Origin of the sequence: Corynebacterium nuruki S6-4 (assembly GCF_007970465.1) — a bacterium.
GTDB classification, from domain to species: domain Bacteria; phylum Actinomycetota; class Actinomycetes; order Mycobacteriales; family Mycobacteriaceae; genus Corynebacterium; species Corynebacterium nuruki.
In genome coordinates, this window is the sequence record NZ_CP042429.1 from 2,701,593 (window position 1) to 2,757,783 (window position 56,191).

Annotated in this window: 54 protein-coding genes and 1 tRNA gene (2 of these 55 only partly in view); 35 read left to right on the plus strand and 20 right to left on the minus strand. The window is 69.4% G+C overall.

Going from position 1 to position 56,191, the window contains the following annotated elements; translation table 11 throughout:
- The 14 genes from FSW06_RS12190 to FSW06_RS12260 all read left to right on the plus strand — a co-directional run.
- Positions 1–430, plus strand: partial view of a tape measure protein gene (locus FSW06_RS12190; protein WP_010120131.1) — the end only. Its footprint begins 5,885 nt before the window's first position; only the last 430 of its 6,315 coding nucleotides appear in the window; its start codon lies off the left edge, out of view; its stop codon occupies positions 428–430.
- Positions 431–434: 4 nt separating this feature from the next.
- Complete coding sequence (locus tag FSW06_RS12195) at positions 435–1,301, plus strand: hypothetical protein (protein WP_146881349.1); 867 nt, start codon at positions 435–437, stop codon at positions 1,299–1,301.
- On the plus strand, positions 1,301–2,878 hold the full coding sequence (locus tag FSW06_RS12200; protein WP_010120129.1) for a Gp37-like protein: 1,578 nt from the start codon (positions 1,301–1,303) through the stop codon (positions 2,876–2,878). Before FSW06_RS12195 ends, FSW06_RS12200 begins: the two co-directional genes overlap by 1 nt.
- Positions 2,851–3,228, plus strand: coding sequence for a hypothetical protein (locus FSW06_RS12205; protein WP_010120128.1), 378 nt, complete (start codon positions 2,851–2,853; stop codon positions 3,226–3,228). The genes FSW06_RS12200 and FSW06_RS12205 overlap by 28 nt, the downstream gene beginning before the upstream one ends.
- Positions 3,215–4,309, plus strand: a complete 1,095-nt coding sequence (locus FSW06_RS12210; protein WP_010120127.1) for a hypothetical protein — start codon at positions 3,215–3,217, stop codon at positions 4,307–4,309. Before FSW06_RS12205 ends, FSW06_RS12210 begins: the two co-directional genes overlap by 14 nt.
- Positions 4,309–4,929: a hypothetical protein gene (locus tag FSW06_RS12215; RefSeq protein ID WP_010120126.1), complete on the plus strand. Its 621-nt coding sequence runs from the start codon at positions 4,309–4,311 to the stop codon at positions 4,927–4,929. The genes FSW06_RS12210 and FSW06_RS12215 overlap by 1 nt, the downstream gene beginning before the upstream one ends.
- A gap of 3 nt (positions 4,930–4,932) precedes the next feature.
- On the plus strand, positions 4,933–6,360 hold the full coding sequence (locus FSW06_RS12220; protein WP_010120125.1) for a hypothetical protein: 1,428 nt from the start codon (positions 4,933–4,935) through the stop codon (positions 6,358–6,360).
- Positions 6,360–7,847: a BspA family leucine-rich repeat surface protein gene (locus FSW06_RS14820; protein ID WP_476728529.1), complete on the plus strand. Its 1,488-nt coding sequence runs from the start codon at positions 6,360–6,362 to the stop codon at positions 7,845–7,847. The genes FSW06_RS12220 and FSW06_RS14820 overlap by 1 nt, the downstream gene beginning before the upstream one ends.
- A 53-nt stretch (positions 7,848–7,900) precedes the next feature.
- Positions 7,901–8,677, plus strand: coding sequence for a peptidoglycan recognition protein family protein (locus FSW06_RS12230; protein WP_010120121.1), 777 nt, complete (start codon positions 7,901–7,903; stop codon positions 8,675–8,677).
- Between the two features lie 2 nt (positions 8,678–8,679).
- Positions 8,680–9,102 (plus strand): hypothetical protein, encoded by a 423-nt coding sequence (locus FSW06_RS12235; RefSeq protein ID WP_010120119.1) that lies wholly within the window; start codon positions 8,680–8,682, stop codon positions 9,100–9,102.
- 4 nt (positions 9,103–9,106) lie between these two features.
- On the plus strand, positions 9,107–9,559 hold the full coding sequence (locus FSW06_RS12240) for a hypothetical protein (RefSeq protein WP_010120117.1): 453 nt from the start codon (positions 9,107–9,109) through the stop codon (positions 9,557–9,559).
- On the plus strand, positions 9,552–9,902 hold the full coding sequence (locus FSW06_RS12245; protein ID WP_139024445.1) for a hypothetical protein: 351 nt from the start codon (positions 9,552–9,554) through the stop codon (positions 9,900–9,902). Before FSW06_RS12240 ends, FSW06_RS12245 begins: the two co-directional genes overlap by 8 nt.
- A gap of 518 nt (positions 9,903–10,420) precedes the next feature.
- Positions 10,421–10,867, plus strand: coding sequence for a DUF5994 family protein (locus FSW06_RS12250; RefSeq protein ID WP_139024444.1), 447 nt, complete (start codon positions 10,421–10,423; stop codon positions 10,865–10,867).
- Positions 10,868–11,687: 820 nt separating this feature from the next.
- A complete protein-coding gene (locus FSW06_RS12260; protein ID WP_010120115.1) occupies positions 11,688–12,353 on the plus strand; it encodes a hypothetical protein in 666 nt (221 codons plus the stop codon).
- 125 nt (positions 12,354–12,478) lie between these two features.
- On the opposite strand, the gene FSW06_RS12265 is transcribed toward FSW06_RS12260, so the two are convergent.
- On the minus strand, positions 12,479–14,263 hold the full coding sequence (locus FSW06_RS12265; protein WP_010120114.1) for an AMP-binding protein: 1,785 nt from the start codon (positions 14,261–14,263) through the stop codon (positions 12,479–12,481).
- A gap of 336 nt (positions 14,264–14,599) precedes the next feature.
- On the opposite strand from FSW06_RS12265, the gene FSW06_RS12270 reads away from it, so the two are divergent.
- Positions 14,600–17,209: an ATP-dependent Clp protease ATP-binding subunit gene (locus FSW06_RS12270; protein WP_010120113.1), complete on the plus strand. Its 2,610-nt coding sequence runs from the start codon at positions 14,600–14,602 to the stop codon at positions 17,207–17,209.
- A gap of 311 nt (positions 17,210–17,520) precedes the next feature.
- Here the strand turns inward: FSW06_RS12270 and FSW06_RS12275 are convergent, their stop codons facing one another.
- Positions 17,521–18,465, minus strand: coding sequence for an HhH-GPD family protein (locus FSW06_RS12275; RefSeq protein WP_010120112.1), 945 nt, complete (start codon positions 18,463–18,465; stop codon positions 17,521–17,523).
- On the opposite strand from FSW06_RS12275, the gene FSW06_RS12280 reads away from it, so the two are divergent.
- On the plus strand, positions 18,464–19,105 hold the full coding sequence (locus tag FSW06_RS12280) for a carbonic anhydrase (RefSeq protein WP_010120111.1): 642 nt from the start codon (positions 18,464–18,466) through the stop codon (positions 19,103–19,105). The genes FSW06_RS12275 and FSW06_RS12280 overlap by 2 nt on opposite strands.
- Positions 19,106–19,152: 47 nt before the next feature.
- Positions 19,153–19,875, plus strand: coding sequence for a hypothetical protein (locus FSW06_RS12285; RefSeq protein WP_050801962.1), 723 nt, complete (start codon positions 19,153–19,155; stop codon positions 19,873–19,875).
- Here the strand turns inward: FSW06_RS12285 and FSW06_RS12290 are convergent.
- The 3 genes from FSW06_RS12290 to FSW06_RS12300 form a co-directional block, all read right to left on the minus strand.
- Positions 19,872–20,522: a mismatch-specific DNA-glycosylase gene (locus FSW06_RS12290; RefSeq protein ID WP_010120108.1), complete on the minus strand. Its 651-nt coding sequence runs from the start codon at positions 20,520–20,522 to the stop codon at positions 19,872–19,874. The two genes, FSW06_RS12285 and FSW06_RS12290, sit on opposite strands and share 4 nt — an antisense overlap.
- On the minus strand, positions 20,519–21,967 hold the full coding sequence (gene radA, locus FSW06_RS12295; RefSeq protein ID WP_029449374.1) for a DNA repair protein RadA: 1,449 nt from the start codon (positions 21,965–21,967) through the stop codon (positions 20,519–20,521). The genes FSW06_RS12290 and radA overlap by 4 nt, the downstream gene beginning before the upstream one ends.
- 110 nt (positions 21,968–22,077) lie before the next feature.
- Positions 22,078–22,671 carry a hypothetical protein gene (locus tag FSW06_RS12300; RefSeq protein ID WP_010120106.1) on the minus strand — a complete coding sequence of 198 codons (594 nt, stop codon included), beginning with the start codon at positions 22,669–22,671 and terminating at the stop codon, positions 22,078–22,080.
- Positions 22,672–22,790: 119 nt separating this feature from the next.
- Here FSW06_RS12300 and FSW06_RS12305 point away from each other — a divergent pair, with 119 nt between their 5' ends.
- Genes FSW06_RS12305 through ispF form a run of 3 tightly spaced genes read left to right on the plus strand, consistent with a single transcriptional unit; the run spans position 22,791 to position 24,715 of the window.
- Positions 22,791–23,381 (plus strand): CarD family transcriptional regulator, encoded by a 591-nt coding sequence (locus tag FSW06_RS12305; RefSeq protein WP_010120105.1) that lies wholly within the window; start codon positions 22,791–22,793, stop codon positions 23,379–23,381.
- Between the two features lie 9 nt (positions 23,382–23,390).
- Positions 23,391–24,230: an IspD/TarI family cytidylyltransferase gene (locus FSW06_RS12310; RefSeq protein WP_416372523.1), complete on the plus strand. Its 840-nt coding sequence runs from the start codon at positions 23,391–23,393 to the stop codon at positions 24,228–24,230.
- Entirely contained in the window at positions 24,227–24,715 is a 489-nt protein-coding gene (gene ispF / locus FSW06_RS12315; RefSeq protein ID WP_010120102.1) for a 2-C-methyl-D-erythritol 2,4-cyclodiphosphate synthase, read from the plus strand. Before FSW06_RS12310 ends, ispF begins: the two co-directional genes overlap by 4 nt.
- A gap of 27 nt (positions 24,716–24,742) precedes the next feature.
- On the opposite strand, the gene FSW06_RS12320 is transcribed toward ispF, so the two are convergent.
- Entirely contained in the window at positions 24,743–25,327 is a 585-nt protein-coding gene (locus FSW06_RS12320; RefSeq protein WP_010120100.1) for a hypothetical protein, read from the minus strand.
- Positions 25,328–25,440: 113 nt separating this feature from the next.
- The gene (locus tag FSW06_RS12325; protein WP_010120099.1) at positions 25,441–26,322 is read right to left on the minus strand and encodes a fumarylacetoacetate hydrolase family protein; all 882 of its coding nucleotides are present in this window, start codon (positions 26,320–26,322) and stop codon (positions 25,441–25,443) included.
- Positions 26,323–26,347: 25 nt separating this feature from the next.
- On the opposite strand from FSW06_RS12325, the gene cysS reads away from it, so the two are divergent.
- Positions 26,348–27,772, plus strand: coding sequence for a cysteine--tRNA ligase (gene cysS / locus FSW06_RS12330; RefSeq protein ID WP_010120097.1), 1,425 nt, complete (start codon positions 26,348–26,350; stop codon positions 27,770–27,772).
- Positions 27,773–27,958: 186 nt separating this feature from the next.
- Here cysS and FSW06_RS12335 read toward each other — a convergent pair whose 3' ends face one another.
- On the minus strand, positions 27,959–29,356 hold the full coding sequence (locus FSW06_RS12335) for an MFS transporter (RefSeq protein WP_010120095.1): 1,398 nt from the start codon (positions 29,354–29,356) through the stop codon (positions 27,959–27,961).
- Between the two features lie 71 nt (positions 29,357–29,427).
- Between FSW06_RS12335 and rlmB the strand changes: the two genes are divergently transcribed.
- From rlmB to FSW06_RS12350, 3 genes are all read left to right on the plus strand, one after another.
- A complete protein-coding gene (rlmB, locus tag FSW06_RS12340) occupies positions 29,428–30,381 on the plus strand; it encodes a 23S rRNA (guanosine(2251)-2'-O)-methyltransferase RlmB (RefSeq protein ID WP_010120094.1) in 954 nt (317 codons plus the stop codon).
- 41 nt (positions 30,382–30,422) lie between these two features.
- Complete coding sequence (locus FSW06_RS12345; RefSeq protein ID WP_010120092.1) at positions 30,423–31,556, plus strand: oxidoreductase; 1,134 nt, start codon at positions 30,423–30,425, stop codon at positions 31,554–31,556.
- A gap of 98 nt (positions 31,557–31,654) precedes the next feature.
- Positions 31,655–32,464: a hypothetical protein gene (locus FSW06_RS12350; protein WP_139024442.1), complete on the plus strand. Its 810-nt coding sequence runs from the start codon at positions 31,655–31,657 to the stop codon at positions 32,462–32,464.
- 11 nt (positions 32,465–32,475) lie between these two features.
- Here the strand turns inward: FSW06_RS12350 and FSW06_RS12355 are convergent, their stop codons facing one another.
- From FSW06_RS12355 to FSW06_RS12365, 3 genes are read right to left on the minus strand one after another with little or no spacing between them, the layout of a single operon-like run.
- Positions 32,476–33,372: a metal ABC transporter permease gene (locus tag FSW06_RS12355; RefSeq protein ID WP_010120089.1), complete on the minus strand. Its 897-nt coding sequence runs from the start codon at positions 33,370–33,372 to the stop codon at positions 32,476–32,478.
- Positions 33,369–34,073 (minus strand): metal ABC transporter ATP-binding protein, encoded by a 705-nt coding sequence (locus FSW06_RS12360; RefSeq protein ID WP_010120087.1) that lies wholly within the window; start codon positions 34,071–34,073, stop codon positions 33,369–33,371. The genes FSW06_RS12355 and FSW06_RS12360 overlap by 4 nt, the downstream gene beginning before the upstream one ends.
- Positions 34,070–35,047, minus strand: a complete 978-nt coding sequence (locus tag FSW06_RS12365; protein ID WP_010120085.1) for a metal ABC transporter solute-binding protein, Zn/Mn family — start codon at positions 35,045–35,047, stop codon at positions 34,070–34,072. The genes FSW06_RS12360 and FSW06_RS12365 overlap by 4 nt, the downstream gene beginning before the upstream one ends.
- A gap of 220 nt (positions 35,048–35,267) precedes the next feature.
- On the opposite strand from FSW06_RS12365, the gene FSW06_RS12370 reads away from it, so the two are divergent.
- On the plus strand, positions 35,268–36,455 hold the full coding sequence (locus tag FSW06_RS12370; protein WP_010120083.1) for a LacI family DNA-binding transcriptional regulator: 1,188 nt from the start codon (positions 35,268–35,270) through the stop codon (positions 36,453–36,455).
- On the opposite strand, the gene otsB is transcribed toward FSW06_RS12370, so the two are convergent.
- From otsB to thrE, 5 genes are read right to left on the minus strand one after another with little or no spacing between them, the layout of a single operon-like run.
- Complete coding sequence (gene otsB / locus FSW06_RS12375; RefSeq protein ID WP_010120081.1) at positions 36,433–37,245, minus strand: trehalose-phosphatase; 813 nt, start codon at positions 37,243–37,245, stop codon at positions 36,433–36,435. The genes FSW06_RS12370 and otsB overlap by 23 nt on opposite strands.
- A 29-nt stretch (positions 37,246–37,274) precedes the next feature.
- Entirely contained in the window at positions 37,275–37,796 is a 522-nt protein-coding gene (locus tag FSW06_RS12380) for an META domain-containing protein (RefSeq protein ID WP_139024441.1), read from the minus strand.
- Complete coding sequence (locus FSW06_RS12385; protein ID WP_010120078.1) at positions 37,793–39,376, minus strand: alpha,alpha-trehalose-phosphate synthase (UDP-forming); 1,584 nt, start codon at positions 39,374–39,376, stop codon at positions 37,793–37,795. The genes FSW06_RS12380 and FSW06_RS12385 overlap by 4 nt, the downstream gene beginning before the upstream one ends.
- Before the next feature lie 20 nt (positions 39,377–39,396).
- On the minus strand, positions 39,397–39,723 hold the full coding sequence (locus FSW06_RS12390) for a hypothetical protein (protein WP_010120077.1): 327 nt from the start codon (positions 39,721–39,723) through the stop codon (positions 39,397–39,399).
- Positions 39,724–39,768: 45 nt separating this feature from the next.
- The gene (gene thrE / locus FSW06_RS12395; RefSeq protein ID WP_010120075.1) at positions 39,769–41,364 is read right to left on the minus strand and encodes a threonine/serine exporter ThrE; all 1,596 of its coding nucleotides are present in this window, start codon (positions 41,362–41,364) and stop codon (positions 39,769–39,771) included.
- A 167-nt stretch (positions 41,365–41,531) separates the two neighbouring features.
- On the opposite strand from thrE, the gene FSW06_RS12400 reads away from it, so the two are divergent.
- The 4 genes from FSW06_RS12400 to FSW06_RS12415 all read left to right on the plus strand — a co-directional run bounded on the left by FSW06_RS12400 (position 41,532) and on the right by FSW06_RS12415 (position 43,872).
- Positions 41,532–41,604, plus strand: a tRNA-Thr gene (locus FSW06_RS12400).
- Between the two features lie 205 nt (positions 41,605–41,809).
- Positions 41,810–42,646 carry a hypothetical protein gene (locus FSW06_RS14825; RefSeq protein WP_139024440.1) on the plus strand — a complete coding sequence of 279 codons (837 nt, stop codon included), beginning with the start codon at positions 41,810–41,812 and terminating at the stop codon, positions 42,644–42,646.
- A gap of 37 nt (positions 42,647–42,683) precedes the next feature.
- A complete protein-coding gene (locus FSW06_RS14830) occupies positions 42,684–43,193 on the plus strand; it encodes a GNAT family N-acetyltransferase (protein WP_010120071.1) in 510 nt (169 codons plus the stop codon).
- Between the two features lie 10 nt (positions 43,194–43,203).
- Positions 43,204–43,872: an SDR family oxidoreductase gene (locus FSW06_RS12415; protein WP_010120069.1), complete on the plus strand. Its 669-nt coding sequence runs from the start codon at positions 43,204–43,206 to the stop codon at positions 43,870–43,872.
- A 164-nt stretch (positions 43,873–44,036) separates the two neighbouring features.
- Here the strand turns inward: FSW06_RS12415 and FSW06_RS12420 are convergent, their stop codons facing one another.
- Positions 44,037–44,810, minus strand: coding sequence for a siderophore-interacting protein (locus FSW06_RS12420; protein WP_010120067.1), 774 nt, complete (start codon positions 44,808–44,810; stop codon positions 44,037–44,039).
- A gap of 111 nt (positions 44,811–44,921) precedes the next feature.
- Between FSW06_RS12420 and FSW06_RS14980 the strand changes: the two genes are divergently transcribed.
- A complete protein-coding gene (locus FSW06_RS14980; RefSeq protein ID WP_274376970.1) occupies positions 44,922–47,534 on the plus strand; it encodes an ABC transporter ATP-binding protein/permease in 2,613 nt (870 codons plus the stop codon).
- The gene (locus tag FSW06_RS12430; RefSeq protein ID WP_010120062.1) at positions 47,534–49,237 is read left to right on the plus strand and encodes an ABC transporter ATP-binding protein; all 1,704 of its coding nucleotides are present in this window, start codon (positions 47,534–47,536) and stop codon (positions 49,235–49,237) included. Before FSW06_RS14980 ends, FSW06_RS12430 begins: the two co-directional genes overlap by 1 nt.
- Before the next feature lie 2 nt (positions 49,238–49,239).
- Here FSW06_RS12430 and FSW06_RS12435 read toward each other — a convergent pair whose 3' ends face one another.
- The gene (locus tag FSW06_RS12435) at positions 49,240–49,791 is read right to left on the minus strand and encodes a helix-turn-helix domain-containing protein (protein ID WP_010120060.1); all 552 of its coding nucleotides are present in this window, start codon (positions 49,789–49,791) and stop codon (positions 49,240–49,242) included.
- Between the two features lie 18 nt (positions 49,792–49,809).
- On the opposite strand from FSW06_RS12435, the gene FSW06_RS12440 reads away from it, so the two are divergent.
- Complete coding sequence (locus tag FSW06_RS12440; RefSeq protein WP_010120058.1) at positions 49,810–51,087, plus strand: MFS transporter; 1,278 nt, start codon at positions 49,810–49,812, stop codon at positions 51,085–51,087.
- Here the strand turns inward: FSW06_RS12440 and FSW06_RS12445 are convergent.
- Both FSW06_RS12445 and nhaA read right to left on the minus strand, forming a co-directional pair.
- Positions 50,978–52,309 carry an MFS transporter gene (locus tag FSW06_RS12445; protein ID WP_083827033.1) on the minus strand — a complete coding sequence of 444 codons (1,332 nt, stop codon included), beginning with the start codon at positions 52,307–52,309 and terminating at the stop codon, positions 50,978–50,980. The two genes, FSW06_RS12440 and FSW06_RS12445, sit on opposite strands and share 110 nt — an antisense overlap.
- A gap of 23 nt (positions 52,310–52,332) precedes the next feature.
- Positions 52,333–53,550: a Na+/H+ antiporter NhaA gene (gene nhaA, locus FSW06_RS12450; protein WP_010120055.1), complete on the minus strand. Its 1,218-nt coding sequence runs from the start codon at positions 53,548–53,550 to the stop codon at positions 52,333–52,335.
- A 38-nt stretch (positions 53,551–53,588) separates the two neighbouring features.
- Between nhaA and FSW06_RS12455 the strand changes: the two genes are divergently transcribed.
- The 3 genes in view from FSW06_RS12455 to crtI are tightly spaced (each overlapping or abutting the next) and all read left to right on the plus strand, a layout consistent with a single transcriptional unit that may run on beyond the window.
- On the plus strand, positions 53,589–54,215 hold the full coding sequence (locus FSW06_RS12455; protein WP_010120053.1) for an HAD-IA family hydrolase: 627 nt from the start codon (positions 53,589–53,591) through the stop codon (positions 54,213–54,215).
- Positions 54,212–55,087: a phytoene/squalene synthase family protein gene (locus FSW06_RS12460; protein WP_010120050.1), complete on the plus strand. Its 876-nt coding sequence runs from the start codon at positions 54,212–54,214 to the stop codon at positions 55,085–55,087. Before FSW06_RS12455 ends, FSW06_RS12460 begins: the two co-directional genes overlap by 4 nt.
- Positions 55,080–56,191: the 5' portion of a phytoene desaturase family protein gene (gene crtI, locus FSW06_RS12465; protein ID WP_029449353.1), read on the plus strand. Its footprint extends 505 nt past the window's final position; only the first 1,112 of its 1,617 coding nucleotides appear in the window; it begins with the start codon at positions 55,080–55,082; its stop codon lies beyond the right edge, outside the window. Before FSW06_RS12460 ends, crtI begins: the two co-directional genes overlap by 8 nt.

The following is a 56,191-nucleotide window of genomic DNA, read 5'->3' on the forward strand; positions in this document are numbered from 1 at the left end:
CGAGGACGCGCTCGACTTCTTCGGCATGAAGGGCGCCTGGTTCACCGACGCATCCGCTCTCGGCATCGAGTGGGAGGTTCCCGCCGAGGTTGAGGAGCAGGTGCAGGATGCGACGGCTACCGCGGCGGACGCTTCGGAGGATGCGGCTGATGCTGCGTCATCTGCGGCGGATGCTGCACAGTCCGCGTCGGTAGCTGCTGGCGCTGCCGCTGAAGTGACCGGCGAGGCTGCGGAGGCTCCGGCGACACCGGATGATTCCGTGCCGGCGCCGACTGCCACTGCGGCGAAGGAGCCGCAGATGGAGAAGAAGACCCTGGACAATTCCACCGTCGTGAACTTCGTGGTGGAGAACGTTCAGGCTGCCGATCCGCAGGCTGCGGCCCGCGATGTCATGAGGGAGGCGCGTCGTGTTCTCGCTGCATATGCCTGACCGGGTGGAGATTGAGACCGGGAGTACTGGCCTGAATCATCATGCGGTGGTCGTGTGGATCGCCCCGGATGGTCGGATGCTGCACCTTTCCGGTGGCCCGGATGAGGGACGTGAGGGTGTGTGGCTTCGCGAGGGTCTGGACGGTGTCGGTTTCGTGGACGCTGCTGCGGATTTCGCGAAGGCGGCGCACCAGGTCGGCGAGACCGTCACGCAGATCACCTTGGATCACGGTGAGTTGGATGTGCCCCTGTATGTTCTCGGTTCGGCTGAGGGTGACATGCAGGCGGTGCGGGAGCAGGTGAAGACCATGTTCCGCCGGGATCGTGCTGGGTGGTTGTCGATGTGGACGCCGGTGACGGGGTGGCGGTGGATTCGGTGTCGCCTGTTGACGATGAAGCCGGCGCTGGACTCGTCACCGTATGAGGTGAAGGGGGTGTCTCTGGATCTGGTTCTCATCGCTGAGGATCCTCGGTCGGAGGAGAAGCCTGCTTCGTCACAGTGGCGTAATGCTGGTGGGTCGTCGCATGGGTCTCTGACACTGTGGTCGGGGCCTGAGTGGGTGTCGTGGCCGACTTTTGTGGTGTCTGGGCCGGGGTCGGTGGAGTTGTCGATGGAGGGCTCCACGATCCGGCTGCCGTCGCTTGAGGTTGGGGAGCGGTGCTTGCTGCAGTCGGATCCGGCGCGGGGCGTTCTCCGCTCGGTGGCGGCTGACGGGTCCTCGCGGAACAGGTGGCCTGATGTTGTCGGCTACCTAGCTAACCCGATCCCTGCGGACTCCGTGTCGCACATCGGGATCCGGGTGGTGTCCGGCGGTTCGCCGGAGACCGCGGTGCTGGGTCAGTCACGGATCCACCGAGAGGGGTTGATGTGATGTCTTCGATGCAGGATGCGATGTTCGACCTGCTGTCGGAGGATCAGTCGCAGCGGGATGAGGAGCTCGCCCCCACCCCGTTCGTGAGGTTCTGGGTGGGGCAGGGGACGTTGTCCTTGTGGGCGCCGGGGTCTGGTCGGCGGGACCTGAAGTGGTCGGAGAAGGATCTCGAGCACGGCACCTCATCGGTGACCTTGCCGGGCACGCAGACGTGGGATGAGTTCTTCGAGCAGGTGCCGACGTACGCTGCTCGGATCATGTCGTGTGACATGCCCGGCGGGTACCGCACCGCGTACCTGATCACCACCGTGGACCGGGTGCCGGAGGGCGAAGGCCACGCGTGGGATGTGACACTCGTGTCCCTGTCCCGCATGCTCGATTTCCCCCTGTGGCCTGACCCTCTGCTGCCGCCCGAGCTTCAGATCAGTGGGGTGTACCGGGGCATCGGCCCGGGCGCCACAGCGTGGAAGACTGCCGCGGCACTGAACCTCGTGCGCCTGCAGTCGGAACTGTGGTCCATCCCGGTGACGAACCCGTTCGACCCGGGAACCTGGAACCTGCTGGCGAAAGCGATGGACCCGATCATCATCAACCCCCGGCGGACCGGCGTGCTGGACACGTCGGATTGGGTGACGACGGAGTGGTGCATGGATTCGGCGTGGGATGCTGCGGTGGAGATCTGCAAGGCCGGCGACCTGTCGATGCGGTGTGACTTGTGGTTGCCGGGTGATGATCAGCCGTTCCCGGAGGTCATGACGCTGACGGAGCCGAAGTTGGTGGTGGACATGGTCCCGTCGCCTCGGCAGGTGAGGTTCACTGGCACGCTGGTGGATGGTGCGATCCGGCAGGTGATTCACCTGGTGGATGACATGTGGGATTGGATCACGTATCCGATCCTGCAGCCGGGCGAGTCGGCGTTGGACACGCTGGCGGGGGATCCGCGGACCGCGGGGATCCCGATCTACAGGGCGGGGCAGTGGTCTCCGATTGATAAGGCGACGAAGACGATCACCTACCCCACGAGCTCACGCTCGACGGTGGGCGGTAAGTCACCGGACTGGGTGAACACGATCGCCTCCGACCTGATCGGTAGCGCCGTGTCCGCTATCGGAGCAACCATCGGCATCCCCGGGCTGAAGCTCGGGTTCCTCGAGAAGATGGCGCAGAACCGCGTCCTCAGCTACCACAGCATCGAGGATCGGGCGCTGGCCGCTGAGGCCGGTCGGTGGCGCCTCCGCGAGAGTTTCGCCGGATCCCAGACCACCGCCCTGACCCTGCAAGCCGCCGAGACCGCGAAGTCAGACCGGTGGGCGAACCGGGGTCGGATCAGTCGCCAGATCGAGGTGACGAACGGTGCCCCGTACTGGCTCGGTCGGCACCTGCGTGTCGGCTGGCCGGTCGCGGTGGAGCACGAGGACGGCACCGCCGAGGTGGAAACCCTCGGCGGGGTGGAGTTCACGGAAGGCGGTCAGCCGGTACTGACCCTCGGGACGCCGGAACCGTCGGAGCCTGGGGCGTTTGCTCTGGGGAAGATCAGGGAGGTTGCTGGATGGGTGAACAGGCTAGCGGTGCAGTAGAGGACCGTTCGGCGGAACTGCGGCCGAGGGTTGAGGCCCTGGGCCGGTTCCTGACCGCCGCGCCCCTGGCGAACGGTACGACGGGGCGCCTCGACCCGGGGGTTGCGGAGCTCCTGGCGGAGGCTGTGCTCCGGTGGCAGTCCGGTGAAGTGTGGGACGCCGGCCGGTGGACACCCCGCGGTGAGGTGATGCCGACTCCGGAGGCTGGGGAGGTGCGGGTGGAGACCTTGGCTGACGGTGCGGTGGTGAAGATGACGCATGAGCCTACGGGGCTGACGGCCCTGGGTGAGGACGTGTCGGAGACGTGGAATGACCTGCGACGAAAGGTGAAGGATCATGGCGAGGACTAGGGCTGGGCTGGATGAGGATTTCATCGGTAGCTTGGAGACCAGGCTGGACATTTACGGGATTCGACAGGACCCTAGCCAGCCGCCGTTGGAGCAGACGTATCTGACGGTGACGGCGGGGCAGGATGGGTCTGCGGGCCGGTCTCGGCTTGCCCTGCCGGCGTTCAAGGGGGAGAAGGGTGATCCGGGCCCGGGGTTCATTTTTCAGGGTGACCGGACGGCGGCGGAGCTCGCGGCGCTGCGTGAGGCCCTGTCTGCGGATCAGAAGAACTGGGCGTACCGGTGCAGCGATGACAACGACTTGTGGGTGTGGTCCGGCACTCGGTTCATCATCAGCAAGGACGCTTTCGGCGCTGAGGGTCCGCAAGGCCCGCCGCCGATCCTCACCGGAGGCACGGTCACTGTCGACGGGGAGACGCTGGACGCGCCTCTCGGAACGAGGGTGGTCGGCTCGGAGGAAGAGGGCATCTATTCGGTGGGGCTGGACCTGCCGAAGCTGCCGAAGGGCGACAAGGGCGACACCGGGGAGCCCGGGTCGATCTTCACGAGCCCGGATATCACTGGTGGCCCGGAGGATGGGGAGATCCTCGTCTTCGATGAGCCGTCGGGGAAGATGCAGTGGAAGAGTGGTTTCCTCGGACCGCAGATGCTCAATGTCCCGAGCAGCGCGTTCAAGACGTTCAACGCCGGCCTGAATGCGACGAAGCACATCATCACGGCGATCAGCATCCCTGAGATGCCGTACCGCTACCGGCTGGATTTCGCTGGCGGTGTGGAGGTCAGTTCCCTGCCGGGGCAGACGGTGGATGTGCAGTTGCGGCTGAACGACCCGGATAACGGCGCCCTGGTGGGTGCGGCGTTCGGGGACATGGAATCCGGCGGTTGGGCTCACCAGCGGTTCGATGCGTTCTCGGATGCTGCGTTCACCCCGGATCAGCCGGGTGGTGAGACGGCTGGTGTGATTGAGCCTAATACGGAGGCGACGGTGCATGTGGTGGCTGTCCGGTCGGCTGGTATCAGCGCGGCTTGGTCGGTAGCTGGTAATGGGCGGTCGTCGCTGCGGGTCAAGTTGGAGCGTGTCTGATGGCGAGGAACGACATGCCCCACTGGCCGGAGAGGTCGTGGGATACGCCGTCGGCCCAGTTTGATGATGGTCGGATGTTGTCGATCGGGTCGGATGTGGGTGACGCGACCGCGTCGAAGAAGGACCTGGAAGACCTGCTGCCGATGTCGGGCTACTGCCAGATCGACGGTGCGGGTAACCCCTGGACTGGCGCCCGCGGGTTCGCGAACCAGTTCCTGCCTCTCACGAAGAAGTTGGGAGAGTCCCGTGGCTGCGAGATCAGCTCGGAGGACGGGATCATCCTCAATGCTGTCGGGCAGTGGCGGGTCGAGTTCAACTGCACGGTGGAGATGGCGTCGGGAACGAACGCACTTGAGTTGCGTCTTGAGGTGTTCGACCCGGACGGAAATCTTCATTCTCGTGCTGCGGCTGGCAAGAAGGTTTTTACGACGCTCGGAATCGGCGTTGATTCGTCGTCGCTGTATGTCTTTGACAATGTCGTCGTGGATCGTCCGGGGTACCGGGTGCGGGTGTACAGCCTGAACAACGGCCAGGCGCAGTACTACATGGCTGACGGGTGGAACAAGTTGGGTGCGCAGTACGTCTACAACGGGACGCCGCGTTTTACGGAGGAAGGCTGATTCATGGCTATCACGCATCACAAGGTCACGGGGATGTTGACGTTGTTCATTGCTGACCAGATCGCTGATGAGGATCACCAGTTGGATGAGGTGAACCTTTCGGGAACGGCCACCTGGACACCGGTGTTCCCGAAGGGGGTGTCGCAGGCGAAAGCGTCGGAGCCGCCGCGCCTGGTGTCGCTGAAGCCGATCAAGTCACTGGTGGCGGATGGGCAGATTGTGTCCCTGTCGGGCACGGTCAGTGAGATCGGGGATGTGCCGGGCGGGCCAGGGCAGGAACTCCCGGTCATGATCGATGACACGCCCGTCTGGTGGCAGGTGAGCTTCGATGTGTCGTATGCGGGCACGGCGGTGAAGATCCCGTCGATGCTTGTGGATGCGACTGAGGGGGATGTGGACATCACCACCCTGGTGTCTGCCGGCGGATTCCCTGAGGTGCCGATGGATGATATCGAGTCGGTGATCGCCACTGTCCGGTCCATGTCCCGTGCGGCGGAGGATGCTATCCGTCGTGCGGAGGAGGCCGCGTCTGCGGTGGGCCAGGTCAGTGATGAGGCGAAGGTCGCGGTGAAGGCTGCGGGTGAGTCTGCCGCTGCCGCTTCGGAGTCCGCGAAGGTGGCGAAGTCTGGTGCTGATCGGGTGGGGTCGGCTGAGGCTGTGATTGAGGCGAAGGAGGCGGCGTCGGAGTCTGCCCGGAAGGCTGATGAGCGTGCGGGGGATGCGGAGCAGGCGGCGAAGGATGCGGAGCAGTCCGCGTCTCGCGCCTCCGCCTCTGCTGGTGATGCTGCCGCTTCTGCGGGTGATGCGGGTGCTCGTGCCGGTGAGGCTGACACCTCTGCAAATGCTGCTGCTGCCGCCTCACAGAAGGCTGCCACTGATTCTGCGTCGGCTGCTGCTGATCGTGTGCAGGTGGGTAAGGATGCGGAGGCGGCGCAGACGTCGGCGGAGTATTCGTCGCAGCATCGGAACCGGGCGGAGAAGGCGGCTGCGGATGCGAAGACCAGCGAGTCTGCTGCTGCGTCGTCTGCGTCGTCTGCAGCGTCGGATGCTGCTCGTGCTGAGGCTGCGGCGGATGGTGTGGATGCCGCTGTAGGAGATGCTGCATCGTCTGCGGCTGCGGCGGCTGCCGATGGTGTGCGCAGTGAGGTGTCCGGGCTGGCGGCTGCTGCCGCCGAATCCGCAACGTCGGCAGCATCGGATGCTGAACGGGCTGAGGCCGCGGCATCATCGGCGGCTGACGATGTGCGTGGCGAAGTATCCGACATTGCTGCTGCTGTGTCTGCTGACGCTGCGTCTGCGCAGGGCGCTGCGTCGACGGCGACTGCAGAGGCTGATCGTGCTGCGGCGCAGATCCGGATGTTTCAGGTGGTGGATGTGCTGCCTGATCCGATGGTGGACGGTGTGATCTACGCGGTGAGGAGGGAGTCCTGATGAGGGAGCCTGTGTGGGCCGATTGGGTTGAAGCTGTTGACCGAGAGATCACGGTTCCGGACCGTGCGGTGCGGGCGCAGGCCGTCGCTGTAGGTGGTGGCGGTGGCGGTCGCGGAGGCTGGTACAACAACGGCGGCCGGGGGGCGGGTGGTGGAGCCGGAGAATGGGCGTCCGGAGAATGGGCAGTCACCCCGGGCAGCAGATTCTCATATGTCATGGGAGCCGCGGGTGCCGGCGGTGACGGTGGAAGCATCGTGAACAGTCAGCCGGGCGGCACTTCCGGAGGGGCGACCACCATCGGGCCCGTCACCGCAGCCGGTGGGGAGGCTGGCCCCGGTGGACGGGACTACCGGCCGGGTCAGTCCCCGGGAAGTTTCACGGCATTCGGTGTCACGTTCGCCGGCGGCGGTGAGACCGCAGGCGATGGACAATTCTCCGGCAGTAGACCCGGCGGCGGTGGGGCACCTGGCAAGGCCGGTGGATTCCTCGGCGGCGGAACTAGAGGAGGGGACGGCGCCGGCGGCGCCGCCTGGTACCGGTTCCTCGTCACTCCACCCGTCCCTGCCGGATGGGGTGCCGAAGGATCAATCAACACCAGTGATGATGTCATCGAATCCCTGCACTTTGAGGGGGCGGAGATAGAAGAACTGTGGCTCGACGGTGTGCTGGTGTGGGATCGTGGATCGAATATTGAAACGGTCACCATTGTGAACAATGGTGAAATTCTGGAGGCCCAGAGCCAGTTCCGTGCTGCGCTCACTGCTCGGGGGCTGGACTACAAGACGGTGACCACTGTCCCATTCCGGTTGGACATATCGCAGGTCAAGAGCCTGAACGCCATGTTCTTCGGGTGTTCGGCGTTGACGACGGTGCCGGAGATGGACACCTCGCACGTAACGGACATGGCCGGCATTTTCAACGGATGTGCAGCGTTGACGCAGGTGCCGGAGATGGAAACCTCGCAGGTGACGGGCATGGGCTCCATGTTCTCCGGGTGTTCGGCGTTGACGCAGGTTCCGGATATGGATACCGGCCAGGTGACGAACATGGGCTCCATGTTCTCCGGGTGTTCGGCGTTGACGACGGTGCCGGAGATGGATACCGGCCAGGTGACGAACATGGGCTCCATGTTCTCCGGGTGTTCGGCGTTGACGACGGTGCCGGAGATGGATACCGGCCAGGTGACGAACATGGGCTCCATGTTCTCCGGGTGTTCGGCATTGACGACGGTGCCGGAGATGGAAACCTCGCAGGTGACGGGCATGGGCTCCATGTTCTCCGGGTGTTCGGCGTTGACGCAGGTTCCGGATATGGATACCAGCCAGGTCACGAACATGCGAAACATGCTCAGAAATTGCTCATCACTCACTGACGGGCACATCCGCCTCATCGGGAAAAACAAATCCCTAGACACCCTCACCATGATCACCGGATCCGGCCTCACCCGACTCCCGTTCTATGACAAGAACGGGAACTGGACCGGCTAGCCCCGGCCCCGACCGACCGGCCGGGGCTTTCGCATATCTAGAAGGAGGTCCCCATGGACTGGGACAACATCGAGCCGGACCGTTATCGGCTCATGAACAAGAACTTCACGCCGGGTAGAGCCGGCCATCAGATCCGGTACATCGTGATCCACCACAATGCCGGGTGCCTGTCCATCGACCAGATCTGGCAGGTGTGGCAGACCCGAGAGGCCAGCGCCCACTACCAGGTCGACGTGGAGGGAACCATCGGCCAGCTGGTCAATGACACCGACACCGCGTGGCATGCCGCGGACCTCCTGCGGAACCAGGAGAGTATCGGCATCGAGCACGCCAACAGTGCGGGCCCGGATGCGGACTGGCCGATCAGTGAGGCAACCCGCGAGTCCGGGGCGCACCTCGTCGCCGCCCTGTGCCGCTACTACGGCCTCGGACGCCCCGCCTGGGGCGTGAACGTCCGCCCGCACTCCGAGACCGGGCAGACCAGTTGCCCCTACCGTCTCGGCCCGAACGGGGAGTACGGCAATGCGTACATCACCCGCGCCCAGTACTGGTACGACCAGATGGGCTCCGCCACCCCCACACCCGCACCACCGAAGGAGACCCCCGTGACTGACGACCAGACCGCCCTGCTGAGGCAGATCCGAGACAACACCGCCGACTGCCGTGCGATGCTCATGGCCCTGTCCGCCCAGGATATGGGCGACCCCGGGGTGACCGGCCCGTATGGCGGCTGGTCGCAGACCGGCTACCGGACCCGCACCGACCTGCTCGGCGCTATCGGGGAGGCCGTCGGCGTCCCCGGGGCCCGCGACACGAAGAAGGAGAAGTGACCATGAGCATCAAGAAGAAGCCTGCCGCGTGGCAGGTCCGGAAGATCGCGTACGGTCTCGCCGCCGTGGTCATCGGCGTCCTCGGATGGGTGGGTGTCCTGTCCGACATCCAGGCCGACCAGGTCGCAGACAAGGTGGATCAGTGGCTGCCGATCCTGCTGGGTGTCATCGCACCCGCCCTTGCAGCCACGAAGACCAACCCCGGCAGCGACTCAACCGCCACGGACGAAGACCTGGCAGTCGGGGCCCGTGGTGCCCTGCACGAGCAGGTCGGCCGGGTCGGCACCGCGATCCTTGGTCAGCTCGACAACCTCCCGTCCGCTGTCCTCGCGGCGATCCGTGCGGAGGAGAAGGGCGAACACGACACCACCGCCAGTGCCGCCGCGACCGCTGAGGCCAGCACCGACTACGTGTACGGGCGGTGACACTGTGCCCATCGATCATCTCCCCAGGCGACTCCGCGGACCAGCCGAGAAGATCCGCGACAGCCTCCTAACCGACGCGACCGCACTGGTCATCCTCGGCGCAGGCATGATCGCCCGCGGCATCTCCTACAGTGACCGCGTCGGGCCTGGCCCCTCCGGCCACCCCGCAGAATCATGGATGACGATGGGCACCTGGTCGATCGTGTGGGTCGCCGTCGGCGTCCTCTGCATCACCATCGCCCCCTGGCACCGCACCCTCACCGCCGCCATCTCCGTCGGCGCCGGCGTGGGCCTCCACCTCCTGTGGGGCCTGAGCTTCCTCTGGCAGTCCATCGAGGAACACAGCCGGACATGGGTGTCATCAATCGGCTACTTCATGATCGTCGCCCTTGTGTCCTGGGCTGTGTGGCGCGGATCCCGCATCGAGATCAGAGTGCGGGAGGCGCCGCATGATTGATGGCTCAGTAGTGCTGACATTCATGGGTGGCCTGGCCGGGTCCTTGGCACTGGTGCTGGTCGCACGGGTGAAGCTCACCGGAGACAGGGACGCCGCTCGCGGACCCGACTGGCAGGCGTATGCGGACGGTCAGCGCAAGGACCTCGAGTCGTTGAAGGCGGAGATGAAGGAGGTCCGTGGTGAGGTGAAGACCCTGCGCTCGGAGCTGGGGACGGTGAAGTCGAAGTTCGTGGCTGCGGTGCAGCATATTCACGCGTGGCGTCGTGTTGTGCCGGATGCGTCGAAGTGGCCGCGTACGCCGCCGGAGCTGGAAGATGATCTGCCGGAGCATCCTGGCCTGTAGTATCCATGGTGCGGGTTGAGCGCCGCAGGGTCCCTTCGCCGGGTCGCCCCAGTCGTGTGTCGCTCCCCACCGGACCCCCATCGGTGTCATGGCGATGGGGGCTTGCCCTAATTCTGCGCCAGTCTTCGCAAGGCCGCAGCATGTTGGCTCGATTGAGTGCATCACCATGCAGGACCGGCGGCTGACCGACATGGTTCATAGGAACGGTGTTGTCATTGAGCACATCGCGCACCGGGAGGATTCGGCTGCCGAACATTTTGGTCCGGATCATCCGGTGTGGCTGCCCGCCGTGCCGGGCCTGATCCGCCCAGCTGTGGACGACGCACGACGGCCACGACCGTAGACCCTGAGCCGCGATCATTTATGGGGTGCAGGAATCTTGTACTGAGCGGTGCCTTATTCGGATGAGGATGACTGCCCTGTGCTAGAAGGCGTAGGATTGGGCGTACTGGGTAGTTACGGGTCCTCCGTAACCGCTCCTATCGGCTCCGTGAGTGGAGCCAGTTCAGAGGTGCAGCATGGCTGCAGAGATTCGCAAACCACAGTGGCTCAACGAGCTTTCCCTTCGCTTTGGTCGCAAGCACGGAGCAATGACCAATCTGTCCGAGCGATACGATCAGAATTTCCAGCTTGTATGGTGGCCTCGGTCACATCTGATTGAGCAGGAGCTTCCGGCTCTGCTTGAGCGGATTGCTATCGATGTCGATGTCGTGTCGTCAGTACGTGTCCCGGTCGGCGATTGGGAAATCCCTGAAGGCGAGCTCATGGTCATGGGCGAGCCAGTCCCGGTGGCCGAGCATGATGACGTCAAGTCTCACGAAATTGAAGTTATCTTCGCTGATGGTAGGAAGCTGATCTTTGATGTGTACTACCCGGTGACGAATCGTCCTCGCTGGGCAAAGCTGTTCGGTGTGAGGGCAGAGGAACGATGGATCGACGACGGCGGGAGCAACGCGTCTGGGTAGAGGCGGTCATGGCAAAGATCTTCTTGCCGTGTAGCGCTACCTGCGGTCTCCCACCGTCCACGGTTAGGGGGTGGGGGCTTTCTACTGGAGTTCTCGGCTATCACCTGCCCCCAGTCAGTAGGGGGGGCGGGAAACCCTGCTGGGGACGGGGATGGGGTGGTTGTCTGCAATCGGGTCATGAAGCAACCCCTGGGCCCACATTGTCTTCGGACGGTGGGGGCTTCGCTGTTCTGCTTCGAGGTTGTGGAGGAGTCCGTACGGTGAGTTGCGGGGACCGCAGCTCTGTAAGGGGAGCTGCTGCTTCCTGTTGGGGCCCTCGTCGAATGGAGAGCCGGCGGGGGCCTTTCGCCGTTTCAGTCCGGAAAGTCTCCGCTTCAGGTATCGTCATCCTCGGGTCGAGCGCGGGTTACCTCCCTCCCTCGGTATCAACACCCCGCTGCTCCCCATCCCCCACCGGCACACGTCGGTGGGGGACTTTTTCGTGTCTGGGGGAGGGGCCGAGGGTGCGTCTCCATCCCGCAAATATCCCGCACGAGGTGTGGCCGACACTGCCCTAGTGGCCTGACTGGCCCCAGTGGCCTAGCCATGACCTGCGGCGGAGTCCTGACCAGTACCCCCTGAACGATCCTCGACATCTTCGAGGGCACCCAGCAGATCCAGCTGCTGGTCGTCGCCCGCCGCGAGCTCGGCCTGTCCTCCAAGGACCTGAAGTAGCAGGTCACGACAGGAAAGAGCACGAAGAGCGGCACCCGGTCACAGGCACACTGTGACCGGGTGCCGCTCTGTGTCGTCCGGGCACTGACCGGTACCATCAGCCGTCATGAGATTCCGTGACCAGCTGACCGCCACAATGCCGGCCCATTTCACGATGCCGGACGAATTCCTGACCCTGGCCGACTGGATAGAGCGGAAGAAGTACGTGACGAGCTGGACTGATCCTGACTCCGGCGAGAAAGGTGCCAACGGAAGTCTCGTCCCTCCCGACATCCACCACGGCTACAACATTTCCCATGTCTACCTCGAGGGCCTGGACAATGCGTCGATGAACTGGGTCGGATCGGACCGGCTCTACCCGCTCGGTGGTACCGGTGCGGACGGATCGTATTTTCATCTGTGGATCGACGACAACGGAATCCAGCAGGTCGTCCACACCGGCTCCGGGTCGGGATCCATGCTGTTCGCCACGTTCCCGTCCGCGTTGTCGGTGCTCCGGCTGTTTGCGGTCGGATATCCCGAACCATGCATGCAGGACGACTGGTGTGACCCGCCGGAGCTCCAGTATGACTTCGACGACGACGAGATCAAGGTCGCCGATTCCAAGCTGAAGCCGTACCGCCGATGGTTGCGCAGACGGTGGGGACAGGAGACGCCGCGGACCGGTGTCGAGGCCCTGGGGCTGACGTCGGCAGAGGCAGCGGTCTGGACCGGCAGTGACGGACCGGAGAACGATCCGTTCCGCAGGTGGCTCGACGAGGTGCAGCAGTGACCGCACCGTTGCCGCCCGGGGCCTGATCCGGTAACCGGAAAGCCCGGGGAGAGGGCGTCCCGCTGACTGCGGAACACCTTCTCCCCGGGCTCTGTGGTCTCGGTCCCGGGCTGTGCCGGCCTGTGTCAGGCGGCGGTCTCCGGGGAATCATCCATGCCGGTGTCGATCTTCGGCAGCTCACGCGGCACGATCTTGCCGACCGCGTTACGCGGCAGGACATCCATGAACACGTAGTAGCGGGGGACGTTGTGGCGGGCCAGGTGGGCCTTCACCGCGGCCTTCGCCCGGTCCTGGAAACCCTCGCGGGTGGCATCGTCCTTGAGGACGACATAGGCGGCGAGCGCCTGACCGAACTCCGGGTCCGCCACGCCGTGGACGGCGACCTCGTAGACCTCCGGCATGTCGGCGATGACGTCCTCCGCCTCCTGCGGGTAGACGTTCTCACCGCCGGAGACGATCATGTCGTCGCTGCGTCCCGCCAGGTAGAACAGGCCGTCCTCGAAGTAGCCGAGGTCACCGGTGGAGACCAGGCCACGGAGGTTCTCCTTGTCCACGCCCGGCCGGGTGTAGCCCTCGAAGAGCAGGTCGTTGCCCACGAACACGCGGCCGACGGTGCCCTCCGGGACATCGTTGCCGTCATCGTCGACGACCTTGAGGGTCGTCGCCATCGGCGCCTTGCCGGCGGTCGTCGGGTGGGCGTCGAGCTCCTCCGGAGTGGCGATGGACGCCCAGGAGACCTCGGTGGAGCCGTAGAGGTTGTAGAGCACCTTGCCGAACTTCTCGTGGGTGTCGCGGATGACCCGCGCGGGCAGCGCCTCGCCGCAGGCCACGATGCTCTTCGTCCCGGGGTTGAACTTCTCCGGGACGGCCTCCAGGAGGCGGCGGAGCTGGGTCGGCACGATGGCGATGTTGGCGGGCCGGTTGGCCTCGATGAGCTTCACGGCGTCCCGCGGGTTGAACTTGCGCTGCAGGATGAACGTGGCGCGCAGCGCCAGGCCCAGCTGGATCTGGCAGAACCCCCAGAGGTGGAACATCGGCGCGGGCACGTAGTAGCCGCGGTGGTGCTTCAGCGGGATGCGTGACATGATCGAGGACGCCGGGAGGTAGGTCTTCGGCTCCGGGCGGCGGGCACCCTTCGGGGTGCCGGTGGTGCCGGAGGTGAGGATGATCGTGCGGCCGCGGCGGGGGCGCGGCGGGATCTTCGTGTCGGCCGGGCCGGTGCGCAGCACCTCGGTCAGGCTGGGCCACTCCGGGTTGCGGGTGGCGTGGTCCTCGTCGGCCGTCGCCTCGGCGACATTGCTCGCGTACTCGATGACGTCGTAGCCGGCGTCGGCCCGCTTCGCCTTCTCCTCCTCGGTGAGGGGAGCGGCGGCCGTGTCCTGGTTCTCCTCCCAGTTGACGATGACCGGGCACTCGTCGAAGCCCTTCGGCAGCAGCGGGATGAACTCCTCGTCGATGAAGAGCAGGTCGATCTTCTGCTCCTTCATCACCGCACGGGTCTGCGAGGCCGAGGCGCCCGTGTTGAACAGGACGATGTCGGTGCCCAGCCGGCCGTGGGCGCAGAGCGTCATGATGAAGCCGCGGTGGTTGCGGCTGAGCATGCCGATTTTGTCGCGCTCGCGCACGCCGGTGCGGTACAGCGCCTCGGCGAGCTTGTCGGTCTGGTCGTTGAGCTCGCTGTAGGTGATCGAGCCGGCGTCATCGAGGATGGCGGTGTGGTACGGGTCCTGGGCGGCGCCGAGTGCGAGCAGGCCGGCAGGGGTGAAGGACCACTGCACGATCGATTTGAGGGCCTTGCCCATCGCCACCGGCCCCATCGGGGCCAGAACGCCCGCCTTGATGAGGGGGAGCGTCCCCTCGGCGAGCTGCGGCAGCTCCTTCGGGCTGATGGTTCGGTCGGATCCACTCATGGTGCCCCTTCTTTCCGGATTCGCGTGAGGTTGGAGTATGAGGTGGTGGCGTGTCGGCACGCCGGTGTAACCCAGGTTACAGATAAAAAAGCATTCTTTTGCGGAATGACCGACTTCGACCGGAAAAACCCGCCGGGCGCTCTGTTCGCTGACGGCGTACAGCCCGTGAAGGCGTCCAGAAAATATACTGTGACCTGGCAATATGATGTCCCTGAAGGGGGCCGGGGCGGTGGGAACAGACCCCGGGGCCGATCCGTTGACACAGGTGAGTCAACGAAGGGTCAGGAAGTCACTAAGGTGGTGGCCGTACCCGGACCCCAGGCAGAGGGAGAGCTAATGTTCGAGAGGTTCACCGACCGTGCGCGGCGTGTTGTCGTCCTGGCGCAGGAAGAGGCCCGCGCGCTCAACCACAACTACATCGGGACCGAGCACATCCTGCTCGGCCTGATCCACGAGGGCGAGGGCGTGGCCGCCAAGGCCCTTGAATCCATGGGAATCTCCCTGGAAGCCGTCCGGACCGAAGTCGAGGACATCATCGGCACGGGTGGACACCCGCCGAACGGCTACATCCCCTTCACCCCGCGCGCCAAGAAGGTGCTGGAGCTCGCCCTGCGCGAGGCCCTGCAGCTCGGCCACAAGTACATCGGGACCGAGCACATCCTGCTCGGCCTGATCCGCGAGGGTGAGGGCGTCGCCGCCCAGGTGCTGGTCAAGCTCGGCGCCGACCTGTCCCGCGTCCGGCAGCAGGTCATCCAGCTGCTGTCGGGTTACGAAGGCGGCGAGCCGGAGAGCGAGCACGCCTCCGACGAGCCGGCCGGTGCCGGTGTCGGCGGCGGCGACGGTGCCTCGTCCGGCCCGTCCGGCAAGCCCGGCCAGAAGTCGAACTCGCTGGTCCTCGACCAGTTCGGCCGCAACCTGACCCAGGCCGCCAAGGACGGCAAGCTGGACCCGGTCGTCGGCCGCGGCAAGGAGATCGAGCGCATCATGCAGGTGCTCTCGCGGCGCACGAAGAACAACCCGGTGCTCATCGGTGAGCCCGGCGTCGGCAAGACCGCCGTCGTCGAGGGGCTGGCGCTCGACATCGTCAACGGCAAGGTGCCGGAGACGCTGAAGGACAAGCAGCTCTACTCGCTCGACCTGGGTTCCCTGGTCGCCGGTTCCCGCTACCGCGGTGACTTCGAGGAGCGCCTGAAGAAGGTGCTCAAGGAGATCAACCAGCGCGGTGACATCATCCTGTTCATCGACGAGATCCACACCCTCGTCGGTGCGGGTGCCGCCGAGGGCGCGATCGACGCGGCCAGCATCCTCAAGCCGAAGCTGGCCCGCGGTGAGCTGCAGACCATCGGTGCCACGACGCTGGACGAGTACCGCAAGCACATCGAGAAGGACGCCGCCCTGGAGCGCCGCTTCCAGCCGGTCCAGGTCCCGGAGCCGAGCGTCGAGCTGACGGTCGAGATCCTCAAGGGCCTGCGCGACCGCTACGAGCAGCACCACCGCGTGTCCATCACCGATGACGCGCTCAAGGCCGCCGCCCGGCTGTCGGACCGCTACATCAACGACCGCTTCCTGCCGGACAAGGCCGTCGACCTCATCGACGAGGCCGGCGCCCGGATGCGCATCAAGCGGATGACCGCCCCGAAGTCCATCCAGAAGGTCGACGACCGGATCGCCGAGGTGCGCCGCGCCAAGGAAGCCGCCATCGACGACCAGGACTTCGAGAAGGCCGCCTCGCTGCGTGACGACGAGCGCAAGCTCACCGAGGAGCGTGCGGAGAAGGAGAAGCAGTGGCGGGCCGGTGAACTCGACGACGTCGCCGAGATCGGCCCCGAGGAGATCGCCGAGGTCCTGGGTTCCTGGACCGGCATCCCCGTCGTCCAGCTCACCGAGGAGGAGTCCACCCGGCTGCTCCACATGGAGGACGAGCTGCACAAGCGGATCATCGGTCAGGAGGACGCCGTCAAGGCGGTCTCCCGGGCGATCCGGCGTACCCGCGCCGGCCTGAAGGACCCGAAGCGTCCGAGCGGTTCGTTCATCTTCGCCGGCCCGTCCGGTGTCGGTAAGACCGAGCTGTCGAAGGCACTGGCCGAGTTCCTGTTCGGTGACGACGATTCGCTGATCCAGATCGACATGGGCGAGTTCCACGACAAGTTCACGGCGTCCCGCCTGTTCGGTGCCCCTCCGGGGTACGTCGGCTACGACGAGGGCGGCCAGCTGACCGAGAAGGTCCGCCGCAAGCCGTTCTCCGTGGTCCTGTTCGACGAGATCGAGAAGGCCCACTCCGAGATCTACAACACCCTGCTGCAGGTCCTGGAGGAAGGTCGGCTGACCGACGGTCAGGGCCGGGTCGTGGACTTCAAGAACACCGTCCTGATCTTCACCTCGAACCTCGGTACCTCCGACATCTCGAAGGCCGTCGGCATGGGCTTCAGCGGCTCCTCCGAGACCGACGAGGAGGCGCAGTACGACCGGATGAAGGCGAAGGTCAACGACGAGCTGAAGAAGCACTTCCGCCCGGAGTTCCTCAACCGTATCGACGACATCGTGGTCTTCCACCAGCTCACGCAGGAACAGATCGTCCAGATGGTCGACCTGCTGCTGGGTCGGGTCCGTACCCTCCTCGAGGAGAAGGACATGGCGCTGGAGGTCAGCGACAAGGCCAAGCAGCTGCTGGCCCGCCGCGGTTTCGACCCGGTGCTCGGTGCCCGCCCGCTGCGCCGCACGATCCAGAACCAGATCGAGGACGAGCTGTCCGAGAAGATCCTGTTCGGTGAGGTCGGCGCCGGTGAGATCGTCACCGTCGACGTCGAGAACTGGGACGGCGGCCAGGCGACGGAGAACGCGAAGTTCGTCTTCGGTTCCAAGCCCATCCCGGTCCCGGTCACCCCGGCCGAGCCCGCTGAGGCGGAGCTCGAGTCCGCCGAGGCGACCTCCGGGGACGCCGAGTAGGCAGTAGCCGGTACCACCCGGCACTACCCGGCACTGCCGGACGCCCCGGGCCGGTGCGGAGAATTCCGCACCGGCCCGGGGCGTCCTGTCATGTCCGGCGGGGACAGCCTGCTGTCCGTCCCGGGGAGGTTGTCAACGCCGTCGTCGGTGTCGGTTTCCCGAACCGAGGGGTCGGCCGGCTCCGGCGGATGTCGGGTTCACGAACCCGGGTGCGGTCCGTGAACAGGAAATTCGACCTGTCGGTTCGTTCTGCGGAGATCGGGGTCGGTGGCGGGGCCGGTGTCGGGCTCACCGGGTCCCCGGGACCACACCTACCGGGGGAGCCGGTAACCGCTGCCGTCGGCCTCCACCAGGCCGTCCGCGACCAGGCCGGCGAGCGCCCGCTCACGTTGGGCGGCATCCTCACCCGTCGCGGTGAAGGCCGCCGCGGAGGCCACCGGCGCCTCCCGCAGGATGGCCATGATCCGGCCACGCACCTGCCGGTCGGTCCCCTCGAACTTCTGGACCCGGCGCTTCGCCGCAGCCGTCGCCGCGGCGCTCGGTTCCGGGCGGCCCAGCGCGACCCACCGGCAGCGGGACACGACCGGGCAGTCGTCGCAGTGCGGGGACCGGGCCGTGCAGACCAGCGCCCCCAGCTCCATCAGCGACGAGCACATACCCACCGCCTCTTCCCGACGGCCCGGATCCTGCACCGGATTGCGGTAGCCGCGCCGGTCGAGCGTGGGGTCAGCGTCCACCCAGGGCAGTAGATCGGCGACGGCGGGCAGATCCGAGGCGGCGGCCGTGCCCTGCAGAAAGTCGCCGCGGACCAGCCGGCGGTGCACCCGGCGGACGTTCGTGTCGACCACCGGCACCGCCTGACCGAAGGCGAAGGCGGCGACGGCACGGGCGGTGTACCCGCCGATGCCGGGCAACGCGAGCAGTTCACCGACATCGGAGGGCACCTCGCCGCTGTGGCGTTCCACGATGGCCGCGGCACACTCGCGCAGCCGCAGGGCCCGCCGCGGATAGCCGAGGTTGGCCCACGCCCGGAGGACCTCGTCGGTCGGTGCGGCAGCCAGGGCGGCGGGGTCCGGCCACCGGTCCAGCCACTCCCGCCACCGTGGTTCGACCCGGGCGACGGGGGTCTGCTGGGACATGATCTCGCTGAGCAGCACCGCCCACGGGGACGTTCCCGGTGCCCGCCACGGCAGGTCACGGGCGTGCCCGGCGTACCAGGAATTGAGAAGTTCACCGGTGGAACAGGAGGAGGGCATGATGGACATCATGACACCACAGGAATCTCTCGAGAAACTCCGCCGGGGCAACGCCCGGTTCATGGAGGACCGGTCCGCCCACCCACGGCAGGACAGCGCCCGACGCGAACTCCTCACCTCCGGACAGAAACCGTCCGCGGTCGTGCTGGCCTGTTCGGACTCGCGGGTGCCGGTCGAGATCATCTTCGACCAGGGGCTCGGCGATGTGTTCGTCATCCGGACGGCGGGGGAGATCACCGACCTGTCGGTGCTCGCCTCCCTCGAATTCGCGGTGGCGGGACTCGGCGTCCCGCTCGTCGTCGTGCTCGGCCACGAGAGCTGCGGTGCGGTGAAAGCGGCGCACCACGCCCTGGAGACCGGCGAGCTGCCGCCCGGCTTCCAGCGCGTCCTCGTGGAGAAGGTGACTCCCTCACTGCTGGCGTCCCGCGCCCACGGCGGCCGGACCACCGACGACTTCGAGCGCACCCACGTCGAGGAGATCGCCAACCACATCGTCGACCGTTCCCCGCAGATCCTCGAGGGGGTGCGCGACGGCAGCTGCGGCGTGGTCGGGATGCGCTACCGGCTGTCCGACGGGCTCACCGAACCCGTGGTGACCTACGGTGTCGACATCGAGGGGCTCGACCGCCAGCCGGTGTAGACGTGTCGTGACCGGGCACCGGAGGTACCGCTCGATAGGATGGGGGCGTGACCGCGCCCCGTAACCCGTACCCCGACGACCCGCGTCCCCTGCCGCCCGAGATTTACCGCCGCCGCCGTATCGCCGCGGTGGTGGTTCTCGTCGTGGTGGTGGTGCTCATCGTCCTGGGGCTGCGGGCCTGCTCGGGCGGCGGCGACGGGGCGACGGACGAGAACGCGGCCGCCACCTCCTCGACAACGGCGCAGAGCTGGCCGGCCTCCGCGTCGGCGACCGCGACAAGCGCTCCGTCGACCACCTCCTCCGGCGCATCGGCGTCCTCGTCGTCGGCCACGGAGTCCGCGTCCCCGAGCACCTCGGCGGCCCCGGAACCGGGGGAGGCGTGCGTGCCCGGCGACCTGCAGCTCGCAGTGCGCTCCGGCGCGCCCTCCTACGGTCCCGGCGAGAACCCCGACTTCTACCTCACGGTGACGAATCCGGGGGACAAGCCCTGCAACCTCGATCTCGGCGAGGCCCCGCTGCGCTTCGATGTCTTCTCCCTCGGCGACTACAGCCGGGTCTGGGGCGACACCGACTGCAATGAGCCGACCTCCCAGGGCACCACGGCCCTGCCGGCCGGCGAGGCGAAGAGTTTCAAGATGAGCGGCTGGTCCCGGACCACGTCCGCCCCCGGACAGTGCGGGGACCGTGCGCCCGTCCCCGCCGGCTCCTACCTCGTCTACGGCCACGTCGGGGACGCCGCCTCGGAACCCGGCACATTCAACCTCGGCTAGCCGGCCCCGGACGCGGCGGGCGGGATACTGTCCCAGACCTCCCGCCAGTGGTCGGCGAGCGAGTCGACCGTCTCGTGCGCGTTGAGCCCGCTGGGCTGCGGCACGACCCACAGCGGGATGTCGGCCGGCCAGCCGTCCGGCAGGCTCTCCCCGGACTGCCGTCCGGTCCGGGCCTTAGGACGCCGGAACGCCGCGCGGTACGCGGTGATCCCCGCGATCGCGACGGCTGCGGGGTGCAGCCGCCGGATCCGGTCGATGAGGGTCACGCCGCCGCGCCGCAGTTCATCCCGGTCGAGCTGGTCGGCCCGCGCGGTGGCGCGACCGACGATGTTGGTCACGCCGATGCCCCGGCCCAGCAGATCCGCCTCGTCGCTGTCGTCCAGGCCCAGGGAGGCGTCCACCTGACCGGCGGTGAGCCCCGCCCGGAACAGTGAGGGCCAGAACCGGTTGCCGGGGCGGGCGAACGGGGCGTTGACCGCGGCGGTCCACAGTCCCGGGTTGATACCCACGATGAGCAGCCGCAGCGGCGGGTCGGCGGGGCCGGGGAGCAGATCGTCCATGGCGTCGGGGGCGGTGGTGTCCACCCCGGCGAGATCGGCCTTCGTCGGCCGGGCACCGGCCAGCGGTGAGGGACGTCGCCTGCTCATGCGTCCTCCTGCCCGCTGCGGTCCGCCGTGGTGTTGAGGTGGAAGATCGCCAGCGCCTCGCTGAGCGTCTCCACCGGGATCACCCGGAGTCCCTGCGGATTCGCCTGGTCCACGGCGTTCGTGGCCCGGGGGACGACGGCGACGGTGAATCCCAGCCGGGCGGCCTCCGCCAGCCGGAACCGGAGATCGGGGACCCGGCGGACCTCCCCGCCGAGACCGACCTCCCCGACGGCGACGAGTCCGGTGGGCAGTGGCCGACCGTTGACCGTCGAGGCCAGGGCGAGTGCGGTGGCCAGATCGGCGGCGGGCTCGACGATCTTCATGCCGCCGACCGTCGCCGCATAGACCTCCCGCTCCATCATGTCCAGCTTGCACCGTTGTGCCAGCACCGCCAGGACCATCGCGACCCGGTTGGCGTCGATACCGGTCACCACCCGACGCGGGGTGTGCTGCTTCGACGTCAGGGCGAGGGTCTGGATCTCGCCGACCATGGCGCGGCGTCCGTCCATGAGCACCGCCACCGCGGTGCCCGAGACCGGCTGATCCCGCTGGTGGAGGAACAGGCCGGAGGGATCCGCGACCTCGCGGATGCCCTCCGCGGTCTGTTCGAAACACCCGACCTCGTCGGTCGACCCGAACCGGTTCTTCTGGCCGCGCAGGAAACGCAGGGCGCTGTGGCGGTCGCCCTCGAACTGGAGGACGACGTCCACGAGGTGCTCGACGGTCCGGGGGCCGGCCACCGCGCCGTCCTTGGTGACGTGGCCGACCAGCAGGACCGGGATGCCGCTGGATTTCGCGAACGTCGTGAGCGTGGCGGCGACCGCGCGGGTCTGGGCGACACCGCCGGCCACCCCCTCGACCCCGGTCGCGTGGAGCGTCTGCAGTGAATCGACGATGACGAGCTCCGGGGCCACCTGGTCGATCTGCCCCAGCGCGGTCTCCAGGTCGTTCTCCGCGGCGAGGTAGAGGTTGTCGGACAGGGCACCGGTGCGGTCGGCCCGGTGGCGGACCTGACCGACGGACTCCTCGGCGGTGAGGTAGAGGACGCTGCGGCCCAACCGGGCCCAGCGGTTCGCGACCTCGAGCAGCAGGGTCGACTTGCCGACACCGGGCTCACCGGCGAGCAGGACGGCACTGCCGGGAACCACACCGCCGCCGAGGACCCGGTCGAGTTCCCCGATGCCGCTGGGCCGGTGGGCCGCACCGCCGGGGGCGATGTCGGTGACGCGCCGGGCCGCCGCGGTCGGGGTCAGCCCCGCGACCCGGCCGGACCGCGCGGCTCCGCCCCGGGAACCCGGTGATCCCGACGAGGACACCGCCGCGAGCGGTGAGGGCGCCGCCTCGGCGACCGTCCCCCATTCCCCGCAGGAGGGGCAGCGACCCACCCATTTCGATACCCGGTGGCCGCAGGAGGTGCATTCGTAACCGGGGGATTTCTTCGCCATGGCGTCAGACTATCCCACCCACCGGACAGCGACGTCGGCACCGACGGGGACGGCCCCCGCCGCGGCATCGTCAGTGCCGTGGCGGGGGCCGTCCTCCGTCGGATGCGGGCCTAGTGCTCGCCGACCGGGATGTCGGCGTCCGCGGTGCCGTCCTTGGTGATCCCGTCCTGGCCGCGGTCGGTCTGACCGGCCTCCGGGTAGAACGAGGTGACCGGGGCGTTGACCGTGATGTCACCGGTGTTGAAGGTGAAGGTGATGTTGCGGGCGGCGCCCGGGTAGAAGTTCTCGCCGGTGACCCGGGTCGGCAGGTAGTCCGTGCAGCCCTTCTCGTTGTGCTGTGCGCCCATCTCCTTGAGCGACGCGGCACTGTCGGCGACGATGTTGCAGTCGGCGGCGATGGTCTTCTGACCACCGAAGTCGAGCGTCGCGTCCTGCACCTTCACGCTGTCGAGGGTGATGTCCTCATCCTCGATGCCCTGGTTGGAGGCGTTGAACTTCAGGGACACCGAGTTGTCCGGCTGGATGATGAGGCTGACGTCACGGACGACAGCGTCCCCCTGCGTGCCGTTGGTGCCGTTGACGGCCGGGGCCTGGTTCGCGGTCTGCGAGATCTGGCCGGCACCGCAGGCGGTCGCGGCCAGTGCCGCCGAGCCGGCGATCAGGGCGAGGGCGCCGCGGGCGGCGGTGGACTTCAGGGACTTCACTGGCTTCTCCTCCATTGAGGCAAACGTCGTACTGCAGTTGAGCTCCAGACTAACCCCTGCCGGGTGTGCGCACCTACTTGCCCGGGGGTACGGGGCGGGTGGTGCTAGAATGGGCGGTCATGGAGTTCAACATCGGGGACGTTGTCGTCTACCCCCATCATGGTGCGGCCGAGATCAAGGGATTCGAACAGCGGGATTTCAAGGGTAAGACCGTCGACTACCTTGTCCTCCGTATCCTGCAGGGTGACCTCGAGGTGCGGGTCCCTGCGGCGAACGCGGAGGCCGTCGGTGTGCGCGACGTCGTCGGTGAGGAGGGGCTGCAGAAGGTCTTCTCCGTCCTGCGGGAGACCGATGTCGAGGAGGCCGGCAACTGGTCCCGCCGGTACAAGGCGAACCAGGAGCGGCTCGCCTCCGGCGACGTCAACCGGGTTGCCGAGGTCGTCCGTGACCTGTGGCGACGTGACCAGGACCGCGGCCTGTCCGCGGGTGAGAAGCGCATGCTGTCGAAGGCACGTCAGGTGCTCGTCGGCGAGATCGCCCTGGCGGAGGGGGTGGACGACGAGAAGGCGGACGCCGTCCTGAAGAAGATGGACGAGACCATCGTCCGGCACCGGGAGGAGGCCGCGGCCCGTCGCGCCGCCGGCGTCCCGTCCACCACTGAAGGCCGTGCCAGCGTCGACCTCGACGACGAGCTCGACGACAGTAAGTAGCGGGCCGACGTGACGTCGGGCATGTCCCGGGAGGTCTCGGACACCGTCTACGCCGTCGTCGCCGCCGCGGGGAGCGGACGCCGCCTGGGTCGGGAGACCCCGAAGGCGTTCGTCGACGTCTCCGGCCGCACCGTCCTGGAACGGTGCCTCGACGGACTCGCGGCCGCCGAGGCCGTCGACCACACGGTCGTCACCGTCCCGGCGGACATGGTCGACGATGTCCGGACGCTCGTCGACCGGCAGCGTCCACTGTGGGGCGCGATGTCCGTGCAGGTCGTGGCCGGTGGTGGCGAGCGGATCCATTCCGTGCTCGCCGGACTGCACGCGGTCGCGGCCCACGCCGGCGTCCCCCACACCGGCATCCCGGACGGCGGTGCCGGGGGAGAGAGCGGCGCGGAGACCGTCGTCGCCGTGCACGATGCGGCACGGTGCCTCACCCCGCCGACGATGATCGCCACGTGTGTCGAAACCGCCCGGGAGGGCCTGCGCACCGGTGGCTGGGCGGGTGTCGTGCCCGCACTGCCGGTCACCGACACGGTGAAGATCGTGGACGCCGCCGGGGTCGTCCGGTCCACTCCGGCCCGCGAGACCCTGCGGGCCGCCCAGACCCCCCAGGTCTTCGGCCTGCACGGACTGCTGCGGGCGAACCGGATGAACGAGGCCCGGGAGGAACTCGATTCCGCACACCCGACCGGGCTCGTCCCCGGGCCCCTGGCCACCGACGATTCCTCACTGATGGAGCTGGCGGGGGAGCGGGTCCTCGCCGTTGCCGGGGACCCGCAGGCGTTCAAGATCACCTGGCCCGACGATCTCGACCGGGCCGTCCGGCTCGTGGAAGGAGAGGAATGAACAGTCCCGTCATCCCCCGGGTGGGGGTCGCCACCGACGCCCACCGGACCGAGCCCGGGAAACCCTGCTGGATGGCCGGGCTCCATTTCCCCGACGTCGACGGGTGCGAGGGGCATTCCGACGGCGACGTCGTCTGCCACGCCGTCGTCGACGCGCTGCTCTCGGCCGCGGGCCTCGGGGATCTCGGCTCGTTCGTCGGGGTGGACCGGCCCGAGTATGCGGGGGTGACCGGGGCCGAGCTGCTCACCGAATGCCGTGACCTGCTCGACCGCAACGGAGCCACCGTCGGCAACGCCGCGGTCCAGATGATCGGCAACCGGCCGAAGATGGGACCGCGGCGGGCGGAGGCGGAGCGGCTGCTCAGTGACCTGCTCGGCGCGCCGGTCAGCGTGTCGGCGACGACGACCGACGGACTGGGCTTCACCGGGCGGGGTGACGGGGTGGCGGCGGTCGCCACCGCCGTCGTGTGGACGGACCTTTCCTGAGGGGCACGGCGCCGGTGACGGCGGCCGTCAGGCGAAACTGACGGGGGCCTCGCCGACGTTCCGGGACGAGTTGTCGTCGTCGCCGAAGACCTTGAGGACGCACTTGTCGGTGGCACAGTTCACGGCCTCGCCCGTGGTCTTCACCGTGAGGGAGGCTTCCGCCGTCCCGTCGGAATCGGTGTGGGCGGTGCCCTGGTCCGAGCCTTCCGGGGTGATCCACGTCGCGGACTCCCGGTCGCCGGTGCAGTCCGGCGGAACACCGTGGCCGGCGGCGTCCGCACCGGTGCCGGCCTTGCAGATGGCCAGGTAGTAGCCGGCGGAGGTGTCCAGGTTGCGGACCGTGACCTTGACCGTGTCGCCGTCGGTGAGGTCGACAGTCCGGTCCGCGGTGATCTGCGGGGTACCCGGCTCTGCGGAATCGTCCTTGGAACCGGCCCCGTGACCGTCGTTGTCCGGGGCGTTGAGTTCGGACAGTGCGACGTCGATGTCGGACTGGGCTGCGGCACTGTTGGCCGCCGCATCGTCCTTGTCACCGGAACAGGCGGTGAGCCCGAGAGCGAGGGTGGCGGCCGCGGCAACGGCGGCGCACCGGCGGGACAGGTGGATGGACATCGGCACTCTCCTTGACGAGAAACACGGTAAACACGGTAAACACGGTGGACACAGGAAACACAGGGTTTACCGGGGAGAGTATCAAAACCGGGGTCCCGCCACCGCCGTTCCGGTCAGATCCGGACGGTGCTCTCGACCGCCCCGAGACCGTCGATCTCCACCCGGACCACATCGCCGTCCGCGAGGAACCGGTCGGAGCCGGCGCCCACACCCTCCGGGGTGCCGGTGACGATGACGTCACCGGGTTCGAGCGTGGCGAACTCGGAGATGTAGCGCACCAGGTCGACCGGGGAGAAAACCAGGTCCGCCGTCGAGTGCTCCTGCCGGACCTCGCCGTTGACCGTGGTACGCAGCACCGCGCCCTCGGCGACCGGGTCACACCCGTCAGCCGTGGTGAGCCAGGGCCCCAGGGCCGAGGAGGCGTCCAGATTCTTGCCCTGCAGCCACTGCTGCGTCCGGTACTGCCAGTCCCGCTGGGAGAAGTCATCGGCCACCGCGTAACCGGCGATCACACTGCGGGCGTCCTGTGCGGAGGCGCCGCCCCGCCCGCCACGGAGGCGGCGTCCGATGACGACGGCGAGCTCCCCCTCGTAGTCCGCCTTCGCCGCGAGGTGCTCCGGGACACGGACGTCGGTGTACGGGCCGGTGAGCGCCGAGGTGAACTTCGCGAACAGGGTCGGGTGGTCGGGGACCGGGTGGCCCATCTCGGTGATGTGCTCCCGGTAGTTCAGGCCGACGCACACCACCTTCGACGGGCGGGGGATGACCGGCAGCAGGGCGGTCCGCGGCAGGGTGACCGGGGTGCCGTCGCGGCGCAGACCGGTCTCCACCTTCGCCGCCAGCCCGGCGGCGGAGGTCCGCATCACCGCGCCGAGGTCCTGGCGCTCCACGACCCGGCCGGTGACCGTCGCCGCGGTCCCGTCGGCGCCTCCGTCGGTCCCGTCGACGACGATGGTCGAGGGGGCGCCGCTGATCAGTGCCGTCGCGAGCTTCATGGGACGTCTCTCCTACAATGTTGGTGTGACTCTGCGTATCTTCGACACCGCAACCCGTGAACTCCGTGACTTCGTCCCGCTGCAGGAAGGACATGCCTCGGTGTACCTGTGTGGTGCGACCGTGCAGTCCATCCCGCACATCGGGCACGTGCGTTCCGGTGTGGCCTTCGACATCCTGCGCAACTGGCTGGCGGCGAAGGGCCTCGATGTGGCGTTCGTCCGCAATGTTACCGACATCGACGACAAGATCCTCGCCAAGTCCGCCGAGCACGGCCGCCCCTGGTGGGAATGGGCCGCCACCCATGAGCGTGCCTTCACCCGCGCCTATGACCTGCTGGGCGTCACCCCGCCGTCGATCGAGCCCCGCGCGACCGGCCACATCCCGGAGATGATCGCCTACATCCGGCGCATCATCGACCACGGGCTGGCCTACCCGACCCCCGACGGCTCCGTGTACTGCCGGACCGCGCAGGTGCCGGACTACGGCTTCCTGTCGCACCAGCGGCTCGACGAGCTCGACCAGGGTGAGGACGCCGCCCCCGGCAAGGAGGACCCCCGCGACTTCGCCCTGTGGAAGGCCGCGAAGCCGGGTGAGCCCGGGTGGGAGACCCCGTGGGGCTTCGGCCGGCCGGGCTGGCACATCGAATGCTCGGCGATGTCCCGGAAGTACCTCGGTGCCGAGTTCGACATCCACGCCGGCGGCATGGACCTGCAGTTCCCGCACCACGAGAACGAGGCCGCCCAGGCGCACGCCGCCGGGGACGGGTTCGCCCGCTACTGGATGCACAACGGCTGGGTGACGATGTCCGGCGAGAAGATGTCGAAGTCGCTGGGCAACGTCCTGTCGGTGCCGAACGTCCTGAAACTGGTGCGCCCCATCGAGCTGCGGTTCTACCTGGGCTCGGCGCACTACCGCTCCATGCTGGAGTACTCGGAGAAGGCGCTGCAGGACGCCGCGGGTGGTTTCCGCCGGATCGAGAAGTTCCTCGTCCGCGCCGTGGAGCTGCTCGGTGCGGACGCCGTGGGTATCCGTGCCTGGCCGGCCGAGTTCGCGACGGCGATGGACGATGATCTGGGCGTCCCGCAGGCCATCGCCGTGGTGCAGGATGTCGTCCGGCAGGGCAACAGGGCCCTGGAGGCCGGCGACCGGGTGGGCGTCGCGGACGCCGCCGGTGCCGTCCGGGCGATGACCGGTGTGCTGGGTGTGGACCCGCTGTCCGACACGTGGTCCGGGCCGGACGCGCAGGGCCGTGGTCAGGGGATCGGGGCCGGTGCATCCGATGAGGCGCTCGGGGCCCTCGACGTGCTCGTCGGTGCGGAACTGGAGCGGCGTGCCACCGCCCGGGCGGAGAAGGACTGGGCCACCGCGGATGCGGTGCGCGACCGGCTCAAGGCCGCGGGCATCTCCGTCGCCGACTCGGCCGACGGGGCCACCTGGTCGCTGGAGTAGGTGCCGGGTCTCCCCGAATTCGTCACCGGATTCCCCGCGCCGCTACCGTGGCGTCCGGATTCGGTGACGAATTCGGGGAGCAGCCGGTGACGACGGATACACATTCCGGGGATCCGGTGCCACGGACCGGATGATCTGTGTACCGGTCGTCACGGTGGCGCCGGAGTGTTCCCGGGGCCGGAACCCCTACCGCTCCGCCAGCGCGGTGCCCTTGAGCTCCGGCAGGGTGAACGCCGCCACGGCGGCGATGGCGAAGGCCACGCCGAACAGGGCGAAGAGGATGCCGGTGCCACCGAAGACGAGCAGCGGCGGCACGATGAGCGGTGCGATGATCGAGGCGATGCGTCCGAAACCGGTCGCCGCACCCGTACCCGTCGCCCGCAGCGGGGTGGGGTAGAGCTCCGGGCCGACGGCGTACAGCGCGCCCCACGCGCCGAGGTTGAAGAAGGACAGCAGGCAGCCGGCGACGATGATCGACCACTCGGCATCGGCCAGCCCGTAGAGGCCCGCCGAGACCGCCGAGCCGACGAGGAACGCGGTCAACGTGGCCCGCCGTCCCCACTTCTCGATCAGCCACGCGGCACACGCGTAGCCGGGCAGCTGGGCGACGGTGATGATCAGGGTGAAGGTGAAGGACTTCACCAGGGAGTAGCCGTTCTCCGCGAGGATCGAGGGGATCCACGTGAACGCCCCGTAGTAACTGAGGTTGATGCAGAACCACACGGTCCAGAACGCGACGGTGCGCTTCCGCATCGTCGGCGCCCAGATGGAGGTCACGGGGTCCCCGGCGTCGGTGGTCCCGCCGATGGCGGCGTCCCGCTGCGCCTCGTCGAGGACACGGTCACCCGAGGTCGTCCGCGACTGGAACAGCCGGGGCGCGGGTTCGCTGGACTCGAAGGAGCGGACCGTGGCCTCCGCCTCGTCGTGGCGTCCCTTCGACTCCAGGAAGCGCACCGATTCCGGCAGCCGCAGCCGCACCACCAGGGCATAGGCGGCGGGGATCACGCCGATGGCGAAGGCCCAGCGCCAGCCGTTGTCGCCGTGGGGCACCACCAGCGTGCCGATGACCGCGGCGGCGATCCAGCCGACCGCCCAGAACGCCTCGAGCAGCACGACCATCCGGCCGCGCACCGCCCGCGGCGAGAACTCGGAGACCAGGGTGGACGCTACGGGCAGCTCCGCGCCCAGCCCCAACCCGATGAGGAACCGCAGGACCAGCAGCATCACCAGACCGGTGGACAGGGCCGCGGCCCCGGTGGCCAGGCCGTAGACCAGCAGGGTGAGGGCGAAGACCTGGCGGCGTCCGAACCGGTCGGCGAGCAGCCCTCCGAGGGTGGCGCCCAGGGCCATGCCGATGAAACCGATGGAGGCGATCCACGAGGTCTCGGTGTGGGACAGGCCCCAGTGCTGCGTCAGCGCGGCCATGATGAAGCCGATGAGGCCGACGTCCATGGCGTCCAGTGCCCAGCCGATGCCGGAGCCGGTGAGCAGTTTCGTGTGGGCCCGGGTGACCGGGAGCCGGTCGAGGCGTTCGGTCCGGCTGAGCTGTGTGGTCGACAGATCATGCTGTGGAGCTGGTTCCATGTCCTGTCAGGATACCCTCATGGAACGCGCCGGAATAGAGGTACACCCGCTGTGCCGATAGGATGGCCTGCATGGCAGGAAATGACAAGCGCGCCGGTGGCGTCCGCAAGACGAACAAGAAGGGCTCGACCAAGGGCTCGGGCGGACAGAGCCGGCGGTCGCTGCGGGGGAAGAAGGCGACGCCGAAGGCGGAGGACCGCGTCTACCACGCGAAGTACAAGGCGAAGAAGCAGAAGGAGCGCCGGGATTCCGGACGCCAGGCGCGCAAGGACCCGTCGACGCAGCCGGAGCTGGTGGTCGGGCGTAACCCGGTCATCGAGTGCCTCCACGCCCACGTCCCGGCGACCGCGCTGTACGTGGCGATCGGCACCGGCAACGACGACCGGCTCAGCGAGGCGGTCCACACCAGCTCCGAGCGCGGCATCCCCGTCCTCGAGGTCAGCCGGGACGAACTCGACCGGATGACCGGAAACGGCATGCACCAGGGCATCGGCCTGCAGGTGCCGCCGTACCAGTACGCCGAGGTCGACGACCTCATCCAGCGCGCGCAGGATTCCGGACGCCCCGGGCTGGTCGTCGTGCTCGACAACATCACCGACCCGCGCAACCTCGGTGCGGTCATCCGTTCCGTCGCCGCGTTCGGCGGCCACGGTGTGGTCATCCCGGAGCGTCGCAGTGCCTCGGTCACCGCGGTGACCTGGCGGACCTCGGCGGGCACCGCGGCGCGGCTGCCCGTCGCCCGGGCGACGAACCTCGTCCGCGCGCTCAAGCAGTTCCAGCAGAACGGCTACCAGGTCGTCGGGCTGGACGCCGGCGGCCGGCACACCCTCGACACTTACGACGGCACCACCCCGGTGGTCGTCGTCGTCGGGTCCGAGGGCAAGGGCCTGTCGCGGCTGGTGGGGGAGACCTGCGACGACATCCTGTCGATCCCGATGGCCGGCAAGGTCGAGTCGCTCAACGCCTCCGTCGCCGCTGGCGTGGTGCTCAGCGAGTTCGCCCGGCAGCGTCGGGTGCGGGGGTAGTTCCGGGAATCGGGGCCGGCTCCCGGGCGTTGTACCCCGGTATGAGCCACCTTCTCTTCACCCCGGTCACCCTGCCCACCCCCGACGGACACGGTCTGGCGGTGGGTAACCGCGCCTTCGTCGCGCCGATGTGCCAGTACTCCGTGGACGACCTCGACGGCGTACCGACCGACTGGCACCTGTCCCACCTCGGGGCGCTGGCCGCCGGCGGGTTCGGGCTCGTCGTCGCCGAGGCCACCGCCGTGGAGGCACGGGGCCGGATCTCCCCGAAGGACCTCGGACTCTGGGATGCCGGCCAGGTCGACCCGCACGCCCGTCTCGTCGACTTCATCCACGGGCAGGGCCGGGCGGCCGGTGTCCAGCTCGGACATGCGGGCGGTAAGGCCTCCACCTGGCCGATGTTGCCCGGCAGCGACGACGGCACCACCATCCCTGCGGACCAGGGCGGCTGGCCGACGGTCTCCGCCGACGATGCCCCGGTGATGCCGTCGATGGCGGCGGCCGGCGCCCTGACGGAGGCACAGATCGCGGAGGTCGTGGACGCCTTCGCCGGTGCCGCCCGCCGCGCCGACGACGCCGGCTACGACGTGGTGCAGCTCCACGCCGCCCACGGCTACCTCATCCACCAGTTCCTCTCCCCGCTGACCAACCACCGCACCGACGGCTACGGCGGGGACCTCGCCGGCCGCTCCCGGCTGCTGCGGGAGGTCGTCGCCGCGGTCCGCGAGGTCTGGCCGGACAGCAAGCCGTTGGGCATCCGGGTCAGCGCCACCGACTGGGTCGACGACGGACTGCACGTCGGTGAGGTCGCCGAGGTGCTGCGCGACCTCGTGGCCGCCGGCCAGGTCAGCTGGATCGACGTCTCCACGGGCGGACTGACCGACGGGTCGACCATCCCGGTCGGCCCCGGCTACCAGGTCCCGCTCGCCCAGGAGGTCACCCGCACCCTCGCGGACGCCGGCCTCGGGGAGGACGCCGCGGTGGTCTCCACGGTGGGCGTGATCGTGGACGCCACCCAGGCCGAGACGATCCTGGCCACCGGTCAGGCACATGCCGTCTCCATCGGGCGTGCCGCGCTGGTCAACCCGCACTGGGCAGCGGTCGCGGCCTCGCAGCTGCGGGTGCCGCGGGCGGAGCTGCCCCACGCGCCGCAGTACTTCCGCGCGAACTTCTAGCGGAACGGACCGGCAGGTCGACCCGGCCGGTACGGGGGTGACACGTTACGGGTGCGGTGGTCGATGTCGTGGATGACAGCTTCCCGAAGGAGACCGACATGTTCACGACCATGAGGACAGGAAGAATCCCGCGCATCGCCGCGGCGGTGGTACTGGCGGGGGCGGCACTGACCGCCTGCTCCGGTGGCGGCGACTCCGGAGCGGACGCCTCGACCTCGGCGTCCGGCACGACGACCGCGACCACCGCGCCGCGCACGGCGCACCCCTCCGGCTCCGCCGGTGGCGGTTCAGGTTCCGGGGGCGGAGGTGTGGCCGTCGGCGAGCCGACGCCGGGCGGAGGCGGCGGTGGCGGCGGCGGCCCTGTGACCGACCGGTGCACCGTCGAGGCACTGCAGCAGGCCTACGGGGACGGACCCGGCGAGATCTACGGCATCGCCTACTGTGACGGCGACTGGGCGGTCTCCCAGAGTGTGACCACCTATCTCAACCGGGCGTTCATGCACCGTGACCACGGCTGGGTCGGGTTCGCCCCGGACAGCTACAACCCCGGTACCGGCAACGAGTGCTACTCAGGTGCATACCTCGACCAGCTCGGCGTGAGCGCCGGAGCGCGGGCCGCGGTCACCGAGTGCGTGCCCCCGGTCGTCGAACCCTGCACTGTCGAGGCACTGCACCGGAACCCGGGCGCCGCCGATCTCGACACGATCCTGTGGTGCAATGCGTCGTGGCTGCGCGCCGGGCAGGCGGCCACCGACAACGTGCACAACTTCGTCTGGGTCGGGTCGTGGGCCGAGTACTACCCCGACGGCACCTCTGCGACGACCGGCTACCCGTGCTACAACAGCGACCGGCTGGACCGGGACGGCGTCCCCGCCGGACTGCGTGACCAGCTCATGGAGTGCGTCTGACCGGTGACGGCTCAGTGGTGGTGCGCCCCCGCGCCGGGTTCCGCCTCGGTGAACTCGGGGGCGAGTCCGCCCGCGCCCGCTCCGGCAGTGGCGTCCCGGGACATGCGACGGCCGCGCTGCCACGCGATGACCCGGCACACCAGGTAGATCACGAAACTGATCGTGGTGACGAACGGGCTGACCGGCAGTCCGGGGCCCAGCGAGAGCACCAGGCCGCCCGCGGCGGAGACCACCGCGAACAGGGCCGAGAGCCCCACCGCGGCCAACGGGTTCGCGGTGACCTTCACCGCCGCGGCACCCGGGGTGATGAGCAGGGCGAGCAGCAGCAGCGCGCCGACGACCTGCACCCCCTGCGAGGCGACCACACCGATGATGACGGCGAAGACCGCGGCGAGCAGCTTGACCTTCACCCCGCTCGCCGCGGCGAGGACCGGGTCGGCCGTGGCGAACAGCAGGGGGCGCCACAGGACGGCGATCACGGCCACCACGACGACGGTGATGAGCGCCAGGATGCCGAGTGAGGCGCCCGAGACGCCCACGATCTGCCCGGTGAGCAGGGCATAGGCTTCAGAGGTCCGGCCGGGGTACAGGTAGATGAACAGCACCGACAGGCCCATGCCGAAGGCGAGGACGACCCCGGTCGTGGCGTCCTGCTCCCGCATGCCGAGCAGGGCGAGGACCACCGAGGCGAGGATGGCGCCGAGCACCGCACCGAGGGTCACGCTGATGCCGAGCAGCAGTGCCGCCGAGGCGCCCATGAGCGCGAGTTCGCCGGTGGCGTGCGCGGCGAAACTCATCTTCCGCATGACGATGAGCGGGGCGACGGCCCCGGACACGATGCCGAGCAGCAGGGCGGCCCACAGTGCATGCTGCACGAAATCGACCTGCAGCAGATCCCAGGTACTCACACGACCACCAGCTTCCCGTTCACCGTCGCGACCTCGACCCGGGTACCGTACAGATCCGACAGCACCTCAGTGGTCATGACCTCCCCGACCGTGCCGGTGACGTGGCCGCCGGGCCCCAGGTAGAGGACCCGGTCGGTGACGTCGAGGACCGGGTTGATGCTGTGGGTGACGAAGACGACGGCCGTGTCCCGCTCCCTCCGGCGCCGGTCGAGCAGGTCGACGGTGGCGCGCTGGGCGCGCAGGTCCAGGCTGAGCAGCGGCTCGTCGCACAGCAGCACCTGCGGGTCGCCGGCCAGTGCCTGCGCCTGGCGGACCCGCTGCTGCTGGCCGCCGGACAGGGTGCCGACGCGCCGCTCCGCCAGGCCGGCCGCCCCGACCTCGTCGAGTGCGGCGTTGACGACGAAGCGCGAGGGGCGGCGTCCGGACAGGACGCCGTGGCCGATCGCGAGACCGACGAGGTCACGCACCCGGACCGGAAGATCCGGGTCGAACATCCGCTGCTGGGGGATGTAGCCGACCCGGTCGGGGACCTCGACGGTGCCGCGGCTGAGGTGCCGGGTGCCGAGGGCGACATTGAGCAGGGTGGATTTTCCGACCCCGTTGGGCCCCAGCACGGTGAGGAATTCGCCGGGCTGCACGGTGAGGTCGAGATCGCGCCACAGTGGGTCGACCGCGGCGCCGGTGAAGGTCAGAGGGGTCACTTGGCGGTGGCTTTCTCGAGTGCGCTGACGGTGTTGTCGAGGTAGTCGAAGTAGCTCTGGCCGTTGTCGGGGGTCTCGTTGACGTTGATGACGGCGTGCTTCCTGTCGAGTCCCTTGTCCTTGGCGGCCTGCGACAGCTGGGACGCCGCGGGGCTCTGGGCCTGGGCGTTGGTGATCAGGACGGTCGCGGTGCCGTCGGTGATGAGGTCGCGGGCGGCGGAGATGTCCGCGGCGGAGGGCTCGGATTCGGCGAGGGTGGCGTGGGCGTAGCCCGCCGGGGTGACGTCCCGGACCTTCGTCCCGTCGAGCAGGTCGGCGGCGACGGGTTCGGTGAGGACGGCGTTCGCCTCCGGCAGTTTCTTCAGCCGGTCGGTGACCTTGCCGAGTTCCCCGGAGACGCCGGTGGCGCGGTCGGGGAACGAGTCGTCGACACTGTGGAGGTACTGGGCGAGGTGGTCGGCGAAGTGCTCGACGAGCATGAGGTTGAACCAGACGTGCGGGTTGTTCTCCGCGTGCCCGTGGTCGTGCCCGTCGTCAGCGTGGTCGCTGTGGTCATCACTGTGGTCGTCCCCGTGGTCGTGACCTGAGGTGACCTGGTCGGCGGTGATGATCTCGGCGCCGTCGGAGGCGTTGTCGGTGAGCCAGTTGTCGTAGCCGGCGCCGTTGCCGACGACCACATCGGCGTCCCGGATCTTCGCGATGTCCCGGGCGGTGGCCTCGTACTCGTGCGGATCGTCGTCGGTGCCGGAGAGGACCGTGTCGACGGTGACGTCGAGGGTGGAGCCGTCGTCCTTCGCGTCGTCGACGACCTGCCGGGCGATCGATCCCCAGATGGCGGTGGAGGCGACGATCCGGAGATCGCCGTTGTCGGCGGCGCTGTCCCGGTCGCCCGAGCAGGCGGTGAGGCCGAGCATGAGAAGGACGGCGCCGGTGAGGGCCGCGACGGTACGGCGGGTGTGACGGGGGCTTCGCATGGTGTGCAAACCTAGCCGCTGTTGGCAACCATTGTCAATATGCGATGGTGGTCGACGTCCGGATGTACGACGGCAGGGTGGTTTCCGGGCTGCGGACCACCCGGCGGAGGCGCACCCGGACGCAGGGGGCGCACGGCCGGGTGCGCGGACGCGGTACCGCGGTCCGGCACGTCGCCGGTGGAGGCGGGTGGCCCCGTCCCACCCGCTAGACTGAGGACCCGTGAACCGATCCAGTGGGCAGAACACCCGGACCCGGCAGGGCAGGCAGGGCCGCCGGGGCACCCTCGCATCCATCGCCGCGGAACTCGGCGTGTCCCGCACCACGGTCTCCAACGCCTACAACCGGCCGGAACAGCTCTCCGCCGAACTGCGGGAGCGGATCCTCGCCACCGCGGAGCAGATGGGCTACTCCGGGCCGGACCCCACCGCCCGCTCGCTGCGCACCCGCCACTCCGGGGCGATCGGCGTGCTGCTCACCGACGACATGACCTACGCCTTCGAGGACCAGGCCTCCCTCGAATTCATGTCGGGTGTCTCCGAGGCGTGCGTCGGCATGGACACCTCCATGCTGCTCATCCCCGCCGGTGCGGAGACCGCCGAGGAGGACCGGCCGGCCACCCTGGTCAACCAGGCCGTGGTCGACGGTTTCATCGTGTACTCCGTCGCCGCCGACGATCCCTTCCTCGCCGCCGTCACCGCCCGCAACATCCCCACCGTCATCTGTGACCAGCCGGCCGACGACCACGGGGTGAACTTCGTCGGTATCGACGACTCGACCGCGATCCGTCCCGCCGCACAGGCGCTGGTGGATGCCGGGCACACCCGGATCGGCATCCTGTGCATCCGGCTGGACCGGCACCCCAATAACGGCCCGGTCACCGCGGAACGGCTCGCCGGCGCGCAGATGCACGTGCAGGCCGGCCGTGTCCGCGGCGCCCTCGACGTTCTCGCGGAGGCGGGGATCGACCGTGCCACGGTGCCCGTCATCGAACGGCACCTCAACAATCCCGAGACCGCGCGGGACGCCGCCACGGAGCTGCTCGAGACGCACCCGGACCTCACCGCGGTCATCTGCACCACGGACTCCATGGCGCTGGGTGTGCTGGACTACTGCGGGTCGATGGGGATCGACGTCCCCGGTGATCTGTCGGTCACCGGTTTCGACGGTATCCCGCGGGCGCTGGACCGCGGCCTGTCGACGGTCATCCAGCCGAACCGGGAGAAGGGGTTCACCACCGGTAACGTCCTCGCCGCGCTGATCCGCCGGCGTGAGGACCAGTTCCGGTCACCGCGGGCGAAGGCCGCCGCCGGATCGGGTGACGTGAGCTGGGCCGAGCCGGAGAAGCGCATCGCCCTGCCGACCGAGTGGCACGCCGGCCGGACGGTCAGCGCGCCTCGCGGGCGGTGACGAGACGGCGCAGGACCTCCTGCACCTCCTGCGGGTCCGCGACCCGGCGGGTGCCTGCGGTCTCCCCCTCGCCGACCTTCACACCCAGGTCCTGACCGCGCATCACCTGCAGGGCGGTCTCGTCGGTGACGTCGTCGCCCATGAACAGCACCGTCGCCGGCGCCGTGGCCGCGGTGTACCACTGCAGGTACCGGCCCTTGGACATGTCGGTGACCGCGACCTCCAGGATCTCCTTGCCGTCGGTGAAGGTCACCCCGTCGAGCTGTGCGCATTCCTCGCGCAGTTCCTCGGTGGCGGCCAGCGCCACACTCCGGTCCTGGGCGGTCCGGCGGTGCAGTCCGCGGGAGAACGGCTTGTACTCCACCCACAGTCCCTCGTCGCGGGCGGCCTGTTCCTCGGCGAGCACCGTCACCCGGTCCAGCAGGGCGACCTGGTCGGGGGTGAGGACGTCGGTCCGGCCGTCGGCGTCGGCGTCCTGTTCGGCGGGTTCGGCGCCGTGCGAGCCGACCAGCCGGATGTCGTCGGGGCCGGGGGTGGCGGTCGGTTCGGTCTCCGTGACGACGCGCAGCTGGGAGAGGTCCCGGCCGGACAGCAGCATCACGGTCACCCCGTCACAGGCGGCGAGCCGGGCGACGAGGTCACGGGTGCCCGGGACCATGCGGACGCTCAGCGGGTCGGTGGAGAAGTCGGCGAGGGTGCCGTCGACGTCGAGTGCGGCGAGCAGGGTGGGGGAGGAGGCGAGGCGGTCGATGTCGGCGTCGGTGACTTCGGAGAGCGGGGGAAGACTCATGGACCCCAGCGTAGCGGGCCGGCGCGCCCCTAGTGCGTACCCAGGAAGGAGACCGAGCGTGCGGTCTGCCAGTCCTGCGTGTCACCGTCGGTGCGGGTGAGGGTCAGTTTCCGGTAGTTGCCGCTGGAGCCGCTGTCCCAGTGCAGGTCCGTGTCCGCCAGCACCGCGGTCAGCCGGTCGGCGATGGTCCGGTCGCCGGGCATGCAGGCCGGCCCGTTGCTGTCGTCGCCGGCGTCCCGGTCCCGGATGTCGCCGATGTGCAGGGTGTTGTCCTTCTTCCACTCCACGTCACCGGTCAGGGACAGGCAGCCCACGCCCCCGGAGAGTTCCCCGGTGCCGAAGGACAGCCAGGTGCGGGCCTGGTCGGCGTCCGACAGGCCGGTGGTCACCGGGGCGCCCGAGTCGGCGCCCACGGCGTCCTCGATGTCGGTGACCTGCCAGCGGGCGTCCGCGACGTCACCGGGGACGTCACCGGACCCGCAGGCGGACAGCAGGACGCCGACGGTGAGCGCGGCACCGGCGGCGGCACCGGCCACGGCCGGGCGCCTCATGCCTGCCCCAGGACGTCGAGGAAACGGTGCGCCCAGCCGTGGACGTCGTGGGTGCGGACCTCGTCCCACATCGACACCATGCGGCGGCGCCGGTCGGACTCCGGCGATTCGATGGCCTGCATGATCGCCGCCGCCGTGGACTCCACGTCGTAGGGGTTGCACAGGTAGGCCTCCGGCAGCTGGGTCGCCGCACCGGTGAACTCACTGAGCACCAGCGCCCCTGAGCCGTCCGAATGGCTCGCCACGTACTCCTTGGCGACGAGATTCATCCCGTCCTTCAGGGCGGTGACGAGCATGACGTCAGCCGCCGAATACAGCGAGACGACCTCGTTGAACGGCAGGCCGGCGTGGGTGTAGTGCACGACCGTGTGTCCCAGGCTGCCGTGGCGTCCGTTGATCCGGGAGACCGCCAGCTCCACGTCGTTCCGGGTCTTCTGGTACGACTCGAGCCGCTCCCGGGACGGGGTGGCGACCTGGACGAGGCACACGTCGTCCGGGTCGAGCTGACCCCGGTCGAGCAGCTGCTCCAGTGCCCGCAGCCGCTGCAGGATGCCCTTGGTGTAGTCGAGCCGGTCCACCCCGGCCAGCAGGATCCCGGGGGACCCCACCCGTCGGCGCAGGGCCGTCGCCGCGGCGATGGTCTCCGGGCGGTCGGCGGTGGCCTTCACCCCGGCCGAGTCGATGGAGATGGGGAACACCCCTACCTTGACCTCGCGGATCCGCCCGTCGGCGTCCTCGGCACGGACGGTGCCCGCCACGGCGTCCCGCCGCGGCAGCCGGGCGCCGCGGATGTAGGCGACGCCCTCCTCGTCGGTCCCCTCGGCACCGTCAGCGGTCCCGTCGGTCCCGCAGGCGTCCCCCGCACCCACCTTGCTGAAGGTGACGTCGGCGCCGAGGGCACGCAGCGTGTACAGGAAATTCCACGCCGAATCGGGCGTGTGCAGGCCGATGAGGTCCGCGCCGAGCGTGCCCTGCAGGACCTCCCACCGCCACGGCAGCTGCCGGAACAGCTCCGGGGCCGGGAACGGGATATGCAGGAAGAACCCGATCTTCAGGTCGGGACGCAGTTCCCGCAGGATCCCCGGCACCAGGTGCAGCTGGTAGTCCTGCACCCAGACCGTCGCCCCCGGTGCGGCGGCCTCCGCGGCGGCGAGCGCGAAGCGCCGGTTCACCGCGCGGTAGGCGCGCCACCACGACCGGTGGAACTCGGGGTGCACGATCACGTCGTGGTACAGCGGCCACAGCGTGTCGTTGGAGAAACCCTCGTAGTAGGTCCGGAACTCGTCGGTGCTGAGATTCACCGGGACGAGGGTGACGCCCCCCTCCATCTCCGGCATATCGGCGACCGCGACCTCCTCATCGGGGGAATCGGCGGTCGTCCCCGGCCATCCCACCCAACTGCCGTGGGACGCCTCGAGGACCGGACGCAGCGCGGTCACCAGACCGCCCGGACTCGTGGTCCAGGAGGTCGACCCGTCGCGGCCGACGGTCCGGTCGACCGGCAGCCGGTTGGCCACGACCACCATGTCGGCGCCGGCGGAGATGCCCGCCGTACCGCTCCGGGCACTCTCGTCGACCATGCTCAGCGCTCCCAGGTGTCCTATTTGGCGGACTTCTTCGCCGTGGACTTCGTCGTCTTCTTGGCGGTCGACTTCTTCGTCGTCTTCTTGGCGGTCGACTTGGTCGTCTTCTTCGTGCTCTTCTTGGTCGCCTTCTTCGCGGGCTCCGGCTCGGCGTACTCCGCCGCGACCTTGCGGTGGATGAGACCCTCGGGCTCCACGCCGAGCATCGACATCAGGGTGGTGGCGTCCAGGAAATCCCTGGCGTAGGTGGCCACGATGCGCTGTGCGGCGACCGCGGTCCCCTCCTCCACAGCGTGCAGCGACTCTGCACTTGTGGTCTGGCTGTCCGTGACCTTCGGCGGCACTGAAACTCCCTCGCGTGTCAGACGTGCTCTTGCAGAACGTCCATGTTACCGCGATGCGTCCCGGTCTGCACCGCCCGGGTTGCGGCCCCGGGTGTACTGGTCCCGGGAGGGCAGCCAGGGCGAGGTCCCGCGCCGCCGCAGCCGGCGGATCTGCCAGTGGACCGGGGCGCGGCGTCCCGATTCCTCGCCGCGGCGGCCCCGCGACCGGCGGACCCGCGGACGCCGCAGTCCCTCGTAGCGGTGCAGGATCCGCGGTCGACGGAGCCGGCGGGCGATCCACTCGCCGAAGACCACCCCGGCCGCCAGTGCCGTCGCCGTCGCCAGGGCGATACCCAGGTTCGAGATCCCGACGACGAGCTGGTCGGTGAGCAGCGAGTACATGCCACGGTAGAGAGCGAGGCCGGGCAGCAGCGGGGTGATCACCGCGATGGCCGTGATCTGCGGGGGAATGAGGTACCGGCGGGACAGCAGGCCGCCCGCGAGACCGCCGAGCACGGCCGTCACCGCGCCGGCTGTCACGGAACCGAACCCGAACCCGGGCAGGAGCAGCTGGTAGACGCCGTAGGCGACCAGTGTCGTGCCGGTGGAGACCACGAGGGCCCGGCGTTCACAGAACTCGGAGATGCAGAAGAACAGTGTCGCCCCGATGCCGCCGAGCAGGCGGAGGGCGGCGCTGTCGACGTTGCCCACCGTGGAGGACGTGTCGATCGGGGGGAGTGTCATCCCCAGCCGGCTCATCAGCTGGATCCCCATCGCGATACCGGCGATGATGCCGCCGGTCATGAGGACCGTCTCGAAGAACCGGGCCGACCCGGTGACCGGGGCGCCCGTCACCCCGTCCTGGAGGGCCTGGACCAGGGTCAGTCCCGCGAGCATGGCCACGATGCAGGAACCGATGACGAGCGACGGGGAGACGTCGATGTGCAGGTACTGCGTGAAGCTGTACGTGACCGCCGCCGGGATCGTCGAGATCATCCCGCCGACGAGGTTCTGGAAGAACAGCGGCAGCGACTTCGACCCCAGCCACGCGCACATCGTCATGATGATGACGGAGGTGACGGTCGCGATGAGGGCGACGATGCCGTCACCGCCGAGCATGAGCGCCACCGACCCCGCGAACCCGCCCCAGCTCAGCAGAGCCCACCGCATCCGGTAGGGCGGCGGGGTGATCTCGATGTCCCGGAGGATCCTCCGGGCGAGGTCCAGCGGGGTGGCGCCGTTGACGATCGACCGGATCAGCCGGTCGACCTCGGTCAACCGGGAGAAGTTCGTGTTCAGTGAACTGACCACGCGGAACGTCGACCCCGGCGGGATGCCGCTCTCGGTGGCGGGGGTGTAGATCGTCACGGTGTTCAGGGTGATGTCGACATGGCAGCCGGACAGTCCGTAGGCGGAGGTCACCGCGAGCAGCTGTGCCTTGGTGTCCGTGTTGGAGGTGCCGGAGGCGAGCAGCAGGTCACCGATCCGGGCGGCCAGGTCGGTGACCCGGTGGACCTCCCGGGGGTCGGTGAGGTCGACCGGGGCCAGCGGTGACGGCGGTGGGGCGGTGCGGATCGTGTCGATCGTCGCCCGGTTCCCGCTGAACAGGAGGTCGGAGAGACGGTGCCGTAGCCGCAGCCAGGCTGGTTCGGTCGTCGTCATGGTCCCCGGCCTCCGTTCCCGAAGTGTCACTGGCGGTGTGCAGGGGCTACTCTACCGGCCGACGTACCGGTCCCCGGGGCCGGGGACGACGCAGTCCGGGTGGAATGTCCGGGGACGCTGCGGCTCCTGCTACAGTCGCTTCGGAACTCCACACCGGTGGAGGGCCCGCTGGAGTGGCGCAATCGGTAGCGCAACGGTCTTGTAAACCGTAGGTTGCGAGTTCAAGTCTCGTCTCCAGCTCAATGACCGGGGGAACGGCCGTCACGACGGATACACATTCCGGGCGGACCGTGCCACGGATGTGCCGGAATGTGTATCGGTTGTCACGCGCCGGGCCGGTCCGTCAGCCGTCCGTGGCGCGCCCGCCCGCGGGCCGCCGGGTGCCGTGGGGAACCCTCCCCGAAGAATGACAGAAACCTGTGCGGCGACTGTTAGATTTTCGTTCATGACCTTTCTGAGGATGAAGACGCGCGTAGGAACTGCTGCTCTCGCGGTGGCTCTGGCCGGCGGCCTGGCGGCCTGCGGCGATGATGACGACAACAGTGCCGATGCGGCGGCGTTCACCGAAGCATCGCAGACCGGCGGAGCCCGGGACGAGGCTGACCGGTACGGGTACCTCCACACCGGCAAGAACCGTGCCGTCTTCGGAAACGACAAGGAGCGGGGCGGATACGACCTCGACACCCGCTACTGCTGGGACAACCATGATGTGACCGACGAAGTCAGGCACGTGTTCAGCGACTCCAAGCAGGAGCGGCTGTTCACCCAGCTCCAGCAGACGAACGAGCAGTGCGCCGCCGCGCTCGACGCAGTGATCCTCCAGGGCTATGCGGAGTTGGGCGCGCTCGACACCAACGGTGACAAGTGGATTGACCAGGACGAGATGACGGCCGGTCTGGGGCAGGCGAAGTACTTCGTCCCCGCGCAACTCGACTACCACGACGAGCACATGTCGGGCGTGACGGACGCCATCCCGGTCACCCGCCCCTATGAACGGCACTACGTCGCCGATGCGACGGGGACACCGGCCCCGTCCCCACGCCGGACCGCCACGCCGGCCCCTGACCCGCAGCCGCAGCAGGCGGCGCCGGAACAGGACCAGTGGCCCTCGCCCCCCTTCACCGCACAGGGCGGGATGGAGTGGGCGAAGAAGGGACCGTTCGCCTCGACCTACACCTGCGGCCAGAACCAGGACCTCACGCCCGGGGTCAACATGTCGGAGTGCTTCACCGGCCCGGACGGCAGTGCCTACTACTACTTCCTGCGGCAGGCGGCCCGGTAGCGTCCCCGGGCCACGGTCGGCGGCTAGAATCCGGTTCGTGGCAGCCACCGATACCATCACCGTCCGTGAGGCGGAGGACCGCGACCTCCCCGCCGTCACCGCCATCTACAACGAGGCGGTCGTCAACACCGTCGCGGTGTGGAACGACGACACCGTCGACGTCGACAACCGGCGCACCTGGCTGGCGGAGCACCGGCGCCCCGGCACGCTCGCCCTCGTCGCCGTCGACGCTGAGGACGCCGTCCTGGGCTACGCCACCTACGGCAGCTTCCGCGCCTACGACGGCTTCCGGGACACCGTCGAGAACTCCATCTACGTCGACGGGACCCGCCGGGCCGGGGGAGTGGGCACCGCCCTGATGACCGAACTCATCTCCCGTGCGCGGGACGAGGGCAAGCATGTCATGGTCGCGGCCGTCGAGTCCGGCAACGAGGCCTCGCTCCGGCTGCACCGGAAGGTCGGTTTCACGCAGGTCGGCCAGTTGCCGGAGGTCGGGACGAAGTTCGGACGCCGCCTCGGGATGACCCTGCTGGAGATCATTCTCTAGCCTGGGGGCCATGCGCATCGCACTTGTCGGATCCACCGGGACCATCGGCCGGGCCACCGCGGAACTGCTGGAGTTCCGGGGCCACGAGGTCGTCGGACTGTCCCGCTCGACCACCCCGGCCCTCGACATCACCGACCCGGACTCGGTCGCCCCGGCCCTGGCCGCGGTGGCCGGGGCCGGTCCGCTCGACGCGGTGGTCTCCACCACCGGGGGCGGGCCGTTCCGGCCGCTGCCGGAGCTCACCGTCGACGACTTCAGGGCGACGCTGGCGTACAAGGCACTCGGCCAGATCGCCGTGGCGCAGCAGGCGCTGGCCCTGCTGCGTGAACGGGTCGCACAACAGACCGCACAGCAGGACGCCGCCGGGGCGGGCCGGTTCTCCGTGACCCTGACCAGTGGCGTCCTGTCCCGGCTGGCGGTGCCCACCGGTGTCGCCGCAGCGGCGGCGAACGGCGCGGTCGAGGCCTACGTCCGGACCGCGGCGGGGCTGTCCGGCGGGGTGCGGATCAACGCGGTGAGCCCCTCGGTGGTCACCGAGTCCCTCTACGACCCGGCGGGTGAGCCCAACTATGCGCCGTTCTTCCCGGGGATCCCCTCGGTGCCGGTGGCCCGGGTCGCCGAGGCTGTCGTGCGCAGTGTCGAGGGGGCGGAGACCGGGCAGGTCATCGAGGTGGTCTGAGTGCCGTTCCCGGGGAGGTCACGGACCTGACCGCCGGGAGGACACGGCAGAAGACCCCTGATGTCCGCGGAACGAACCGACAGGTCTTTTTTCCTGTCTCCGAGCAACACCTCGGCTCGTGAACTCAGCATCCGCAGGAGCGGACCGACCCCCGGTACCTGCCGCTAACCCCGGTCGGTCCCCATCTTCTTCCCGCGCGCCCAGTAGGCCTGGGTGTGGGCCGCCTTCTTCGGCAGGCCGGCCTCCTTGCGGAGGAAACGGCGGACGTGCTTGGTCACGGTGGTCTCCGCGGCCGCCCAGACGTACCAGCCGGTCCAGTCCTTTCCGGTGATCTCCCGGTACAAGGACTCGCCGTCGCCGACGGGATCCACCCAGCGGGCGGTGATGTTGTCCCCCTCGGGCAGCGGCGACTGTTCGTCGGCGGGGCTGTGGCGTTCGAGGATGACCACGATCTCGGCGTCCGGCCGGTCGTCCCGGGCGGCGAGCGCCATCTGGTTGATGGCGGGGTAGGAGGCCAGGTCACCGAGGAAGAGGAAGCCGGTCGGCACGCCCGCGCCCTCGATCTCCGCCTCCGGGTGGAAGGGCTCTTCGCCGAGCCGGTGGGCGTCGATGGTCTCGCCGACCTGCGCCCGCTGGGCCCAGGCACAGGCGGGGCCGGCGGGTTCGTGGACGACGAAGTCGACGGAGAAGGTGCCGGCGGGGGCGTCCACGTTCACGTAGGTGTAGCCGCGCTGGTACTCCTTCGTCCCGCCGTCCGGGTCGGGGAACCAGGCGCGCATCCAGTTGCCGGGCTCCTCGCCGGAGGGGTTGAGCAGCGTGTCCGAGTGGAAGTGCACCCGCACCATGTTGTCGGTCAGCCGGTCGCTGCCGGTGACGGTGAGCGTGTGCTCCTTCGCGCCGAACGCTTTGAGGACGGTGCCTCCGAATCCTTTACCCATGTGGTGAACCTTACCTAAAAGTATGCCGTGGTCCGGCATTTGCGACGCTGCCCCGGATATTTGACGCGACCCCGGGGATAACGTAGCCTGCCCTATTCATACTGTCCCCGAGTGAAGGACTCCACGACCATGGGCAAGGGATTCCAGGGTGCGCTCATGCGTACCCTCGGTGCGAAAGACCACCTCGTCACCGTCGTCCGGAGCCGCCGGATCACCGACGACTACATGTGCGTCACCCTCCGCGAGGACCCGGACAAGCCGATCCTGCACCCTGAGGGGGAGGCGCCCGGCTCCTGGCTCCGGTTGTGGTTCCCGGACCCCGACGGCGGGGCGAAGCAGTTCCAGCGCGGGTACACCATCGCCAGGGCGGACCCCGCCGCCGGGGAATTCGACCTGGAATTCGTCCTCCACCACCCCTACGGGCCCGCCTCCTGGTGGGCGCTGCACTGCAGCCCCGGCGATGAACTCGTCGCCATGCGCTACGGGGACCAGCCGTTCACCGTCACCGACCCCGCCCCCGAAGGCTATCTGCTGCTCGGGGACGCCGCGGCGCTCCCCGCCGTCCGGGCCATCGCCCAGGCTGTGCCGCAGGACCGGAAGGTCGTGGTCTACCTGGAGAACGCCGCCGGTGGACAGGACCTCCCCCCGCTGCCTGAGGGGCCGAACATCACCGCGGCATGGCTCGACAGCCTCCCCGACGGGCAGGCCCTGGCCCAGGCACTCGGCGGGCGCGACTGGTCCGGGTGGTCCGCGTGGGTCACCGCGGAGAGCACCGCCACCCGTCACGCCCGGACCATCCTGCAGCGGGAGCACGGGCTCAACCGGGCGACCCTGCACGCCCAGGCCTACTGGATCCGCGGCCGGGAGATGGGGAAGTCGCAGGTCCTCGAGAAAGCCAACGAGGAGGCCGACGCGGAGGCTGGCGAAGAGACCGGCACAGTGACCGCCGGGACCGCCGGGCACACCGGGCACGGCACCCCGGAGGGGGAGCTGGGCGTGCTCGCCGGCGCCGCACTGCCGATGACTCTGGCGGGCCTGGCGCAGGCCTGCCTGTCGGTGCTGCAGATCATCCCGTTCATCCTCTTCGCCGACCTGGCACGCCAGTTCCTCGCCGGCACTGACCGGGACCACGTGGTGCACACCGCCGTCACCGCGGTCGTGGTGATGGGGATCTTCGTCGTCGGCACCGCACTGCTGGTGCTGCTGACCCACCTCTACGATGCCTCGTTCGCCGCGGCACTGCGCCGCCGGCTCACCGGGAAACTGTCCCGGCTGCCGCTCGGCTGGTTCGGTGAACGCTCGGCGACGGACGTGAAGAAACTCGTCGCCGACGATGTCTCGGCACTGCACTACCTCGTCACCCACGCCGTCCCGGACCTCGTCGCCGCCGTCGTCACCCCCGTGGCCACGCTGGTGTACCTGTTCACCGTGGACTGGCGGCTCGGTCTCGTCCTCCTGATCCCCATCGCGGTGTTCCTCAGGGTCATGGTCGGGATCTCCCTGCGAGAGAAGGACCGGAGTGTCGAATCGATGCGCCGGATGGCGAGGATCACCGGGGACGCCCAGACCTTCCTCGCCGACCGGGAGATCTCCCAGATCTTCGGCGACCGGGCGCTGGTCGACCTGCCCGGTGAGCTGGAGGAATCCGGCGACTTCACCGATGCCCTGCAGCGGGACACCGGCACCCGCAAGATCCTCGCCGTCATGATCAACCGGCCCACCACCACGCTCGGCATCCTCGTCGTGGCCGCCTGGCTGCTGATGATCCCCGGCTGGGTCAGCGTGCACGACCTGGTGCCGTTCCTCGTCCTCGGTCCGGCGTTCGGCGGGCAGCTCGTCGGCATCTCCGGTGCGGTCGGCACGTTGATCATGTCGCTGGACGCCCGCAGCGGTCTCGGGCTGCTGCTGGCCACCCCGGAGCTCGCAGGCCCGGAGGGACGCCCCGGCACGCCCGGACATGTCGTCCTCGACCACGTCGACTTCCGGTACACCCCGGAGCGTCCGCTGCTCACCGACTTCTCCCTCTCCCTCGCCCGGGGCACCGTCACCGCGGTCGTCGGCCCCTCCGGCGCGGGGAAGTCCACCGTCGGCACCCTGGTCGCCCGGCTGTGGGATCCGCAGGCCGGGTCCGTGAGCATCGACGGCCGTGACATCCGGGAGATGAGCCAGGATGAGCTGTACTCCACCGTCACGATCCTGCTCCAGGACGTCGACCTGGTCCGCGGTACGGTGCGCGAGAACATCGCCCTCACCCGGCCGGAGGCCACCGACGCCCAGATCACCGCCGCGGCCAGGGCCGCCCGCATCCACGACCGTATCGGGGAACTTCCCGCCGGCTACGACACGGTGGTGGATACGGCGCACCTGTCCGGCGGGGAGCGGCAGCGGATCGGTATCGCCCGCGCGCTGCTGGCCGATACGCCGGTCGTCGTCCTCGATGAGGCGACGGCCTCGGCCGACCCGGACTCGGAGTGGGAGATCCGGCGCGGCCTCGACGAACTGCTGGCCGGCCGGACGGTGCTGATGATCGCCCACCGGCTGCACACGGTCACGGGCGCCGACCGGATCCTGGTCATGGACGACGGCCGGATCGTCGAGGACGGCACCCACGCCGATCTCGTCGCCGCCGGTGGGCGGTACGCCCGGCTGTGGGACGCCGCCGCCCCTGACGTCGCCGTCGGCAACACAGACAACACCGACAACACAGGCAGTGGGGTGCACTGATGCTCACACGATTCCGCACCGTGGCCGGCGCCGACCGGCTCGTCCGCATCTACCTCCTGCTCGTCACCGCGTCCGCGGTCCTCCAGGCGGCCGCCGTGATTGTCCTGTTCCCCCTGTTCCGCGACCTCTTCGGTGATGATCCGGCCAGTGCGTGGCCGTGGGTCGTGCTGCTGGTCGCCCTCATCGCCGTGTGCTGGGCCGTGGACATCCTCTCCGCCCACCGGGGACTCGATCTGGGGCTCGGCGTGATGCGGCAGATCCAACGGCGCACGCCGGACGCCGTACTCGCCTGGCCGGCCGGCCGTATCACCGACACGACTACCGCGGACCTGCGCCGCCTGGTCTCCCAGGGGGCGACGGAGGCGACCTCCGGGGTCGTCCTGATGATCCAGCCGCTGATCACCGCCGTGATCTACACGTTCGCCCTCGGTATCGGGCTGCTGTTCATCCACGTCCCGGCCGGGCTCGTCACGGTCGTCGGGGGCGTGCTCGCCCTGGCGGCGCTGTGGGGGTCGGGACGCCTCGAAAAGCGGGCGGACCGGCAGTTCGAGGAGGCGTCCGGCGAGATGGATTCCCGCCTGTTCGAGTTCGCCCGGGCCCAGCCGTCGCTGCGGACCGCGCGGCAGGTCGGCGCGGGGGCGCGGCTGGTCGACCGGGCCGTCGCCGACAGTCGGGGCAGGGCCCTGCGCCTGCTGTTCTGGCAGATCCCCGGCGAATTCCTCTACGGGCTCGTCATCCAGGCCGTGCTGCTCGGGTTCGGGGTCGTGGTGTGGGCGGGGTACGACAACGGTCAGCTGAACCCGGTGACGGCGGCGACGATGGTCATCGTCCTGCTGCGGGTCATCGAGCAGATCACCGTCGTCTCCGAGATGTCGGGCGGACTCGGGAACCTGACCCGCACCATCGACCTGGCCGCGGAGGTGGTGACGACGGAACCGGTGCGTCCGGTACCGTGCACGGACCACGCGCCGGAACTCCGGCTGTCCGGGGTGGGTGTGCGCTTCGGTGACGGCACCACCGGGCTGCGGGACGTCGACCTGGTCGCCGCGCCGGGGACCGTCACCGTGGTCATCGGCGCCTCGGGGTCGGGCAAGACCACCCTGCTGCGCACCCTCGCCGGACTGACGGGGCCGGACGCCGGGCAGATCACCCTCGACGGCGCCCCGGCCGGACCCGCGGAGCTCCGGGGTGCGGCGACCGCGGCATTCCAGCGCACCGTCCTCAATGCGGGCACCCTGAAGGAGAACCTGCTGGCCGTCAATCCGGAGCTCACCGACGCCGACCTCGACCGGATCGCGGGCGACGCCCGTCTTGACCCGTTGCTCGCCGCGGCGCCGCAGCGGTGGGGGACTCCGGCCGGTGATCTCGGCGCCCGGCTGTCCGGCGGGGAGCGGCAGCGGGTCGGTATCGCCCGGGCGCTGGCGAAACCGGCGCGGATACTGCTGGTCGACGAGGCCACCTCCGCACTCGACAGCGCCAGTGAGCGTGCTGTCGTGGAGACGGTGGGGCGGGTCCGGGACGACTACACGACCGTGGTGGTCACCCACCGCCCGGCGATGCTCGCCGTCGCCGACCGGGTCGTGGTCATGTCGGGCGGGCGGATCGTCGAGGCCGGGACGCCCGGGGAGCTGGCGGCCGCGGACGGCGAGTACGCCCGGCTGCTGCGGGGCTGGCGGGACGCCGCGACCTGGCGGGTGCGCTGAGGTCAGTCGTGGTGTCCGGTCGTCACCAGGAGCACCGTCGCGGCGTCCGGTGTGGTGAGGCTGTGGGGCACGGTGGACCGGAAGTGGGCGGCATCTCCCGCCTGCAGGTCCGTCCGTCGGCCGCCGACGGTGAGGACGGCGGTGCCGTCGAGGACACGGATCCACTCCTCACCGTCGTGGACGGCCGGTTCCGGGTCGGCCGCGGGGTCGAGGGTGAGCTGCAGTGCCTGGATCCCGGGGAGCGGGCCGGACAGTGCGGTGACGGTGCCGCTGCCGGTGGGGTGTGAGGCCGCCGTCGCCGCGCGGACGACGTGGATGTCGGGGGCCGGTTCGTCGGCGACGAGTTCGCTGAGGGTGGTGCCCAGTGCCCGGGCCAGGGAGATCAGTGCGCCGACGGAGGGTTGCCGGTCGCCGGACTCGATGCGGGAGAGCTGTGCGGTGGACAGTCCGACCCGGGGCGCCAGGTCGGCGACGGTGAGCCCGCGGGCGGTGCGCAGGGACCGGGCGCGGCGGCCGATCCACCCGGTGTCTGTTACCTTCCTGTCATGAGTCATTACCAACAGGGTAACAGAGTGGTCCCGGCTGTCGCGTCCGTCACGGCCGTCTCAGCCATCCTGGTCTTCGCGGTCTCCCTCCGGCTCGTGTTCGGCAGCAACTCCGCACTGCAGCAGGACCTCGCCGACGCCTACGGTCTCGGGCCGGTGCTCCTCGCGCTGCTCACCACGGGACCGGTCGTCTGCTTCGGACTGTTCGGCGCCGCAGCAGGTCGGCTCACCGCCCGCTGGGGAGCCACCGCCGTGGCGGCCGCCGCACTGCTCCTCGTCGCCGTCGGGAGCGCGGTCCGCGGACTGCCCGCCTGGCAGGCGGTCTTCCTCGGCACCCTCGTCGCCGGGGCCGGGGTGGCGGTCGGCAACGTCCTCGGACCGGTCCTCATCCGGATCCACACCCCGCAGTGGTCGGGCGTGATGACGGGACTGTACACCGCCCTGGTCAGCGCCGGTGCCGGGATCGCCTCCGGCCTCACCGTCCCGGTGCGGGACGCCCTCGGCGGGCTCCACCCCGCACTGGCGCTGTGGGCCGTCCCACCGGTCATCGGGGTGCTGCTGCTCCTCCTGCCCGTCGTCGCGACCGGGCGCCCGGGGCCGTCGGGGGAACGCCGGCCCCCGGTTCCGCTCACCGCCTTCCGCGGCGACCGGCGGGTCCCCGCCCTGACGATGTTCATGGGGCTGCAGTCCCTGGTCGCCTACTCGATGATCGGCTGGCTCCCGTCGGTGTTCCGGCAGCGGGGGATGGACGCCACCCGGGCCGGCGTGGTCCTCACCGTGCTCAGTCTCGTCAGTATCGTCACCGCCCTCATCGTCCCGGTGCTCGCCGCCCGGATGCACGACCAGCGCGCCGTCGCCGTCGGACTGTCCGCCCTGACCACGGTCGGCCTGCTCGGCGTCGCCCTCGGCGGCACCCGGGGCGCGATGGTCTGGGCGGTACTGCTCGGCCTCGGGCAGGGCGGGGAACTCTCCCTGGTCATGGCACTGGTGAACATCCGCACCCGGACCGTGGCGGACGCCGCGGCACTGTCGACGGTCACCCAGTCCGTCGGCTACCTCATCGCCGCCTGCGGCCCGCTGACGGTCGGCCTGGTGCACAGCCTCACCGGCGGGTGGACCGTCCCCGTCCTCGTCCTCGTGGTCCTGTCGGTGCTGATGGGCGGCGCCGGGCTGGTCGCCGGGCGACCCGGCGTGATCAGCGGCGACCCCGCTCCCGCGCCGGACCCAGCAGCAGCGCCAGACCGACCAGCAGCACCAGGGCGATCCCCAGGATCCCCGCCCGGTCCGTCCCGGCCACCCCGGTGAACAGGGCGAACGCGGCGGGGGCGAGCCAGCTCACCGCACGCCCCGTCGTCGCGTACAGGCCGAACAGCTCACCTTCCCGCCCCTCCGGGCACAGCCGGGACAGGTAGGACCGGGACGCACTCTGCGCCGGGCCGACGAACAGACACAGCACCAGGCCGAAGGCCCAGAACATCGCCGGACCGTCGACGAGGAACAGGACCAGGGCGTCCACCACCATCAGCACCAGCGAGACCGCGATGACCCGGCGGGGACCTCCCCGGTCATCGAGGTAACCGGCGATGACGGCGCCGACGGCGGCCACGATGTTCGCCGCCACCCCGAAGATGAGCACGTCGCCGTCACTGAGCCCGTAGACGGAGACCGCGAGGATCGCCCCGAAGGTGAACACCCCGGCCAGCCCGTCGCGGAAGACCGCGGAGGAGATGAGGAACCACACCGAGGTCCGGTCGGTCCGCCACAGGTCGGCGATGTCGTGGAACAGGGCGCGGTAGGACCCGACGACGGTGGTCTCCCGCTCCGGCGACGGGGCGGTCTCCGGGATCCGGCGGAACAACGGCAGCGACGACAGCAGGAACCACAGGGCGGCGAGCACCGCGACGAGCCGGACGTTCCAGCCGTTGTCGGTGGTGATGCCGAGCAGGCCACGGGTGTCGCCGTCGCCGGCGATGAACCCGACGTAGCAGATGAGCAGCAGGATGATCCCGCCGACGTAACCGCCCGCCCAGCCGAACCCGGAGACCCGCCCCACGGTCTCCTTCGTCGAGACCTGGTTGAGCATCGCGAAATAGCCGACCTCCGCGAACTGGAAGGTCACCGCCCCGACGGCCATGAGCACGGCACCGAGCCAGAAGTACCCGGCACTGTCGTCGCCGACGAAGACCAGTCCGAGCATGACCGCCACGGTGCACAGCGTCCACGTCATGACCGACCGCCGGCGGCGTCCCCGGGCATCGGCCCGGCGCCCCACGACCGGTGCGGTCACCGCGATGACGAACCCGCCGAGCGCGGTGAAGATGCCGTACCACGTCGCCGCACTCACCGGCCCGTCGACCGTGTCACCGACCTTGTCGGTGAGGTACACGGAGAAGATGAAGGTGACCAGGACGGCGTTGAAGGCGGCGGACCCGAAGTCCCACATCGACCAGGCGACGACATCCCGGTTGAAGACCCGGCGGTTCGCGATCCGTCGGGGACCGGTGACAGGTGGCGGCGTTGACGTCATGACCACCACAGTACGGTGGTCGGTTACCCGATCCGCCGGTAGTGCCGGTCGCGGACCGCCAGATACGTCCCGCCGAGCACGGCGGAGACCACCGACCCCGTCAGCACCCCCACCTTGCCGTGGTCGTCGAGTGAGCTGCCCGCCCCGAAGGTCAGTTCACTGATCAGCAGGGAGACGGTGAAGCCGATCCCGGCGACCATCCCCATCCCGATGATGTCCGGCCACCGCAGCGACGGGGCCAGTGCCATCCCCGGGATCTTCGACGACAGCCACGTCGCCACCGTGATCCCCAGCGGTTTGCCGACGACCAGGGCGACGATCACCCCGTAGGCCACCGGGTCCGTCCACGAGCCCGTCAGCCCGGACCAGCCGCCCACGGTCACCCCGGCGGCGAAGAAGGCGAACACCGGCAGCACGACCAGCGAGGACCAGGGGCCCAGCGCGGTGGCGAACCGCAGCGAGGTCTGTGACCCCCGCCGCGACATCACCGGCACCGTGAAACCGAGGACGACGGCGGCGATGGTGGCGTGGATCCCGGAGTGGTGCACCAGCGCCCAGGTGAGCACGCCCAGGGGTGCGAGGATCCACCACCGGTCGTGGCCCCGCTGCGTGCACCAGGTGAACGCGGCCAGCGGCACCAGAGCGAGCAGCAGGTAGCCGAGTTTCAGGTCGTCGGCGAAGAAGAAGGCGATGATGAGGATGCCGATGAGGTCGTCGACGACCGCGAGGGTCAGCAGGAACACCCGCAGCCGCGGCGGCAGGTGGGAGCCGACGACCGCCAGCACCGAGACGGCGAAGGCGATGTCGGTGGCCGCGGGGACGGCCCAGCCGGCGGTGTCACCGTCGGCGGCGACGGTGTTCACCAGGAAATACAGCAGTGCCGGCGTGGCGACGCCACCGCAGGCGGCGAGGACGGGGACGAGGGCGTCCTGCGGGCGGCGCAGGGATCCGGTGAGGAACTCCTGTTTCAGCTCGAGACCGGTGACGAAGAAGAACACCGCGAGCAGCCCGTCGGAGGCCCATTCGCCGACGGAGAGGTGCAGGTCGGCCCAGGCGGGACCGAGCTCCGCGTCCCGCAGACCGTGGTAGCCGCCGGAGAGACCGCTGTTGGCCCACACCAGCGCGACGACCGTCGCGACGAGCAGCAGGACGCCACCGCCCCGGTCCGTGGTGAGGAACCGGACAGCACGGGTCAGCGGGGGCACCGGCTGCGGCGCGGGGGCGGAGGTTTCGACAGACACACGAAACACGCTACCTTCCGGCACTATCCTCGGAACGTATGCCCTCCGCGCCACTGACCTGCCGTGCCCTGCTGTTCGACATGGACGGCACCCTCGTCGACTCGACGGTCGCGGTCGAGACGATTTGGACCCGCGCCGCCGAGGCCCACGGTCTCGACCCGGCCGAGGTCATCGCCTACTCCCACGGCAGACAGACCGCGGACACCGTCGACCACTTCCTCCCCGACCTCAGCGGGGACGGACGGCGCCGGATCACCGGTGAACTCCGGCAGCAGGAGGAACAGTGGCCCGGACGGATCGACGAGATCCCCGGGGCCGCCGACCTGATGCGTCAGGTCCTGGCCGCGGGAATGCCCGCCGCCCTGGTGACCAGTGCCACCCGCGACCTCGCACGGGCCCGGATGGCCGCCGCGGGGGTGCCGCTGCCCGGCGTGCTCGTCACCGCCGAGGACGTCGACCACGGCAAACCGGCCCCGGACGGCTACCTGCTGGCGGCGCACCGCCTGGGGGTCGACCCGGCGGACTGCCTGGGGTTCGAGGACGCCCCCAACGGCATCGCCGCGGCGCGGGCCGCCGGCACGCAGCTGCTCGTCGTCGGGAGGGACATCCCGGACCTCACCACGGTGCGGGTGGGCGGCGACGGACACGGTACGGTGAACGTGTGACCACCCGGAGCGACCCCGACCCCTCGACCGGCCGGTCGGCCTGGTCAGAACTGTCCGACCGGGTCGCCGCCGACGTCATCGGCCGGTACTCGACCTCCTTCACCCTGGCCTCCCGGCTGCTGTCCGCCCCGGTGCGCCGCGACATCGTGAATCTCTACGCCGTGGTCCGCACCGCCGACGAGATCGTCGACGGCGCGGCGGCGTCCGCCGGGGAGGGACCGGCACAGGTGCGGCAGCTCCTCGACGGTTACGAGGACGCCGTCACCACGGCCGGCGACCACGGATTCCACACCGACCCGGTGCTCCACGCCTGGGCCGGCACCGTCCGGCGCTGCGGCCTCGACATGGACCAGATGCACGCCTTCTTCGCCTCGATGCGCGCCGACCTGACCCCCACCGTGCACGACAGGGACTCGCTGGCCGCCTACATCCACGGCTCCGCCGAGGTCATCGGCCTGCTCTGCCTCGACATCTTCCTCACTCACGGCACCACGGGCGCCGACCGCGACCGGCTCGCCGACGGGGCGGCGGCGCTGGGGGCAGCCTTCCAGAAGATCAACTTCCTCCGGGATGTCGGGGAGGACGTCACCCTGCTGCACCGCGCCTACCTGCCCGGCGACCTCACCGAGGAGACGAAGGACCGGCTGCTCGACGATGCCGCCGCCGACCTCGCCCGCGGCTCGTCCCGGGTGGCCGACCTGCCCGCCGGCTCCCGGGCCGGGGTGGCGGCCGCCGCCGCCCTGTACGGCGACCTGCTGGACCGGCTGCGGGCGACCCCCGCCGCGGATCTCGTCGGCCCCGGCGCACGCCGGGTGCGGGTCCCCGCGGCGAGGAAACTGTGGCTCACGGCCAAGGCGGTGACCCGTGGCTAGGCGCACCGTGGTCATCGGCGGCGGGGTGGCGGGACTGGCCGCCGCGGGCCTTCTCGCCCGCCACGGCGACGAGGTCATCCTGCTGGAGAAGGGCGGGACGGACCAGCTCGGCGGCCGCGCCGGGTCGCTGACCGTGCCGGAGGCCCCCGGGTTCCGGTGGGACACCGGCCCGAGCTGGTACCTCATGCCCGAGGCCTTCGACCGCTTCTTCGCGCTGATGGGCACCTCCACCGCCGCCGAACTCGACCTGGTGGACCTCGACCCCGGCTACCGGGTGCTGCCCGAGGGGCTCGACCCCGTCGATGTCCCGGTCGGGGAGGAGGCGGTCGCCGCCCTCTTTGAGTCGCTGGAACCGGGCGCGGGGGCGCAGGTCCGCCGCTACCTCGCCGAGGCGGGGGACACCTACCGCATCGCCGTCGACCGGTTCCTCCACACGTCCTTCCGATCGCCCGCACCGTTCCTCGGCCGGGCGGTCCTCGCCCGCGCCGGGCACCTCGTCCGGCTGCTCACCGGCAGCCTGCGGGGACTGGTCGACGCCCGCTTCACCGACCGGCGGCTGCGGCAGATCCTCTCGTACCCGGCGGTGTTCCTCTCGTCGCGGCCGTCGGCGACCCCCGCCCTCTACCAGTTGATGAGCTACACGGACCTGGTCCAGGGGGTGAAGTACCCGGTCGGTGGTTTCGCGGCCGTGGTCGAGGCACTGCGGCGGCTCGCCGTCGCCGAGGGGGCGGAGATCCGCACCGGTGCCGAGGTCACCGGCATCCTCACCGACCGTGGCCCGGACGCCACGGCCAACCCGCTGCGCCGGATCCCCGGCCTCGGCCGGATCTGGCCGGGCCGGGCACACGCGACGGGGGTCCGGCTCGCCGACGGGACCGTCATCCCCGCCGATGTCGTCGTCAGTGCCGCTGACCTGCACCACACCGAGACGGAACTGCTGCCGGCGGGGCTGCGCACCTACCCGGAGCCGCACTGGCGGTACGCGGACGCGGGGGTCGGCGCCGTCGTCGTCATGCTGGGCGTACGCGGCAGTCTGCCGGAACTCGCGCACCATACGCTGATCTTCAGCGCCGACTGGACACCCGACTTCGCAGCCGTCTTCGA

Excerpts from the sequence above, each read along its gene's own strand:
- FSW06_RS12200 (WP_010120129.1), top strand. The coding sequence starts at position 1,301 with ATGTCTTCGATGCAGGATGCGATGTTCGACCTGCTGTCGGAGGATCAG.
- FSW06_RS12205 (WP_010120128.1), top strand. The coding sequence starts at position 2,851 with ATGGGTGAACAGGCTAGCGGTGCAGTAGAGGACCGTTCGGCGGAACTG.
- FSW06_RS12210 (WP_010120127.1), top strand. The coding sequence starts at position 3,215 with ATGGCGAGGACTAGGGCTGGGCTGGATGAGGATTTCATCGGTAGCTTG.
- FSW06_RS12215 (WP_010120126.1), top strand. The coding sequence starts at position 4,309 with ATGGCGAGGAACGACATGCCCCACTGGCCGGAGAGGTCGTGGGATACG.
- FSW06_RS12220 (WP_010120125.1), top strand. The coding sequence starts at position 4,933 with ATGGCTATCACGCATCACAAGGTCACGGGGATGTTGACGTTGTTCATT.
- FSW06_RS14820 (WP_476728529.1), top strand. The coding sequence starts at position 6,360 with ATGAGGGAGCCTGTGTGGGCCGATTGGGTTGAAGCTGTTGACCGAGAG.
- FSW06_RS12230 (WP_010120121.1), top strand. The coding sequence starts at position 7,901 with ATGGACTGGGACAACATCGAGCCGGACCGTTATCGGCTCATGAACAAG.
- FSW06_RS12235 (WP_010120119.1), top strand. The coding sequence starts at position 8,680 with ATGAGCATCAAGAAGAAGCCTGCCGCGTGGCAGGTCCGGAAGATCGCG.
- FSW06_RS12245 (WP_139024445.1), top strand. The coding sequence starts at position 9,552 with ATGATTGATGGCTCAGTAGTGCTGACATTCATGGGTGGCCTGGCCGGG.
- FSW06_RS12250 (WP_139024444.1), top strand. The coding sequence starts at position 10,421 with ATGGCTGCAGAGATTCGCAAACCACAGTGGCTCAACGAGCTTTCCCTT.
- FSW06_RS12260 (WP_010120115.1), top strand. The coding sequence starts at position 11,688 with ATGAGATTCCGTGACCAGCTGACCGCCACAATGCCGGCCCATTTCACG.
- FSW06_RS12265 (WP_010120114.1), bottom strand. The coding sequence starts at position 14,263 with ATGAGTGGATCCGACCGAACCATCAGCCCGAAGGAGCTGCCGCAGCTC.
- FSW06_RS12270 (WP_010120113.1), top strand. The coding sequence starts at position 14,600 with ATGTTCGAGAGGTTCACCGACCGTGCGCGGCGTGTTGTCGTCCTGGCG.
- FSW06_RS12280 (WP_010120111.1), top strand. The coding sequence starts at position 18,464 with ATGATGGACATCATGACACCACAGGAATCTCTCGAGAAACTCCGCCGG.
- FSW06_RS12275 (WP_010120112.1), bottom strand. The coding sequence starts at position 18,465 with ATGCCCTCCTCCTGTTCCACCGGTGAACTTCTCAATTCCTGGTACGCC.
- FSW06_RS12290 (WP_010120108.1), bottom strand. The coding sequence starts at position 20,522 with ATGAGCAGGCGACGTCCCTCACCGCTGGCCGGTGCCCGGCCGACGAAG.
- radA (WP_029449374.1), bottom strand. The coding sequence starts at position 21,967 with ATGGCGAAGAAATCCCCCGGTTACGAATGCACCTCCTGCGGCCACCGG.
- FSW06_RS12305 (WP_010120105.1), top strand. The coding sequence starts at position 22,791 with ATGGAGTTCAACATCGGGGACGTTGTCGTCTACCCCCATCATGGTGCG.
- ispF (WP_010120102.1), top strand. The coding sequence starts at position 24,227 with ATGAACAGTCCCGTCATCCCCCGGGTGGGGGTCGCCACCGACGCCCAC.
- FSW06_RS12320 (WP_010120100.1), bottom strand. The coding sequence starts at position 25,327 with ATGTCCATCCACCTGTCCCGCCGGTGCGCCGCCGTTGCCGCGGCCGCC.
- FSW06_RS12325 (WP_010120099.1), bottom strand. The coding sequence starts at position 26,322 with ATGAAGCTCGCGACGGCACTGATCAGCGGCGCCCCCTCGACCATCGTC.
- FSW06_RS12335 (WP_010120095.1), bottom strand. The coding sequence starts at position 29,356 with ATGGAACCAGCTCCACAGCATGATCTGTCGACCACACAGCTCAGCCGG.
- rlmB (WP_010120094.1), top strand. The coding sequence starts at position 29,428 with ATGGCAGGAAATGACAAGCGCGCCGGTGGCGTCCGCAAGACGAACAAG.
- FSW06_RS12345 (WP_010120092.1), top strand. The coding sequence starts at position 30,423 with ATGAGCCACCTTCTCTTCACCCCGGTCACCCTGCCCACCCCCGACGGA.
- FSW06_RS12350 (WP_139024442.1), top strand. The coding sequence starts at position 31,655 with ATGTTCACGACCATGAGGACAGGAAGAATCCCGCGCATCGCCGCGGCG.
- FSW06_RS12365 (WP_010120085.1), bottom strand. The coding sequence starts at position 35,047 with ATGCGAAGCCCCCGTCACACCCGCCGTACCGTCGCGGCCCTCACCGGC.
- otsB (WP_010120081.1), bottom strand. The coding sequence starts at position 37,245 with ATGAGTCTTCCCCCGCTCTCCGAAGTCACCGACGCCGACATCGACCGC.
- FSW06_RS12380 (WP_139024441.1), bottom strand. The coding sequence starts at position 37,796 with ATGAGGCGCCCGGCCGTGGCCGGTGCCGCCGCCGGTGCCGCGCTCACC.
- FSW06_RS12385 (WP_010120078.1), bottom strand. The coding sequence starts at position 39,376 with ATGGTCGACGAGAGTGCCCGGAGCGGTACGGCGGGCATCTCCGCCGGC.
- thrE (WP_010120075.1), bottom strand. The coding sequence starts at position 41,364 with ATGACGACGACCGAACCAGCCTGGCTGCGGCTACGGCACCGTCTCTCC.
- FSW06_RS14825 (WP_139024440.1), top strand. The coding sequence starts at position 41,810 with ATGACCTTTCTGAGGATGAAGACGCGCGTAGGAACTGCTGCTCTCGCG.
- FSW06_RS12415 (WP_010120069.1), top strand. The coding sequence starts at position 43,204 with ATGCGCATCGCACTTGTCGGATCCACCGGGACCATCGGCCGGGCCACC.
- FSW06_RS12420 (WP_010120067.1), bottom strand. The coding sequence starts at position 44,810 with ATGGGTAAAGGATTCGGAGGCACCGTCCTCAAAGCGTTCGGCGCGAAG.
- FSW06_RS12430 (WP_010120062.1), top strand. The coding sequence starts at position 47,534 with ATGCTCACACGATTCCGCACCGTGGCCGGCGCCGACCGGCTCGTCCGC.
- FSW06_RS12435 (WP_010120060.1), bottom strand. The coding sequence starts at position 49,791 with ATGACTCATGACAGGAAGGTAACAGACACCGGGTGGATCGGCCGCCGC.
- FSW06_RS12445 (WP_083827033.1), bottom strand. The coding sequence starts at position 52,309 with ATGACGTCAACGCCGCCACCTGTCACCGGTCCCCGACGGATCGCGAAC.
- FSW06_RS12455 (WP_010120053.1), top strand. The coding sequence starts at position 53,589 with ATGCCCTCCGCGCCACTGACCTGCCGTGCCCTGCTGTTCGACATGGAC.